Source organism: Streptomyces sp. NPDC102274, from assembly GCF_044766385.1.
Classification (GTDB): domain Bacteria; phylum Actinomycetota; class Actinomycetes; order Streptomycetales; family Streptomycetaceae; genus Streptomyces.
Genome location: NZ_JBIWLW010000007.1, coordinates 110335 through 167382, shown reverse-complemented (window position 1 = coordinate 167382; position 57048 = coordinate 110335). Strand labels below are relative to the sequence as shown.

The 57048-nt window shown below is 68.3% G+C and carries 49 protein-coding genes, 1 tRNA gene and 1 riboswitch (1 of these 51 only partly in view); of the genes, 22 read left to right on the top strand and 28 right to left on the bottom strand.

Annotated features, from left to right (window positions below; translation table 11 throughout):
* From ACIRQP_RS12505 to ACIRQP_RS12475, 7 genes are all read right to left on the bottom strand, one after another.
* A protein-coding gene (locus tag ACIRQP_RS12505; RefSeq protein ID WP_403887551.1) for a hypothetical protein crosses the window boundary here: on the bottom strand, positions 1-21 show its start. Its footprint begins 648 nt before the window's first position; only the first 21 of its 669 coding nucleotides appear in the window; its start codon is at positions 19-21; its stop codon lies off the left edge, out of view.
* Between the two features lie 93 nt (positions 22-114).
* Positions 115-894 carry an HAD-IIA family hydrolase gene (locus ACIRQP_RS12500; protein ID WP_403887548.1) on the bottom strand — a complete coding sequence of 260 codons (780 nt, stop codon included), beginning with the start codon at positions 892-894 and terminating at the stop codon, positions 115-117.
* A 212-nt stretch (positions 895-1106) separates the two neighbouring features.
* Positions 1107-1754, bottom strand: a complete 648-nt coding sequence (locus ACIRQP_RS12495) for an HAD family hydrolase (protein WP_403887913.1) — start codon at positions 1752-1754, stop codon at positions 1107-1109.
* A 149-nt stretch (positions 1755-1903) separates the two neighbouring features.
* A complete protein-coding gene (locus ACIRQP_RS12490; protein WP_403887546.1) occupies positions 1904-3025 on the bottom strand; it encodes a TIGR03364 family FAD-dependent oxidoreductase in 1122 nt (373 codons plus the stop codon).
* 192 nt (positions 3026-3217) lie between these two features.
* Positions 3218-3985 carry a GntR family transcriptional regulator gene (locus ACIRQP_RS12485; RefSeq protein ID WP_403887543.1) on the bottom strand — a complete coding sequence of 256 codons (768 nt, stop codon included), beginning with the start codon at positions 3983-3985 and terminating at the stop codon, positions 3218-3220.
* Positions 3986-4022: 37 nt separating this feature from the next.
* Positions 4023-5060 (bottom strand): hypothetical protein, encoded by a 1038-nt coding sequence (locus ACIRQP_RS12480; RefSeq protein ID WP_403887540.1) that lies wholly within the window; start codon positions 5058-5060, stop codon positions 4023-4025.
* Positions 5061-5219: 159 nt separating this feature from the next.
* The gene (locus ACIRQP_RS12475; RefSeq protein ID WP_403887537.1) at positions 5220-6575 is read right to left on the bottom strand and encodes an ROK family protein; all 1356 of its coding nucleotides are present in this window, start codon (positions 6573-6575) and stop codon (positions 5220-5222) included.
* Between the two features lie 48 nt (positions 6576-6623).
* Between ACIRQP_RS12475 and ACIRQP_RS12470 the strand changes: the two genes are divergently transcribed.
* Together ACIRQP_RS12470 and ACIRQP_RS12465 are read left to right on the top strand one after the other, a co-directional pair.
* Positions 6624-7715 carry a Gfo/Idh/MocA family oxidoreductase gene (locus ACIRQP_RS12470; RefSeq protein ID WP_403887910.1) on the top strand — a complete coding sequence of 364 codons (1092 nt, stop codon included), beginning with the start codon at positions 6624-6626 and terminating at the stop codon, positions 7713-7715.
* Positions 7712-8209, top strand: coding sequence for a heme-degrading domain-containing protein (locus ACIRQP_RS12465; protein WP_403887534.1), 498 nt, complete (start codon positions 7712-7714; stop codon positions 8207-8209). Before ACIRQP_RS12470 ends, ACIRQP_RS12465 begins: the two co-directional genes overlap by 4 nt.
* A 92-nt stretch (positions 8210-8301) precedes the next feature.
* Here ACIRQP_RS12465 and ACIRQP_RS12460 read toward each other — a convergent pair whose 3' ends face one another.
* From ACIRQP_RS12460 to ACIRQP_RS12445, 4 genes are all read right to left on the bottom strand, one after another.
* Positions 8302-9162 (bottom strand): fumarylacetoacetate hydrolase family protein, encoded by an 861-nt coding sequence (locus ACIRQP_RS12460; RefSeq protein ID WP_403887531.1) that lies wholly within the window; start codon positions 9160-9162, stop codon positions 8302-8304.
* Positions 9163-9349: 187 nt separating this feature from the next.
* Positions 9350-10105, bottom strand: a complete 756-nt coding sequence (locus ACIRQP_RS12455) for a YidC/Oxa1 family membrane protein insertase (RefSeq protein WP_403887528.1) — start codon at positions 10103-10105, stop codon at positions 9350-9352.
* A gap of 117 nt (positions 10106-10222) precedes the next feature.
* Positions 10223-10540 (bottom strand): DUF6412 domain-containing protein, encoded by a 318-nt coding sequence (locus ACIRQP_RS12450; protein ID WP_403887525.1) that lies wholly within the window; start codon positions 10538-10540, stop codon positions 10223-10225.
* 60 nt (positions 10541-10600) lie between these two features.
* Positions 10601-11257: a winged helix-turn-helix transcriptional regulator gene (locus tag ACIRQP_RS12445; RefSeq protein ID WP_403887522.1), complete on the bottom strand. Its 657-nt coding sequence runs from the start codon at positions 11255-11257 to the stop codon at positions 10601-10603.
* A gap of 133 nt (positions 11258-11390) precedes the next feature.
* On the opposite strand from ACIRQP_RS12445, the gene ACIRQP_RS12440 reads away from it, so the two are divergent.
* The 5 genes from ACIRQP_RS12440 to ACIRQP_RS12420 all read left to right on the top strand — a co-directional run bounded on the left by ACIRQP_RS12440 (position 11391) and on the right by ACIRQP_RS12420 (position 17066).
* A complete protein-coding gene (locus tag ACIRQP_RS12440) occupies positions 11391-12818 on the top strand; it encodes an MFS transporter (protein WP_403887519.1) in 1428 nt (475 codons plus the stop codon).
* Positions 12819-13145: 327 nt separating this feature from the next.
* A complete protein-coding gene (locus tag ACIRQP_RS12435) occupies positions 13146-14150 on the top strand; it encodes an SEC-C metal-binding domain-containing protein (protein WP_403887516.1) in 1005 nt (334 codons plus the stop codon).
* Between the two features lie 60 nt (positions 14151-14210).
* Positions 14211-14633 (top strand): very short patch repair endonuclease, encoded by a 423-nt coding sequence (locus tag ACIRQP_RS12430; RefSeq protein ID WP_403887513.1) that lies wholly within the window; start codon positions 14211-14213, stop codon positions 14631-14633.
* A 27-nt stretch (positions 14634-14660) separates the two neighbouring features.
* Positions 14661-15632 (top strand): DNA cytosine methyltransferase, encoded by a 972-nt coding sequence (locus tag ACIRQP_RS12425; RefSeq protein ID WP_403887510.1) that lies wholly within the window; start codon positions 14661-14663, stop codon positions 15630-15632.
* Between the two features lie 120 nt (positions 15633-15752).
* A complete protein-coding gene (locus ACIRQP_RS12420) occupies positions 15753-17066 on the top strand; it encodes a DNA cytosine methyltransferase (RefSeq protein ID WP_403887507.1) in 1314 nt (437 codons plus the stop codon).
* Here ACIRQP_RS12420 and ACIRQP_RS12415 read toward each other — a convergent pair.
* Genes ACIRQP_RS12415 through ACIRQP_RS12405 form a run of 3 tightly spaced genes read right to left on the bottom strand, consistent with a single transcriptional unit; the run spans position 17057 to position 21023 of the window.
* Complete coding sequence (locus tag ACIRQP_RS12415) at positions 17057-17944, bottom strand: DUF6339 family protein (RefSeq protein ID WP_403887504.1); 888 nt, start codon at positions 17942-17944, stop codon at positions 17057-17059. The genes ACIRQP_RS12420 and ACIRQP_RS12415 overlap by 10 nt on opposite strands.
* A complete protein-coding gene (locus ACIRQP_RS12410; RefSeq protein ID WP_403887501.1) occupies positions 17941-18858 on the bottom strand; it encodes a hypothetical protein in 918 nt (305 codons plus the stop codon). The genes ACIRQP_RS12415 and ACIRQP_RS12410 overlap by 4 nt, the downstream gene beginning before the upstream one ends.
* A gap of 53 nt (positions 18859-18911) precedes the next feature.
* Positions 18912-21023 carry a helix-turn-helix domain-containing protein gene (locus tag ACIRQP_RS12405; protein WP_403887498.1) on the bottom strand — a complete coding sequence of 704 codons (2112 nt, stop codon included), beginning with the start codon at positions 21021-21023 and terminating at the stop codon, positions 18912-18914.
* A gap of 1082 nt (positions 21024-22105) precedes the next feature.
* Here ACIRQP_RS12405 and ACIRQP_RS12400 point away from each other — a divergent pair.
* From ACIRQP_RS12400 to drmB, 4 genes are read left to right on the top strand one after another with little or no spacing between them, the layout of a single operon-like run.
* Positions 22106-26881, top strand: coding sequence for a DEAD/DEAH box helicase (locus ACIRQP_RS12400; RefSeq protein WP_403887495.1), 4776 nt, complete (start codon positions 22106-22108; stop codon positions 26879-26881).
* On the top strand, positions 26878-28803 hold the full coding sequence (locus tag ACIRQP_RS12395; RefSeq protein ID WP_403887491.1) for a UvrD-helicase domain-containing protein: 1926 nt from the start codon (positions 26878-26880) through the stop codon (positions 28801-28803). Before ACIRQP_RS12400 ends, ACIRQP_RS12395 begins: the two co-directional genes overlap by 4 nt.
* Positions 28800-32021: a helicase-related protein gene (locus ACIRQP_RS12390; RefSeq protein ID WP_403887488.1), complete on the top strand. Its 3222-nt coding sequence runs from the start codon at positions 28800-28802 to the stop codon at positions 32019-32021. The genes ACIRQP_RS12395 and ACIRQP_RS12390 overlap by 4 nt, the downstream gene beginning before the upstream one ends.
* Positions 32018-33850, top strand: a complete 1833-nt coding sequence (gene drmB / locus ACIRQP_RS12385) for a DrmB family protein (RefSeq protein WP_403887485.1) — start codon at positions 32018-32020, stop codon at positions 33848-33850. The genes ACIRQP_RS12390 and drmB overlap by 4 nt, the downstream gene beginning before the upstream one ends.
* Positions 33851-33857: 7 nt before the next feature.
* Here drmB and ACIRQP_RS12380 read toward each other — a convergent pair whose 3' ends face one another.
* The gene (locus ACIRQP_RS12380) at positions 33858-34517 is read right to left on the bottom strand and encodes an ATP-binding protein (protein WP_403887482.1); all 660 of its coding nucleotides are present in this window, start codon (positions 34515-34517) and stop codon (positions 33858-33860) included.
* A gap of 171 nt (positions 34518-34688) precedes the next feature.
* Here ACIRQP_RS12380 and ACIRQP_RS12375 point away from each other — a divergent pair, with 171 nt between their 5' ends.
* From ACIRQP_RS12375 to ACIRQP_RS12360, 4 genes are all read left to right on the top strand, one after another.
* Entirely contained in the window at positions 34689-35537 is an 849-nt protein-coding gene (locus ACIRQP_RS12375; RefSeq protein ID WP_403887479.1) for a helix-turn-helix domain-containing protein, read from the top strand.
* A complete protein-coding gene (locus tag ACIRQP_RS12370; RefSeq protein WP_403887476.1) occupies positions 35534-35752 on the top strand; it encodes a DUF397 domain-containing protein in 219 nt (72 codons plus the stop codon). Before ACIRQP_RS12375 ends, ACIRQP_RS12370 begins: the two co-directional genes overlap by 4 nt.
* Positions 35753-36041: 289 nt before the next feature.
* Positions 36042-36944 (top strand): hypothetical protein, encoded by a 903-nt coding sequence (locus ACIRQP_RS12365; RefSeq protein WP_403887473.1) that lies wholly within the window; start codon positions 36042-36044, stop codon positions 36942-36944.
* 161 nt (positions 36945-37105) lie between these two features.
* Complete coding sequence (locus tag ACIRQP_RS12360) at positions 37106-37435, top strand: hypothetical protein (RefSeq protein WP_403887471.1); 330 nt, start codon at positions 37106-37108, stop codon at positions 37433-37435.
* A 175-nt stretch (positions 37436-37610) separates the two neighbouring features.
* Here the strand turns inward: ACIRQP_RS12360 and ACIRQP_RS12355 are convergent, their stop codons facing one another.
* The gene (locus ACIRQP_RS12355; protein ID WP_403887469.1) at positions 37611-39125 is read right to left on the bottom strand and encodes a DUF445 domain-containing protein; all 1515 of its coding nucleotides are present in this window, start codon (positions 39123-39125) and stop codon (positions 37611-37613) included.
* Between the two features lie 278 nt (positions 39126-39403).
* Here ACIRQP_RS12355 and ACIRQP_RS12350 point away from each other — a divergent pair, with 278 nt between their 5' ends.
* Entirely contained in the window at positions 39404-40738 is a 1335-nt protein-coding gene (locus ACIRQP_RS12350) for an SGNH/GDSL hydrolase family protein (RefSeq protein WP_403887466.1), read from the top strand.
* A 134-nt stretch (positions 40739-40872) separates the two neighbouring features.
* Here the strand turns inward: ACIRQP_RS12350 and ACIRQP_RS12345 are convergent, their stop codons facing one another.
* The 4 genes from ACIRQP_RS12345 to ACIRQP_RS12330 all read right to left on the bottom strand — a co-directional run bounded on the left by ACIRQP_RS12345 (position 40873) and on the right by ACIRQP_RS12330 (position 44484).
* Positions 40873-41619: a DUF1707 domain-containing protein gene (locus ACIRQP_RS12345; protein ID WP_403887464.1), complete on the bottom strand. Its 747-nt coding sequence runs from the start codon at positions 41617-41619 to the stop codon at positions 40873-40875.
* 31 nt (positions 41620-41650) lie between these two features.
* Entirely contained in the window at positions 41651-42652 is a 1002-nt protein-coding gene (locus ACIRQP_RS12340) for an ATP-binding cassette domain-containing protein (RefSeq protein WP_403887461.1), read from the bottom strand.
* A 118-nt stretch (positions 42653-42770) separates the two neighbouring features.
* A complete protein-coding gene (locus tag ACIRQP_RS12335) occupies positions 42771-43691 on the bottom strand; it encodes an ABC transporter permease (RefSeq protein WP_403887458.1) in 921 nt (306 codons plus the stop codon).
* The gene (locus tag ACIRQP_RS12330) at positions 43684-44484 is read right to left on the bottom strand and encodes an ABC transporter permease (RefSeq protein ID WP_403887907.1); all 801 of its coding nucleotides are present in this window, start codon (positions 44482-44484) and stop codon (positions 43684-43686) included. The genes ACIRQP_RS12335 and ACIRQP_RS12330 overlap by 8 nt, the downstream gene beginning before the upstream one ends.
* A 272-nt stretch (positions 44485-44756) precedes the next feature.
* On the opposite strand from ACIRQP_RS12330, the gene ACIRQP_RS12325 reads away from it, so the two are divergent.
* Positions 44757-47186, top strand: a complete 2430-nt coding sequence (locus ACIRQP_RS12325) for a transglycosylase domain-containing protein (protein ID WP_403887455.1) — start codon at positions 44757-44759, stop codon at positions 47184-47186.
* 24 nt (positions 47187-47210) lie between these two features.
* Here ACIRQP_RS12325 and ACIRQP_RS12320 read toward each other — a convergent pair whose 3' ends face one another.
* From ACIRQP_RS12320 to ACIRQP_RS12310, 3 genes are all read right to left on the bottom strand, one after another.
* Entirely contained in the window at positions 47211-47531 is a 321-nt protein-coding gene (locus tag ACIRQP_RS12320; protein ID WP_403887453.1) for a DMT family transporter, read from the bottom strand.
* Between the two features lie 34 nt (positions 47532-47565).
* Positions 47566-47627: riboswitch (guanidine-III (ykkC-III) riboswitch) on the bottom strand.
* 67 nt (positions 47628-47694) lie between these two features.
* The gene (locus tag ACIRQP_RS12315; protein ID WP_051746386.1) at positions 47695-47997 is read right to left on the bottom strand and encodes a co-chaperone GroES; all 303 of its coding nucleotides are present in this window, start codon (positions 47995-47997) and stop codon (positions 47695-47697) included.
* Positions 47998-48091: 94 nt separating this feature from the next.
* A complete protein-coding gene (locus ACIRQP_RS12310; RefSeq protein WP_403887450.1) occupies positions 48092-48412 on the bottom strand; it encodes a DUF3618 domain-containing protein in 321 nt (106 codons plus the stop codon).
* Between the two features lie 137 nt (positions 48413-48549).
* Between ACIRQP_RS12310 and bcp the strand changes: the two genes are divergently transcribed.
* The 3 genes from bcp (at position 48550) to ACIRQP_RS12295 (ending at position 50791) form a co-directional block, all read left to right on the top strand.
* Positions 48550-49017: a thioredoxin-dependent thiol peroxidase gene (gene bcp, locus ACIRQP_RS12305; protein ID WP_403887447.1), complete on the top strand. Its 468-nt coding sequence runs from the start codon at positions 48550-48552 to the stop codon at positions 49015-49017.
* A gap of 123 nt (positions 49018-49140) precedes the next feature.
* Positions 49141-50637, top strand: coding sequence for a glycine betaine/L-proline transporter ProP (gene proP / locus ACIRQP_RS12300; protein WP_403887444.1), 1497 nt, complete (start codon positions 49141-49143; stop codon positions 50635-50637).
* A gap of 70 nt (positions 50638-50707) precedes the next feature.
* Positions 50708-50791: transfer RNA gene (locus ACIRQP_RS12295), tRNA-Leu, on the top strand.
* A 59-nt stretch (positions 50792-50850) separates the two neighbouring features.
* On the opposite strand, the gene rdgB is transcribed toward ACIRQP_RS12295, so the two are convergent.
* The 4 genes from rdgB to ACIRQP_RS12275 form a co-directional block, all read right to left on the bottom strand.
* A complete protein-coding gene (gene rdgB / locus ACIRQP_RS12290) occupies positions 50851-51453 on the bottom strand; it encodes an RdgB/HAM1 family non-canonical purine NTP pyrophosphatase (protein WP_403887441.1) in 603 nt (200 codons plus the stop codon).
* Positions 51454-51504: 51 nt separating this feature from the next.
* Positions 51505-51903 carry a hypothetical protein gene (locus ACIRQP_RS12285; RefSeq protein ID WP_403887438.1) on the bottom strand — a complete coding sequence of 133 codons (399 nt, stop codon included), beginning with the start codon at positions 51901-51903 and terminating at the stop codon, positions 51505-51507.
* 150 nt (positions 51904-52053) lie between these two features.
* Positions 52054-52785: a ribonuclease PH gene (rph, locus tag ACIRQP_RS12280; protein ID WP_403887434.1), complete on the bottom strand. Its 732-nt coding sequence runs from the start codon at positions 52783-52785 to the stop codon at positions 52054-52056.
* 87 nt (positions 52786-52872) lie between these two features.
* Positions 52873-53142, bottom strand: a complete 270-nt coding sequence (locus ACIRQP_RS12275) for a glucose PTS transporter subunit EIIB (protein WP_403887431.1) — start codon at positions 53140-53142, stop codon at positions 52873-52875.
* A 200-nt stretch (positions 53143-53342) separates the two neighbouring features.
* On the opposite strand from ACIRQP_RS12275, the gene ACIRQP_RS12270 reads away from it, so the two are divergent.
* Positions 53343-54626 carry a PTS transporter subunit EIIC gene (locus ACIRQP_RS12270; protein WP_403887428.1) on the top strand — a complete coding sequence of 428 codons (1284 nt, stop codon included), beginning with the start codon at positions 53343-53345 and terminating at the stop codon, positions 54624-54626.
* A 143-nt stretch (positions 54627-54769) separates the two neighbouring features.
* Positions 54770-56053 (top strand): PTS transporter subunit EIIC, encoded by a 1284-nt coding sequence (locus tag ACIRQP_RS12265; protein ID WP_403887425.1) that lies wholly within the window; start codon positions 54770-54772, stop codon positions 56051-56053.
* A gap of 80 nt (positions 56054-56133) precedes the next feature.
* Here the strand turns inward: ACIRQP_RS12265 and ACIRQP_RS12260 are convergent, their stop codons facing one another.
* Positions 56134-56886 carry an MBL fold metallo-hydrolase gene (locus tag ACIRQP_RS12260; protein WP_403887422.1) on the bottom strand — a complete coding sequence of 251 codons (753 nt, stop codon included), beginning with the start codon at positions 56884-56886 and terminating at the stop codon, positions 56134-56136.
* Positions 56887-57048 lie beyond the last annotated feature (162 nt).

The following is a 57048-nucleotide window of genomic DNA, read 5'->3' as shown; positions in this document are numbered from 1 at the left end:
AGCGAGCAACCCTGAACGCATCGTGTACCTCCTGATACACGACAGGGTCACGCGCGCCGCGGGTTTTCGCATCCGCAGCGCGCGGTCACTCGCTCATACGCCGCACGGACACACTCAGACGCGGTCGATCAGATCGGCGATCGAGGCGACGATCTTCGACGGACGGAACGGATAGCGGTCCACGTCATCGGGGGTGGTCACGCCGGTCAGCACCAGGAAGGTCTCCATCCCGGCCTCCAGTCCGGCCAGTACGTCGGTGTCCATCCGGTCACCGATCATCGCGCTGGTCTCGGAGTGCGCCCCGATGGCGTTGAGCCCGGTCCGCATCATCAGGGGGTTGGGCTTGCCCGCGAAGTACGGAGCCTTGCCGGTGGCCTTGGTGATCAGCGCGGCGACGGCGCCGGTCGCGGGCAGCGGGCCCTCGGTCGAAGGGCCGGTCTCGTCGGGGTTGGTGCAGATGAACCGCGCTCCGCCGTTGATCAGCCGGATGGCCCGGGTCAGCGCCTCGAAGCTGTAGGTACGGGTCTCACCGAGCACCACATAGTCCGGCTCGTGGTCGGTGAGGATATAGCCGATGTCATGCAGGGCCGTGGTCATCCCGGCCTCGCCGATGACATACGCCGTACCGCCGGGCCGCTGGTCCTCCAGGAACTTGGCGGTGGCGAGCGCCGAGGTCCAGATGTTGTCCACGGGCACATCGAGCCCCATCCGGGCCAGCCGGGCCTGGAGATCGCGCGGGGTGTAGATCGAGTTGTTGGTGAGGACGAGGAACGGCCTGCCCGACTCCCGCAGTCGCTTGATGAACTCGGCGGCGCCGGGGATCGGGACCCCCTCGTGGATGAGGACGCCGTCCATGTCCGTGAGCCAGGACTCGATCGGCTTGCGCTCTGCCACTGGACTGTTCTCCGCTCTGCGGTGGCCAATAATGCACGGTCCGACACGCCCAGCCTAACCAGGGCGTGCGGTGGACGGCACGGGGTCCCGTCCACCGCGCTCCGGGGGCCGGTGGAGGCGGTCGGTCAACTGCCGGTGGCCGACTTCCAGGCGTCCACGTACGCGTCGAGGTTCTTCTGGGTCGAGCAGGTCCCTGGCCACGGGGCCGGTCATCACTCCGCCTCCGCCGCGGCGAGGGCGGCCGGCAGACCGGCGACCGACGCGAGGACATGCGTCGCGCCGTTCGCCTCCAGCGCGTCCCGGTCATGAGCACCGGTGAGCACGCCCGCGACGATCCGCGCGCCGGACCGTACCCCACTGAGCATGTCGTACGACGTGTCACCGGCGACCGCGATCTCCCGGACCCCGCCGGCCGCGCCGGTGCGCAGGAAGGCGGCGAGCACCATGTCCGGGTACGGACGTCCGCGCCCGCCCGCGTCGGCCGGGCAGAGGGTGAGTTCCACCAGGTCCCGCCAGCCCAGGGCGTCGAGGATCGCGTCCTGGGTGACGCGGGCGAAGCCCGTGGTCAGCACCACCGTCCGGCCGTCGGCGCGCAGTTCCTCGATGGCGTCGCGCGCACCGGGTACAGGCGCGATGTGCCCGGCGGCGACCAGCTCCCCGTACGCCGCCTCGAAGGCGGTGTTCGCCTGCCGGGCCTTCTGCTCGTCGCCGAAGAGATGCCGGAAGACAGAGATCTTGGACTCGCCCATGGTGGCGCGCACATGACCGAGCATCGACTCCGGCTCGGCGCCCATCCGGCGCACCGCCGCCGAGAACGCGCGCTCGACGAGTCCGCCGTCGGCGACCGTGGTGCCCGCCATGTCCAGCACGACCAGCTTGATCGCGCCCTTGGTGCTGCCGGTCGGCTTCTCCGTCCCGTTCGGTTCGTTCACCTTGCTCGCCTCACGCACCTTGCTCGCCTCACGCACCTCGTTCACCTCACGCACCTCGTTCACCTCACGCACCTTGCTCACCAGTCCAGTTCGTTCGCGGTCGTCTCGGCGATGGCGGGCGAGCAGGTCATCCCGCGCCCGCCCGGCCCCGTCACCAGCCACACCCCGTCCCGCACCCGCTGCCGGTGCACGACCCGGGTGGTGTCCGTGCACTGCGCGTACACCCCGGCCCAGCGGCGCCGGATCCTCGGCAGCGGCCGGCCGAGGAAGGACTCGACGACGGTGGAGAGATGCGCGTACGGGTCGTCCAGCAGGTCGAAGGCGAAGGGGTGCGCGTACTCATGGGTGTCGCCGATGGTCAGCCCGCCGTCCCCGCGCTGCACCATCAGCAGTTGCATCCGGTGCTCGGCGGCCACCGGGGCCTGTGCCTGACCGGAGTTGAGCGCGTCCAGCGCCGCGCTCGCGTAGGCCGGGTAGTAACGGAAGCTGTCGGCGTCCGCGATGGAGGTCGTGAGGTCCTCGCCGAGAGGATCGGTCTGCATCATCTGGAGGCGCACGCGGCGCACGGGGAGATCGGGCACCAGCTCGCGGACGAGCCCGCTCAGCGCGGCGCCCGTACAGAGGATGACGGCGTCGCCGGAGTGCGTCTCGCCGTGGTCGTCACGGACGGCGTGCTCACCGACGACCTCGCGGACCTCGCGCCCGCCGAGGTAGGTGTACCGCCCGGAGGCCAGCAGCTCCCGCTTGAGGGCGAGTTGGGCCGTACGCGGCTCGACGGCCGCGTCCCGCTCGCACCACAGCGCGGCCGTGAAGTCGCCCCGGAGCGCGGGGTTGACCTCCCGCGCCTCGGCGGCGGTGAGTAGTCGGTACCCGCGGGTGGCGGCGTCGGCGCGGGAGGCCGCCGACTCGGCGACGGCGAGCTCCAGTTCGGTACGTACAGGGGTCAGCGAACCGTTGGCCCGGAAGCCCAGGTCAGGGACGCGGCGACCGATGTCCTCCCACAGCTCGCGGGCCCGCAGCGCCGTCTCCAGCTCCTCACCGCCCGCGCGGCCGCTCACCCAAATCTGCCCGAAATTACGGAGAGAGGCCCCTCGCGCCTCGGTCTCGCGCTCGATCTGTACGACCTCGTGGCCGCGGTGCACTGCGTGCCAGGCGTGCATGGTTCCCACCACGCCGGCTCCTACGACGATGACTCTCACGGCGGCAACGCTCCTCGCGGGCAGTGGCCCGGAGCCGTCCGGTCGGCGACCGGGCGGTGAACGGGCTCTCAAGTTTGGACCAGACCCGTTATCTTTCCGTGATCGAGCGAGATATTCATGACCGCCGTGGCGGCTGGGCGCCAGTCGCGAGCCTTCAGTTGCGGCCGGGAGTCCCGGCCGTCAGTCCGGCCGTCAGTCCCGGGCCGTGCCCAGGTGGGTGGTGAAGCTGAAGCGGTCCCCGCGGAAGAGGGTGCGTACGCGTTCCAGCGGGGCGCCCTCCGTATCGCGGGAGACGCGGTGTATCAGCAGCATGGGCAGGGCCGGCGGAGTGCCGATCAGCAGCGCCTCGCGCGGGGTGGCGAGGACGGTCTCGATCCGTTCGTCCGCGTCGCCGAAGGAGACGCCGAGCCCGTCGCGGAGATAGGCGTAGAAGGACGAGTCGGGGTCGAAGTCCGTGGCCAGGGAAGGCGCTCGGGCGACGGAGACATACGTGCTCTCCAGGCCGACCCGCTCGTCGTCGGCCAGCAGCACCCGCTCCATGTGCCAGACCTGCTCGCCGCGCGCCACCCCCGTCTCGGCGGCCAGCGCGGGCGGGCAGGGGAAGCGGTCGAGGGAGATGAGGCTACGGCCCGGACGGCGGCCCTGCCTCCGTACGCCCTCGGTGTAGCTGGCGAGCGAGAGCGGCTGCTCCAGCTTGGGGCCCGCGACGACCGTTCCCCGGCCCTGTCTGCGCAGCCGTCCCTCCAGCAGGAGTTCACGCAGGGCCTGGCGCACGGTCTCGCGCGAGACCTCGTACCGTACGGCGAGATCGCGTTCGGTGGGGAGCAGCCCCCCTTCGCCCAACTCCTCGACCAGGACGGCGACCCGCGCCTTGACCGCGTAGTACTTGGGGATGCGGCCGTGCTCCGGGATGCCGGAGCGCACGGGGGAGCCGGGTGGCTGGTCGTTCGGGTAGTCCACGGGGGGATATTCGCACGGGGCGGGCGAGCCCGGCCGGTCAGGGCCGTCCGGTCCGAAGCCGCCGTACGCCGACGACCAGCACGACCCCGGCGGCGAGCAGGGCCACGGCGGCGGCGATACGGCCGATGAGGTCGCCGCCGGTTCCGGTGCCGGCGAGTGCGGGCGGCTCGGGAGGTACGGACGGCTCGGAGGGTTCGGGTGGTTCGCGGAAGCCGGGGGTGGTGGTGGACGGGGGTATGAGGCCGGGCGGGCGGATCACGCCGGTGCCGTAGTCGGGGTCCGGCGCCGGGTCAGGGGCCTGGACCGAGTCCGGGTCGGGGTCCGTGCTCGCCTTCGGGTGCGCCCTCGCGCCCGTCCTCTTCTCCTTGTCGCCACGCACTCCGCCTGCGCCGACGGCGAAGTCGTACGCGTTGGACTCTCCCACCCAGTCACTGTCACCACCCCGGCGCTGCACGGTCGCGGCGCTCATCAGGACCCTGTTCGGGCGCGTGTCGGCGGCGAACGCGAGCCGCGCGCTGACGGTCACGGTCCGGCCCTCCGGAACGACGAAGCCCGGGAAGCCGTCGTTCAGGACACCGACGATCTCGTCCTCGTCGGTCTTCTCCAGCGACAGCGTGCGCCACCGTCCTCCGTCGCCGGACGTCGCCGGCCTGATCTGGAGCGTGACCTGGGAGACGGCGAGTGTCCGGTCCTGGTCGGCGAGGACGACCACGGGATGGATGTGCCGGCAGTCCGCGTCGGTGGTGTTGGTCAGATCGAGATACCAGGCCCCGGGACCGCCGCCGGGCCGGAAACCGGCGGGCCCGCCATGGATACGGACCTCGATCGGAAAGTCACGATCGGACACATCGCCGCATCTCGGCTCACGCGTCGACTCACGCGCGGCGCCTGCGGCCGCCAGGACAGCCGTCGCCCGCGCCGCCCGCGCTTCCGACGTGAGCGCGGGCAGCACGGGCAGCACAGGCACGGCGGTCGGCGCGATCGCGGTGGCCGCGGTGACGCCGAGGGTGAGGGCGCGACGGAGCCGTACGGCTCGGGCGAGGCGGTTGGATCGCGAGGAGAACGAGGGTCGCATGGGACGCACACCCTTTGCTGATCGCGTGACGGTCGGGGCAGCTGCCTGGCCGGCCGGTCGGCCGCCTTGGGGCCCGCATCCCCGACGCTGCCATGTGCCGGAGGCCCGGCCCTCGCGCTGTACCCCCAAATGGCTGACTTATCGGACAAATGAACTCGATCAGCCCAGCTCCGCGCTTCGGCGGTGCCGGAACACCGGCGCCAGAACCAGCTGCGCGGCCCCCTCGGCGACCGGGTGCGCGCCTCCTTCGGCCGCCGCTACGGAGATGCCCGCGCCCCGGGCGCGTTCGGCGACGGCGGCGGCCACTCCCCGTACGAAGCACTCCTCGTGCGCGGCGATCGTCCGGCCGCCGAGCAGTACGCGGTCGATGTCGAGGAGCCCCACCAGGTTCGCCGCCCCGGCGCCGAGCACCCGCGCGGCCTCCGCCAGATCGCCGCGGGCCACCGCCGCCAGACAGAGCGCCTCGATACAGCCGCGGTTTCCGCACTCGCACAGGGGCCCGTCGAGCTGGATGACCTGGTGGCCGAACTCGCCCGCGCCGGTGCGCGCGCCACGGTGGAGCGTGCCGCCGAGGACGAGTCCGGCCCCCAGGCCCGTACCGAGATGGAGATACGCGAACGAGTCGCCGGGCCCGCGCAGCGCGAGTCCGAGGGCGGCGGCGTTGGTGTCCTTGTCGAGGACGACGGGCAGCTGGAGGCGGGCGGCCAGGGCCTCGCGCAGCGGGAAACCGTCCCACTGCGGAAAGCCGGTGACGCGCCGGGGTACGCCGGTGGTGTGATCGAGCGGGCCGGGCATCGCGACCCCGACACCGAGCAGCTCTCCGACACCGAGCAGCTCTCCGACACCGTGCGGTCCGCCGACACCGTGCGGTCCCGCGACACCGTGCGGTCCGCCGAAGCCTGCTCCAGCGCCCGTCCGTACGGAATCCACGCGCACGCCGCCGACGGCCCCGCCCCCGACGCGCCGGGCCTCGCCCCGTACCGCCTCGTCCCGTACCGCCCCGGGCCCTACCGCCTCGCCCCGGACCGCGTCCGCCCGAACCGCGCGGACCGCGTCCGCCCGGACCGCGCGGACCGCGTCCGCCCGGACCGCGTCCACCTGTACCGCCGCCGCCTCGATCACCCGCTCCGCCCCCGTGCCGAGGTCGAGTGGGACCCTGCGTACCGCCACCGGCGTACCGGCCAGGTCGACCAGGACCGCCGTCAGTTCGTCGCGGTCCAGATGCAGCCCCACGGCGTGCGCGGCCGAGGGGACGAGCCGCAGTACGGTCCGGGGCTTGCCGCCCGTGGAGGCCCGGCGTCCGGCCTCCGCCGCCATGCCCTCGGTACGCAGCCTGGCGGTGATCTTGCTGACCGCCTGCGGGGTGAGGCCGGTGCGCTCGGCCAGTTCCAGCCGGCTGATCCCGCCCTCGCCCGCCGTACGCAGCAGGTCGAGCACCAGCGCCGCGTTGTGCCCGCGCAGCGTCGGAAGATTCGCTCCCGCGTTCCCTCTGTTCACATCCGTCACGTCTGCCATTGTCTCTCCTGCTTGCACTTTGGAAACACCGTTGCTTAAGTGGGACGCATGACTGGTACCGGCACCCCTCTGCGCGTCGGACTCGTGGGCTACGGCCTCGCGGGCTCCGTCTTCCACGCCCCGCTGATCGCCGCCACCGACGGGCTCGTACTCGACACGGTCGTCACCTCCAGCCCGGAGCGCAGGGAGCAGGCAAGCGCCGAGTTCCCCGGCGTACGGTTCGCGGCCTCGTCGGACGAACTGTGGCAGCGGGCGGACAGCCTCGACCTCATCGTCATCGCCTCTCCCAACAAGACCCACGTCCCGATCGCGACGGCCGCGCTCAAGGCCGGTCTGCCGGTCGTCGTGGACAAGCCGGTCGCGGGCAGCGCGGCCGAGGCACGCGAGCTGGCCGCGCTCGCCGAGGAGCGCGGGCTGCTGCTCTCCGTCTTCCAGAACCGCCGCTGGGACAACGACTTCCTCACGCTCGTCCGGCTCATCGCGGCCGGCGAGCTGGGCGACGTACAGCGCTTCGAGTCCCGCTTCGAGCGGTGGCGTCCACAGCTCAAGGGCGGCTGGCGCGAGTCGGGCGCGGCGGAAGAGATCGGAGGTCTGCTGTACGACCTCGGGAGTCATGTCGTCGATCAGGCGCTGGTGCTGTTCGGCCCGGCGGTACGGGTGTACGCGGAGGCGGACGTACGCCGTCCCGGCGCCGAGGCCGACGACGACACCTTCATCGCGATCACGCACGCCAACGGCGTGCGCTCGCATCTCTACGCCAGCGCCACCACCGCCCAACTGGGCCCGCGCTTCCGGGTGCTGGGCTCGGCGGCCGGCTATGTGAAACACGGACTCGACCCCCAGGAGGCGGATCTGCGCGAGGGCAGGCGGCCGGGCAGGGGTCCCGGCTGGGGCGTGGAGCCCGAGTCGCTGTGGGGCCGGATCGGGGCCGGGGAGTCGGCGCTGACCTGCGGGGGCCACCCCGTGGAGACCGAACCGGGCGACTATCCGGCGTACTACGCGGGGATCGCCACCGCGCTGCGCGAGGGCACCCCGCCGCCGGTGACGGCGTACGAGGCCGCGGCGGCGCTCGACGTACTGGAAGCGGCGCGGCGCTCGGCCCGCGAGGGCACCGTGGTCACGCTGGAGGTCCGGTCATGAGCGACACCGTTCCCACTCCCGACGTCCCCATTCCCACGACCCCCACCGTGGCCGAACTCGAAGCGCAGGAAGCCCGGCTGATCCTGCCTCACTTCACCCACGACGACGCGTGGACGCTGGGCGGTCTGCTGGTCGAGCTGGCGCGCGAGCAGAGCGCGCCGGTGGCGATCGACATCCGCCGGGGCGCGCAGCAGCTGTTCCACTACGCCCTGCCGGGCTCGACGGCGGACAACGACGCGTGGATCGACCGCAAGCGCCGGGTCGTGGAGCGGTACGGCGCCGGCTCGTTCCTCGTGGGCACGCGGTTCCGCGCCAAGGGCACCACCTTCGAGGACTCCTCCCGCCTCGACCCGGACCGGTACGCGGCGCACGGCGGCTCGTTCCCGATCGCGGTGAAGGGCGCGGGCGTCATCGGTACCGTGACGGTCTCGGGTCTGCCGCAGGCGGAGGACCACGCCATGGTGGTGCGGGCGCTGGAGCGACTGCGCGGCTGAGGAGTTGGAGCGGACAGGCGGGTACGCGGGTACGGAACGGGCGGCCGTTCCGTACCCCGACCGCCTCGTTTCCGTACTCCGGCCGCCTCGCGTCACGCGTCCCGGAACTCCTGGCGCTGCCGCCCCAGTCCCTCGATCTCCAGCTCCACCACATCACCCGCGCGCAGATACGGCTTGGGCTCCGGCTTGCCCAGCGCCACCCCGGCCGGTGTCCCGGTGTTGATGACATCGCCCGGGTAGAGCGTCATGAACTGGCTGACGTACCGCACGACTTCGCCCACCCCGAAGATCTGCTCGGCGGTCGTCCCGTCCTGCTTCAGCTCGCCGTTGACATGGAGCCTGAGCGCCAGGGCCTGCGGGTCGGGCACCTCGTCCGTGGTCACCAGCCAGGGGCCCAGCGGGTTGAACGTCTCGCAGTTCTTGCCCTTGTCCCAGGTGCCGCCGCGCTCGATCTGGAACTCGCGCTCGGAGACATCGTTCGAGACGGCGTACCCGGCGACATGCGCGAGCCCGTCCTCCACGGAGTCCAGATAGCGGGCGGTACGGCCGATGACGACCGCGAGTTCGACCTCCCAGTCGGTCTTGACGCTCCCCCGGGGCACGAGGACGGTGTCGTCGGGGCCGACCACGGTGTCCGGCGCCTTGAAGAAGATGATCGGCTCGGCCGGAATCTCCGCTCCGGTCTCCGCCGCGTGGTCGTGGTAGTTCAGCCCGATGCACACGATTTTGCCGATCCGGGCGAGCGGAGGCCCGATGCGCTGCCCGGATCCGTCGAGCACGGGCAGCTCGCCCGACGCGGCGGCCGCCCGGATCCGGTCGAGCGCGGCGTCATCGGCGAGCAGCGCGCCGTCGATGTCCGTGACCAGCGCGGACAGGTCCCTGAGGGTCGTCCCGTCCTGGTCAAGCAGCGCGGGGCGCTCGGCCCCGGCCGTACCGACACGCAGCAGCTTCATGTCTGTCTCCTCTGGTCGAACATGACCCGGCCGATGGTTGCGGCCACCGGAGGGGATTGGCCGATCCTCCAAGACATCCGATCACAGTTCAAGACCCTGTTCACAGCCTGGACCCCCCGGCCGCCCTGCCGAGGGTGCCTTGTCGCCCCGCCAAGGGGGGCCTTGTCGCCCCGCCAAGGGGGCCTTGTCAGGGGGCGGCGGCGGCCAGCGCGCCCGCCGGATACATGTCCCGGTAGAGGAAGTAGCGTTCGGCCGCCGTCCATGTCGTACTCGTCACCACGTACAGCGCGGCGGCCAGCGGCACCACGGCGACGGTGAAGAGCGTCGCGAAGGACAGCAGGGGCATCATCTTCGTCATCGCGCCCATGCCGGGCACCTGCTGCCCGTCGGGCCCCGCCGGCATCGCGGGAGCGTGCGCCATCTGGATCTTCATCCGGCGGAAGTTGAAGGTGGCGACCCCGGCGACGATCGCGAAGAGGCCCAGGTACAGCAGCCCGGCGCCGCCCAGCACCCCGCCGTGCGCGAGCGCGTCCGTCCAGCGGTCACCGAGCGGCGCGGCGAAGAGGGAGTGGCCGAGCAGTTCGTTCCGCTCGCCGCCGATCGTCCGGTTGGAGAAGAGGTGGTACATGAGGAAGAACGCGGGCATCTGGAGCAGGCTCGGCAGGCAGCCCGAGAGCGGCGACACCTTCTCCTTGGCGTGCAGTTCCATGAGCGCCTTCTGCATGCGCTCGGGGTTCTTGCCGTGCTTCTTGCGCAGTTCGGCGATCTGCGGGGCGAGTTTGGTGCGTGCCTTCTGGCCGCGGGCCGCCGCGCGGGAGAGCGGGTGGATCGCCAGCCGGACGCAGGCGGTGAAGAGGATGATCGCCGCGGCGGCGGCGCCCGCGCTGAACAGCGGCTGGAGCAGATCGGCGAGATGTCCGACCAGATTGGCGAAAACGGACATGGTGAGCCCTCCGTGGGTCTCGTCGTGCCGGATGAGAAACAGCTCGGCATGACGACCCGCGTGGGGGTGGTGTGGAGAGGGCGGCTGTCCTGCGTACCCCTGCTCCGCGTACCCCTGCTACGCGGCCGTCGGAAGAAGACGGCCGGGTGCTCGGGGCCGGGTGCGGCCCGAGGCGTCGGGGTCCCGTTGGGGCAGGAAGGCGGTACGTTGCTCGCGGTCGCGGATGGCCGTGCGTACCCGGTGTCGCGGGTGAGCGGGTACGGAGCGCGCGCTGATCAGGGCGCAGACGACGAGGGCGGAGCCCGCGGCGGCCGTGGCGGTGGCGGCGAGCGCGACGGCGGCGGAGAGGCCGCCGGCGTCGAGGAGCAGGACTTCGGCGACGAGGAAGAGCAGCAGCCCCGCGGGGCGCAGCAGCCGGAGCTCGCTGCGGACCATGGCCTGCCCCTCTCGTTCCGGGTGTCGGAAGCGTTCGTACGACAAACGCCGCTTCAGCCGTTATACACGATCGGTCTCCAGTGGCTGAAGCAGCCGACGGGGCCGGAGCAGGGCCCGGCGTACCGGATCCCGCGGGTCCGGATCGAGCCCGGCGCCCGGCAGCATCTCGACGTCCGCCGGTGGTACGGGCACGCCACAGGCCGGGCATTCGCCGTACGCGCCCAGTTCCGTACCGCAGGCGGCGTGCGTGAAGACCCGCAGCGGCTTCGCGACGTCCGTGCCGTTGGTCTCCGTGCCGTTGGTCTCCGTGCCGTTGGTCTCCGTGCCGTTGGTCTCCGTGCCGTTGGTCTCCGTGCCGTTGGTCTCCGTGCCGTTGGTCTCGTCCGTACCGTCGGCCCCGTCCGCCTGCCCGGCGCCCCAGACGCCGAGTGAGCGCAGGACCGGCCAGAGAGCGATGCCACGGTCGGTCAGTACGTACTCGTCGCGCGGCGGGGAGTGCTGGTAACGCCGCTTCTCCAGCACACCGGCCCGCTCCAGCGACTGGAGGCGGGAGGCGAGGACGGCGCGGGGCAGACCGAGGTGGACGAGGAAGTCGTTGTAGCGGCGCACTCCATAGAAGGCGTCGCGGACGACGAGAAGGGTCCAGCGTTCGCCGACGATCTCCAGCGCGCGAGCGATCGAGCACTGCTGTGTCGCGTAGTCCTTTCCCAGAGCCATGGGAATCACCTTAACAAAACTTGGGTTCAATGAATGAACCTACCCTGCTAGGGTGGTCCGCGCACGGCAGGTTCATTCACCGAATCTACCGCGTGGAACCGAGCCGTCAACGAAACGAGGGGACGACATCGCCATGGCCCAGCCACCAGCACGTACCGACGTGGGCGGCCGACGCGCGCAACGGACCGCCGAGGCGCCCGTCCCCACCCCTGCCCGGCCCCCGCGCGCTGCGGCCACCCTCGCCGTGACCAGCGCCGCCACCACCGTGGCGCTGATGAACTACACGACCCCGCTGCTCACCCTCCCGAGCATGACCGCCGACTTCGGCACCCCGCTCTCCGCGCAGGCCTGGCTGCTGAACGGCACCCCGCTCGGCCTCGCCGTCGTCCTGCTGATCGCGGGCAGCCTCGCGGACGACTACGGCCGGCGCCGGGTCTTCCTCCTGGGCACCATCGCGCTCGGTGTCACCATCGCTCTCGGCGGCCTCGCCGACACCACGCTCCTCTTCACCCTCGCGCGGGTCGCCCAGGGCGCGGCGAGCGCCGCGATCATCGCGAGCAGTCTCGGTCTGCTCGTGCACGCGTTCCCCACCGGGCTCGGCAGGATCAGGGCGACCGGCATATGGGGCGCGTTCGTCAGCGCCGGGATCGCCCTGGGGCCGCTGCTGTCCGGCGGGCTGAACAGTTTCGGCTGGCGGCTGACGTACGCCGTCCTCGCCGTGGCCGCGCTCGTCGCCGCCGGCTTCGCCGCCCGCGTACTGACCGAATCGCGCGCCCCGCGCCGGGCCGGACCCGATCTGCCGGGCGCGCTGGCCCTCGGTCTCGCGCTGACCGCGCTGCTGAGCGCGCTCACGCTGGGGCGCGACGGCTGGCTGCGTACGCCCGTCCTGCTTCTGCTGCTCGCCACGGTGGCGCTGACCTGGGGCTTCGCCGTCATCGAGCGGCGCGCCGCCGCGCCGCTGATCGATCTGGGGCTGCTGCGGAGGCCGCTGTTCCTGGCCGCGTCGACGGGCGGCCTGTTCACCGGGCTCGCGGTGATCGGCTTCATGAGCTATCTGCCCGCGCTGCTCCAGCAGACCCTGCGCATCTCGGTGATCGGCGCGGCGTGGCTGTTCCTCCTCTGGTCGGGTACGTCGTTCCTGGTCGCCCTCCAGGCCAGGCGCCTCGCGGGCCGGGTGGCCGCCCGCCACCAGCTGGCCCTGGGGTTCGCACTGCACGCCGCGGGCGCCCTGGGGATGCTCGGCGCGCTGGACGCCGGGTCCTGGGCGCGGCTGGTACCGGGCCTGTTCGTGGCGGGGGTGGGCAGCGGTCTGCTGAACGCCGCGCTGCCGCGCCTCTCGGTGGAGTCCGTCCCGACGCAACGCGCGGCGATGGGCTCGGGCGCCAACAACACGGCCCGTTACATCGGTTCGTCGGCCGGTGTCGTGCTGATCATCGCGGTGGCCACCTCCGTGGCCGACCCGGCGCACGGCGCGGACCTGGCGATCCTGGTGTCGGCGGGGCTCACGGTACTGGGCGCGGCGGCGGTGCTGGCGCTGCGGGAGCGCCGTCCGAAGCCGTAACCGCGAAGGACCGGAGACCGTCGCGAGCACCGCCGTCAGGGCGCCGAGCCAGGGCCGTCCGAAGCGCCCGAGGCCGACCGTCCCGACCATGAGGACGCCGAAGATCGTTGTGGCAGCCACGTGGTGGCAGCCACGAGACCACGGACGGCACCCCGAGGATCACGGATGCCACCCGGTTCACCCAGGGCGGCGCCACCAGGAACAGCACGAAGGGGACCCAGCGGCCAGAGCAGATGAGGACGGTGTCGGTGCACGTCAGGACCTTGGACGAGGCACGACCGGCCACCGCTCTCCGCTCCCGCCCCACACGGCAGTACGGTGTCCGTCATGCGCCCCGACATGCCTGCCGACCACACCACGGAAGCCGAGCGCCTGCTGCGCACCGCTGCCCAGTACCCCGAGGATCACGAGCCCCTGCTCCTCCGTGCAGCGGCCCATCTGGAACTGGCCGGCGACCGCGACCGCGCGACCGGCCTCTACGACACCCTCCTCGCGGCCTCCCCCGACCACCCCCATCTGGTGAAGGCGCTCCAGGCCGCCAACCTCTGGGAGTACGGCCACGAGGCGGAGGCCCGCGCGATCATCGACGGCCTGCGCACCGCGGCCCCGCTGGACCCGGGCCCCTGGGAGATCGTCGCCGAGACCCTGGAGTCCCACGACGAACTCGAAGCGGCCCACGACACCTTCACGTCGGCGCTCAACACGCTGCTCACCCCCGGCGAAGAGGTCCCCTACCCGGTCCACAACCTGCTGATCGGCCGCCACCGCGTCCGCCGCCTGCTGGCCCTGGACCACGACGACTGGGACGGCCTGGCGGACCGTGTCAACCCCGCCTCGGTCACCCTCGACGAACTCCACGACCCCAAGCGCCTCTGGTCCCTGGGCTCCGACAACCCCGCCGAACTCCAGGCCGAGATCACCCGCCTCCGCGCCGAACTCGGCTCGTACCGCACGGCCCTGTCCCGCCCGTTCCCGGTGGCGATGCTCCACTGGCCGGCCCCGGAATTGGCCGAGCTCCTCGCCGCGTACCCGACCCTGGCCACCGAGTACCCCTCGCACGAGGCCCACCTGTCCCACCTCGAAGCCTCCCTCCGCGACCTCGCCGCCACCGGCACCCCCAACCTGGGCATCGTCACGGCCACGGTCCCGTCGTACGAGGCGTTCGCGGCCTCGGAACAGTCGTCCCCGTCCAACACGGACCTGCTCCCCCAATACGCCACCATCCTCGCAACCCGAGGCCGAGCCACCCCCTGGCCCCCCGCCCGCAACGCCCCCTGCTGGTGCGGCTCGACAAAGGCGTACAGGGACTGCCACGGCGCCGCGTCCTCTTGACCTGTCCGACGCAAAGCGCTCGCCGACCATTTCCCGCCCCGTCCCAGGCCTGCTGGAGCCATGAACACAGCGAAACCCTCGTCCGCCAGCGTCTCCAGCCGCATGAGTCGTCAGGCACGCCGGGACACCGCGCCTGAAGTAGCGGTCCGGAAAATGCTCTATGCGTCCGGCTACCGCTACCGCCTCAACGTTCGGGTGCCGGACATACCTCGACGGACGATCGACATCGTCTTCCCCAAGGCGAAGATCGCGGTCTTCATGGACGGCTGTTTCTGGCACGGCTGCCCGAAACACGCCACCCGCCCCAAGGCGAACGCGGCGTGGTGGCGCGAGAAGCTCGATCGGAACATGGCTCGGGACAGAGAGACGACGGAGCACCTGACCGAGCTCGGCTGGGTAGTCCTACGGTTCTGGGAACACGAGGCACCCGGGGTGGTCGCCGATCAGGTCGCGGCGGCCGTGATCCGGGGCCGGGCCCGATGACGATCACCGACCTGAAAGGGGCATGCCGTGAAGAGACTGAGATCCGTGGATGTGTGCGCGGGGGCCGGCGGATTGGCACTGGGGCTGGAACAGGCGGGATTCGATCCTGTGCTGGTATTGGACAACAAGCCTGTCGCGTGCGAGACGCTGCGAAAGAACAGAAGCTCGTGGAACGTCCTGGAGATGGACCTCCTCGATTTCGACCCCGTTGAGCACCAGGAGAGCTACGACGTCGATCTGCTGTCCGCCGGGCTGCCCAGGGTGAAATCCGTGGCGACCCGTGGCCGGACGGAGTTAGGGGTCGAGCTCCGCCTGCTGAGAGCCACCGTTCTCCTCGTACACGCCGTGCAGCCACGGGCTCTCCTCATCGAGAACGTTCCGGGCCTGGTGGACGCGCCCGAGTTCGCCGACGTCAGGGACTTCATACAGAAGGAACTCGTCCACCTGGGGTACGAGTTCAGCTGGTTCGTCGTCAACGCGGCCGACTTCGGGGTCCCGCAGGACCGTAAGCAGGGCGTACTGGTGGCGCTGAAGGACAACGGGACGACGAGTTACCGCCCCCCGGTGCCCTGTGTCGCACGTCATGTCACCGCTGGTGAGGCTCTGCACGCCTCGATGTCGGCACGCGGCTGGACCGAGGCCGACACATGGGCGTCCAGGGCCGACAGCGTCGCTCCGACACTGGTCGGAGGATCCGAGAATCGTGGGGGCGCCGATCTCGGACTGAGTGGCAGCAAGAAGGCGTGGGCCAGGATGGGGATCAACGGGAACGCCCTGAGTGACGAGGTACCCGGCCCGGACGGCGTCCAAGAGTCCGACACCTCCGGGTCCCCGCTGAAGAAGATCACCGTGGCACAGACGGCGATCCTCCAGGCGTTCCCCTCCGACTGGCAGTTCGCCGGATTGAAGACGGCCCGCGCCCGACAGATCGGCCACGCGTCTCCACCTCCGGTCGGGCGAGCTCTGGGAAAATCCATCGCAGAGGCTCTGGATGTCTGACCTCGTGAAGCTACCCGCTTCGAGGCAGAACTCCAGGTCACAGCAGTGGTCTTCCCGTTCGAGCACGCTGCCCGCCTCCTTGGGTCCACTCAGTCACCACGCCGGCTACACTGCGATCCCATGAGCACCCCCTCTTCACGAAAATCACCATCTGCACCAATTAAGGTAATTGATCTCTTTGCCGGTTGCGGGGGGTTCTCTGCCGGATTTCGCTCATACGAACCGAATGGTCCCGGTAGTTCACCTTTCGTCTCTGTTGCTGCTGTCGAGTTCGACAAGGCCGCAGCATCGACCTATGCCGCAAATTTCGGCTCATCACATGTCCATGCCGACGACATCGCGATCTTCGACCCCACCCCCTTCGAGCGCGGCGCGGACATCATCATGGGAGGGCCGCCCTGCCAGGGTTTCTCCGGGCTGGGCAAGGAAGATCCGACCGACCCCCGTAACGAACTGTGGCGCGAGTACATCCGAGTCGTCACGACTGTGCAACCCAAGATCTTTGTGATCGAGAACGTCGACCGCTTCTTGAAATCGAGCCAATTCGCTGAACTCGAAGCCGACATCAAAAAGCCCGATGGAAAACTGCGCAACTATTGGATGCAGGTCGAAGTCCTCAACGCAGCCGATTACGGGGTCCCCCAGGCGCGGCGCCGCGTCATTGTAATCTGCACCCGGAAGGATCTCGGCGTTGCATTGAAGCACCCGAGAGCGACCCACAGCAAGAAGGGTGTTGTCCCGGACGTGGACCAGGGCGCCTTCTTCGCCGCCGACGCCCTGCCCCCGGAAAGTCGCCCCCCGCTTCGCTGGGAATCGGTCGCCTCACTGGTGTTCGAACGTACCGAAAGCGTTCCACTCCTCGGGCCGGGTCTCCCGGAACCGAGCGGCATTCCGTCACCGTTCGACCCGAATATCCCGGGCCATTACGTGACGACCGATCTCCATATTCGCCGGACAGCCACAGAGCTCTCCCAGGCTCGATACCGCGCAATCCCTCCCCGCGGAAATCGCATGGACCTACGTGGAAGGTTCTATCGTGTCGACAGGAAGGGAAGAATTCGCCTGTCCAGGACAGCCGGCTACAACAGGCTCAAATCTCCGCAGCACTATCTTTCGACCGCAAGCTGGGACCGCCACGACAAGGGCTCCGGTGACGTCATGGGTCGACTCCGCGCGGATGAGCCCTCGGTGACCATTCGCACCGAGTTCTTCAAGCCCGAGAAAGGAAGGTATCTGCACCCCACTGCCAATCGGCCGATCACGCATCTCGAAGCAGCTCTGATCCAGGGCTTTCCGGAAGAGTTCAAGTGGTACGGAACGAAGACCGAGATCGCACGCCAGATCGGTAACGCCGTACCGGTGGGCCTGGGGAGAGCTCTCGCCGCGGCCATCCATCGGCACCTGCAGAGATACGCCGACACTGATCACTCTTGAAGAGTGTCCCGCCCACGAACAAGGGCGTCGCGGAACAGCTCGTGGAAGCGTTCCACCAGAACATCCACCGCTTTCTCCGGCACCGGCCCGTCCGCGGGCCCCTCCGGCAGGAATCGTCGCGACACCGGGGGAGCCGTCTCCGCACCGGCGAGCCATTCGTCCAGCGCATCGCCATATCCGTCGTCGTCCTCCGCCAGTAGGTCGTAAAACAGCGTGCTGGCAGCCGCGTTCACCACGACCGCCAATCCGTTGACCTCACGTCCCGTACTCGCCAACCCCTGCTCCACCAGCCTCATCAGTGCCTGAGCCGTGGGCCGATGGTCTATGACGTCGAGCCGCAGCACCGTGTTGAGAACATCCTGATTCCCGCATGCCACCACGGCCGGCCGGTAGTCGGACCCGTTTCTGAACAGCTCCGCCGCCCACCAGAGTCGCGAGAACGCCTGGGTGTAGTGGGCACCGCGGAATCTGTTCGTCGAGACCATCGGCGGGAGGCCGTCCTTCCCCTGGGCCGGCAGATGACGCCACAAGACGTAGTCGGGGGCGAGCGCCAGGGCGAGGTGGTTCCACAACCCCTCGTCGGCGGCCTCCCGGCGGGTCAGCCTCAGCGTGGCGTGCAGGCGGGGGGCAAGCCACGCGTCCGCCTTGGTGGGCTTGTCGTCCCGGAAGAGATGCATGACATCTTCGATCAGATCCCGGACCGGTTCGCCGCGCAGCCGCCGCCCGTCGCCGGGCAGCGGCGCGACGCTCCGCGCCAGCTCGATGTACGGAGGGCTCTCACGCCCGGACCGCACACCCGTGGTGATGTACTTGACCGCGTTGAGGTCGGAGAGCAGCGCCAACCGGTCCGGGAGGGGCTCGGGCTTCTCAGTCGTCATGCCTTGCTCGCCTTCTGGGACGTGTCGATCACGCGAATGGCGGTGCCGAGGTTCCTGGCGACCCGAGCCCTCCGGGTGGCTGCGTAGTTGATACGCGGCTGAAGTTCGTTCCAACCGGACGCCTCCCGGCGACGAGCATGGATCTCGCTCAAGGCGTCCGCACCCGACAGTCCTGGCAGCACGTCGGAAAGCATCCCCCGCAGTACCGCGTCCCGCCATCCACCAGGCCATTGTGGATTGCCTTCGGCGTCCAGTTCCAAATCGCTGACGGCGGAATGGAAAACCGCTGTCCACACGTCGGTAGCGATCTGGGCGGCCACCATGTCCCTGACTGCCCGCTCCAGCGGCGTTCCGCCGGAATTGAGCAGCTCAGAGATGCCCTCGAATCCTGTATTGATGTGCACCGTCGGCAGCTCACCCGAGGTCTCCACCAGCCATGGCGCGTCCCGAAAGGATCTGAGCCATTCGTGCGGTCCATCGCCGAAGTCCACTTCGTCGACGTGAAGTTCACGCCGACGTACCGGCGCTCGGGCCGTGAGGTCGATCAACCAATTCGCCTCGGACTCCCCGATGACGCGGCCCGGCACATCGTCTACCGTCGCGACGACACTCACGGAAAGTTCCGCCTGGCTACGGTGGGCATTCCTCCAGAGCCTGATGCGCCCCGTCCACCGTGCGCCGCCGCTCACCTCCCGCTGCAGCAGAGCGGTCGAGCGCACGTTGGTCGCCTTCTCCGTCAATACGGCCACCACCGCTACGTCCTGCCAGGGTCCCTCGAGTTCGTTGACGGGCAAGGTGGCGGCGACGTCGACCCTGGAACACGTCCAGTCGTCCCGTTCCACCTGGTGCAGAGCGACAACGCGCTCGTCGCTGGAGAACACAGAGGTATCGAGTCTCTTCTGATCCTGCTTCACCGCCGTCACCTGAAGAGCGACCTCACCCGCCAGAGTCCGGTACGGAAAGACCCTCATTCGGAAGCCCCCTTCGACTTCTGTAGATCGACGACCAAGCCCGCCAAGGCCGAGCGGACGGGATGCGTCGACACATCCGTGGTCGCGCTGAAGGAAGCCGTACGCGCTCCGGGCCTGAAGTGGAGCGCACCATCGACGAACCGACAGTTCTCCCCGGCCACAATCCTCGACCAGGCGACCGAAGGCCGGCCTCCCGAGCGGACGTCGAACCGGGCTACCGGGCTCATCACCCAAGGGTCCTGCCGAACGGGGAGCTTGACCTCGGCCTCCACCTGCCACGCCCCCGCGGCGTCGATGAACGCGTCGACATCGATGATCGTCGGGAAACCACCGCTCTTCACGCCGCCTGCGGGTCCACCGTCCAGCCGCAGCAGGTCCCGGAGCACCTTGGGGCCGTCCTGGTTCCGTTCCCTGCGCTGTGCCACGAGCTCCCGTACTGCGTTGTTCGCCACCCTGGTGAATTCGGAGATACGACGATGGGCTGTAGGCGAGTAGGTGGCGCGCAGCTCCTCTGTCTGCCCCCACTTGTCGTGCTCGGGCGGCTCGGATGCCCGCAGGAACGCCTCGGCGCGGTCGGCTTCGACAGCATCGCGGCCTGCCGCGTGCCCGGCCAGGAGCACCGCTTGGAACGAGCTGGTGCCGAGCGGAAGCTCGGGTACCCGTATGGACTTCACTCGCATCCTGTTGCCGCGCATGCTGACGATGTGGTTGGGCTTGCCGTCTGCGTCCTCGGCAGCGGTCACCAGCAACACGGCCTCGTGCTCGGCCGCCTTTCCACGCCCCCGCACGGTAGGCACCTTCAGCGGGACCTTGACCATGGCCACCTGACCGACCTCGGTGAGTCGGTCCACCGTGTCGCCGTCGAAATAAGCCCTGAGAGCCCTGGTACGCGAGGGCTGAGCGACGCGGGGATCGACGCGCTGTTCCTTGACGACGACACCGTTGCGAAGAGTTCGAACCGAGGCTTCGAGCAGCGGGGCCGTTGTGGCTCCGGACGTCATGGCGGCCCAGAAGTTGTCTGCGAGCGCATGCACCAACTTCTTGTGCATCCCTTGCACGGACTCGTCGTCGTCGCTGTCTTCGTCGGTGGCGTCGTTCGGTCGACTGGCCACATCGTGGGCACCGACGATGAGGAAGGACGTTCCGGGCTCGTTGCTCTCCCGCGTGAGATGGAGACGCTCGACCGTCTCCTCATCCGCCCACCAGGAACGCGCCACGTCCTCACTGCCTGGCGCCGTGTCCGGCTCGCCGAACCAGGCCGGCCCCGCCCACGGTTCACCGTTGACCACGCGCCACGGCAGGTCGAGTCGCCCGATGAGACGCCGCTCCGTCCGTCCCTCGTGCGGTACGGACAAGGTCGAGTTGATCAGAACGAGCCCGAGCCTGCTGGTGGCCCACAGGGTGGCCTTGCCCAGACCGTAGGAGCCACCGGCGCCGTCATCGGATTTATGGCTGTCCAGTTGGCGACGGACGACGGCGGCGAACCGTCCGTCCTCGTAGTCATCCCCTGTCAGTCCCGATGCGTTGTAGTCGTCGACCTTCAGGAGCACGAGTCGGTCACGCTCGTTCATGTCACGCAGACCGTCGGCGATGACCCTGCCGACCTTCTGTTCCTGGGCAGCGGCCGCATCATAGTGGGGGCGCAGGGCATCCCAACCGAGCGCTTCCTTGAACCGTGCCAACAGCTCACCGGTCAACTCGTGGAGGGTGTAACGAACTCGAACAGGTCGAGCGCGATCCAGGCGTTCGTCCAGACTGTTCTGCGTGGCTTCGCGGGCGAGGATCTCGATGTCCGCCTCAAAGGCGAAGGCTGCGGCGTTACCGAATTCCCGCCCACCGTCCGCGTAGGCAGGACGGTGGTACCAAGAAGTGGGCCGGGCGGTGACGGCATCCGTGGTACGCGTGTGGACAGTGCCCGGATCGGTACCGATTGCCTCCGCGATGAGGCGCATCGTGTCTTCTCTCGGCACCGCCCGACCGGTGATCCATGCCGAGACCGCTGCACGGGTCAGACCCACGCGCTCGGCCAACTCCGCCTGACTGATGCCCAGTCGACGCAGCTGCCGCGCGAGCCAGGGGCCGAAATCCTCACCAACATCCACCGTCATAACTCCTCAGCCCACGCCTGCGCCGCCCGGCAGGAGGCACTACAGTAACACTGTATTTGACGAGTGCGACCCCCGACAATTTCGTTTGACGGAGCACACGGGACCGCTCGGGCAGTTCATCGACGCAGTCAAAAAAACAGCAAACACACCTTCCACCCCGACTCATAATTAATTCACCCAATTTGCAACTTATGCCCGTTTCGATCGCGTCCACCATCGCCCATGCGGGCCGAAACGGCGGACGCCATTCCGTTTCCACGAAGCGAACACACTTGCGTCAACCGGAACATCAGGTCTAATGTCTTGGGACGGAGAATTCAGGGCGCCGCGCTCAAGTAAAGATGAGCGAATGCCCTGATTTGCTATGCCCTCCCCATGAATAGTCGCGGATTACCCCACTCCGGTACACGCCTCACGTCCCGAGTGGATGGTACGAAAATCCTCTGGCAAACATCTTGCCAAGAGGGGTCGGGGCAGGTTTGATTTAAACCTGACGCCCCATCAGTCGACGACCAGGCCACAAGAATTCACTTACCCATGATTCGGCCGCTTTGCACGTGCGCCACTTCTTCACCATGCCCAAATACCACAACCAGCACGCAAGCGGAGGACATTGATGTCCGGAGAATTTGATATTGTCGCACAGTACGACGCGCACGAGGACCCTTACCTCAAGTCCGAGTTCCTCGACGCGATGGGCATGACGCGCGCCGATATCAACAACGCTCGCCGTCTGCGCGACGCTGCCGAAAAGGCAGCCCGGAAGGCAGCAGCCGAGCCGCGGAACGTGTCCCCGGCTCCGCCCGACACCGGTCGTCCCTCCCGGCGCAGCCCTCGTACCCCTCGTCGCTCTCGGGTAGCCATGACCCGGCCGCGCAACAGGAACGTCCTGCGCCCGCGCCGTAGGGTCCGGCGTTCCCCCCTTCCGCTAGTGGTGGTCCTCATCCTCAAGCGGCCCTGACTCTGACACCACGTAAAAAATGCTGTCATATTGTTCACTTGTGAGCTGGCCGTGTACCCCCCGCTGCGGCCGGCGCCCGGCTCTCCTCGTTGCAAAGCCTCGGCCATGAAATGGATTCCCAGTGAACCACCAAGCCGCTACGGACAGTTCGAACACTTCGCCCGTCATCCGGAAGATCCTCGAACAGTCCGATCGAGTGCTGGAGACATACCGCGTCGACCCGGGCCTGATTCTGGAGCACGCCAACGGTGAGCGCCGTATCACTCAAGGCGGTTACGGGGACCGCCAGTTGTTCGAGCTGGTGCAGAACGCCGCCGACGAGATCGCCGACGCCCCCGGCGGAAAAGTGCATGTGGTTCTCACGGCATCCCACCTGTACTGCGCGAACGAGGGCACAGAGGTCACGCCCGAGGGCGCGGAGACCATTCTCCGCATGAGCGTGTCAAAGAAGCGCGGTGGCCAGATCGGTCGATTCGGCGTGGGCGTGAAGTCGGTCCTCGCCGTCACCGACACACCGCAGTTCTTCAGCACTTCGGGATCCTTCGGATTCGACCGATCCTGGTCGTACGAGAGGATCAGAGAAGCGCGAGGAGCCACGTCCGACGAAGAGTTCGAGGCACCCGTCCTACGGATGGCCCGTCCTCTCGACGCCGCCAAGGAACGAATGGCGGATCCCGTGCTCGACAAGCTCCTCGGTTGGGCGACCACCGTGGTACGACTGCCGCTCGTCGAGGGCGCCGCCGAGCTACTCGGTCGCGATATGCACAGTGCGGAGAAGGACAAGGATCTCGAACGCAGGGAGTTCCCGGCCCGGTTCCAGCTCTTCTCGCACCACGTCGGGACGGTGGTGCTCGAGGACCACCGAACCATGCCTCCAATCCGTCGTGAGATCACTGTCGAGCATGACGGATTCCGGCACACCATCAACGAGCAGCGGACCCAAAATCCTGCGCAGACAACCGCATGGAAGGTGTTCACACACGCTCACCGGCCTACCGAGCACGCCCGCAGCGGCGCCGGCGAGATGCATGACCGCGGGACCATCGACATCGCCTGGGCCGTTCCGGAATACACCGGTGACACCGTACGGGTGGCGCCCAGGGGACGTGGTGAATTCTGGTCCTTCTTCCCGACCAAGTACCCCATGACTCTGAGCGGTGCCCTCAACGGAGCGTGGAAGACCAACGAGGACCGCCAGAACCTCCTGGACGCCAGCCCCTTCAACCAGGAGATCATCCAGGTTGCCGCCCGTCTTGTCGTCGACTCCCTGCCGCATCTGGTCCCGGCCGAGGACCCCGGGGCCTACCTCCCGCTGCTCCCGGGGCGCCCCAGGGAATCGGAAACGCTCAACTGGGCGGACAGATATCTGACCGAACGGATCTGGAAGTTGACGGCACAGCGTCCCTCGCTGCCGGATCAGGACGGTGTCCTTCGGATTCCTCGGGACCTACGGCTGCACCCGACCATGGGCAACCGCGGAAGCCTGAAGCTGGAGTGGCTCAAGATGTGGAACGCCTGTCCGGGGCGCCCCTCGAACTGGATCCACCCGTCGGTGGAGGCCGCCGAGATCCGCGCGGGCAAGGTCGAGCACGTACTCCACGAGACCAAGCAACAGCGTGCGACAGTTCGCGAGTGGTTAGAAGCCCTGGTCACCGACGGCAGTGCCGATGCATCGGCTGTCGCGATCCGTATTCTCTCCGAAATGATCAGCGCCTCCTCGCCCTTTGCCGTAGAGGCTCGCAAGGCAAAGATCGTCCTCACCGAAGAGGACGGCATGGTTGCCCCGGTACCGGGCAAGGTCTTCCGCCGACCGGTTCAGGACGGTCTCAAGGATGATCTGGTGTATGTCGATCCCCGGATTTCGGAGGATCCCTCCCTGACTGCGGTGCTGAACGAAATCGGAATCCGGGAAGCGGACGCCCGTGGCCGTTTCGTGGGAGTCCTGGATCAGGGCTTCGACAGTTACGCCCCCCAGGACTGGAACCGCTTCTGGGAGCTGTTCCACAGCGCCGGTGGCAGTCACGTCAGTATGGAGGTGCGCACCCAGGTCCCCTCACCCCTGTCGACACTCTTCGTCCGCACCGTGGACGGTCGCTTCCACCGCATGAGGGACTGTCTGCTTCCCGGCCCGGTGGTACCGGCCGACAAGTCCCGGGACGCGTCAATCGCGGTGGACCCGGTCTTCCACTCCGACGACCTGGCGGTGTTCAGGGAGTTCGGCCTGCGTGACCGGCCGACCAGGGGGCAACAACCGGCCGAGGACGACGCCTGGTTCGTGGAGTACCGGTCGGCCATATACAAGAGCTACTGCAAGACCTTGGGAAGTCAGGACAGTCGGCCCACGCTCCAACGTCTCAAGGTGGAGGGGGCAGCCACCGGCGGGCCGCTGCATCTCCTGCCTCACCTCTCCGACGAAGGGAAAGCTGCCTTCGTCAGGGCTTTGCCGGACGACAGCGTCATCCACTCCTGGACGATGCAGATCGGGGTACAGGCCGCGACCCGTAAGGCGATCATTTCCCCTCTTCGGTGGATGCTCCTCCACCACGGTATGGTCCCCACCTCTCAGGGCGTCGTCCCGCTCGGCGATGCTGTGGGACCGCAACTGCACGCATACGAAGACGTCCTGCCGGTGGCCGACATCAGCGCGGAGAAAGCACGCAAGCTTGAGCTCCCGGTCGTTGTGGACAAGGTCCCGTCGAGGCAGTGGGACAAACTGCTGGAAGAACTCGGTCGCAGCGAGAACGACGCCTTTGTCGGACGTACCTACGTGATGCTGACGCGCCTCGGCGTCGATTTCCCTGCGGACAGCCTCACGCGCTGCCGGATCGGCGCAGAGTGGGACACCCGCGAGGACGCGGAAATCGCGGTGGCGGCCACTCCCGAGGAGTACAAGGCGCTGCGTGCGGAACAACTCCCCGCCCTGTTCGCAGGCAGTCCTGCCGACGCCGACCTGTTGATCAGTTCCTGGGGGATGCTGCGGTACACCGACGTCATCAGCAAGGAAACCCGCCATGTCAGCGAGGGCGAGCCCATCCTTCTGCGGGACGAGTTCCCGACCCTGCGCCAACGTCTCGGCAACAGCATCAACAATTACAGCCTTCTACACTGCTCCGAGTTGGAGGAAGTGACCCGCACGCCCCAGGGCGCACGGCCGACCTCTCTGGCCAGTGCTCTCCAAGGCACCACCGTGCTCGTCCTCGCCCCGAAGTCACGACTCGACTCGCTCCTGGCTGCCGATCGTGAACTCCGCTGGGGACTGAACGAGGAAGGGTGCCGAGCGGTGCTCGAAGCCCAGAAGCGACAGGAGGCTGATCGACAACTCCAGGATTCCCTTCGTAAGGTACGTGAGGCGGAGACCGTCGAGGAGAAGCTGGAGCTGCTCATCGGCCCGACCGCACTGCGTGCCGGGCTGCCGCCAGGCCTACTGGAGAGCGAGAGCGTGGACCTGGGCGGCGACGATCCGTCCCCCCGACGGATCGCGCGCATGGCGTACAACGCACACGGAGACGGTGTGCTCCAGATGCACACGAGGGATCTCGTCGCGGCCTATCCCAGCCATGCGCCTTCGTCCTTCACCGGCTCCTCCCCCGCGGTGAAGTTCGTGGCCGAATTCGGCTTCCCCGCTTCCTTCGCCGGTGCCAAGACTCCTTCGTTGCAACCGAGGATCAACGTTTCCGGGCCCACCGAGTTTCCCCGACTGCACGACTACCAGGACCGGCTCGCGGCCAACGTATTCGCGATGCTGGACCGGGTCAGCCCGCAGCGCGGGATGCTGTCCCTACCGACCGGTGCGGGCAAGACTCGGGTCGCCGCGGAGGCGGTCATCCGTTGGATCAAGCAGATGGGGCAGCTGGACGGCCCCGTCCTCTGGATCGCGCAGACCGAGGAACTCTGCGAACAGGCCGTCCAGAGCTGGAGCTTCGTCTGGTCGAAAGTAGGTGCGGAGAGTCCCCTGGCGATCAGTCGACTCTGGTCGTCCAACGAGGCGGGCCCAGTGAACGACCGTCCGCACCTCGTCGTGGCAACGGATGCCAAGCTCAGCATCTGTCTGGGTACGAACAGCTACGCGTGGCTGCGTTCCGCCTCCCTCGTCATTGTCGACGAGGCCCATGGAGCCATCGCGAAGCAATACACGGAGATCCTCACGCATCTGGGGCTGACCTCTCGGGAGACAACACGCCATCTGCTCGGGCTGACCGCCACCCCCTTCCGTAACACCAACGACGAGGAGACACGTCGGCTGATCCAGCGCTTCGGTTCCCGGCGCCTCGACGAGGGCATCTTCCCCTCGGGTAAGGCGTACGAGGAACTCCAGAGTTTGGGCATGCTGGCGCAGGTCACACATCGGGAGCTCACCGGCGGCACGATCGAACTCACCAGTGACGAGAAGGAACGGGCCGATCAACTGAGCCTTCTGTCGAAGGCGGCCGAACAACGGCTCGCCGACGACCACGACCGCAACCACCGCATTGTGGAAGAGATCCGGAACATGCCCGCGGACTGGCCGGTGCTGGTCTTCGCCACGTCCGTGGGGCACGCCAAGTACCTGGCCGCGCGCCTCAACGACCTGGACATCAACGCGGCCGCCGTGGACTCTGCGACATCCACGGCGAATCGCAAGAATCGCATCGACGCGTTCCGCAGCGGCGGTATTCGCGTCCTCACCAACTACGGTGTCCTGACCCAAGGATTCGACGCTCCCGCCACCCGTGCCGTCGTGGTCGCCCGCCCCACGTACAGCCCGAACGTCTACCAGCAGATGATCGGTCGCGGTCTGCGCGGACCGCGCAACGGCGGTAAGGAGACCTGCCTGATCCTCAACGTCAGGGACAACATCACCAATTACGGCAAGGCCTTGGCCTTCACGCAGTTCGAGCACCTCTGGACGGCGAAGTGAGTGACGCGTATCTCGACAGTCCGCCGCTGACGAAGGAGCAGCAGGCCGTCGTCGACCAACCGTGGGACACACGGCTCCTGGTCGCCGCGGGCGCCGGCGCGGGCAAGACCCACACCCTCGTTCGCAGGCTTGACGCGCTCATGAACGCCGAGGAGAACGGGGCGGAAGCTCTCGAAGCAGGGGAGATCCTGGTTCTCAGCTTCTCCCGGGCTGCGGTGCGGGAATTGCGGGAGCGCATCGCCTTGCACGCGCGAGAGGCCCGCCGTGTCAGGGTCCAGACCTTCGATTCCTGGGCGTACGCCCTGCTGAGAAGCGCTCACCCGGATCACGACTGGGGCGCTCTCCGTTTCGACGAGCGAATTCGGGAGGCCACGGATGCCATCCTGCGCGGAGCGGTCGAGTCCGGAGAGCTGGGGGCGCCGGCGCATGTCGTGATCGACGAGGTTCAGGACTTGGTGGGTGACCGCCGGGACATGGTGGAAACGCTCCTCGATCATTTCCAGGACAACTGCGGCTTCACCGTCGTGGGCGACGGAGCCCAGGCGATCTTCGGTTTCCAGGTGTCGGACGAGGATGCGCGAGCGGCGGAGACCAACTACTTCTTCGACTGGTTGCGGGCGTCGTACGCGGACGATCTCGTCGAGCTGCACCTGTCCGGCAATTTCCGCGCCCGTACCGATGAAGCCCGTACGGCGCTGTCCCTCGGTCCCGCGCTCCAGCGTCTTCCCTTCGAAGTCGAAGCGTCCGACGCCGCAGGCGAGGACCTTCATCGCAAGCTGCACGAACTACTTCGCTCATGCCCGGATTTCGGAGCCATCGACGATTCCTTCACCCTCAGCTCGCTCCGGGATTTCCCCGGTACCTGCGCGATTCTGTGTCGGGACAACCGGCAGGCCCTCGTGCTCTCGGACACGCTGTTCGCCTTGGAGGTGCCGCACCGAATGCAACGGCCCCTGCAGGACCGCCCTGTGGCGCCCTGGGTCGCATCCGTGCTCCGCGCCACCGGATCCACCACCCTCACCGAGGAGCGATTCCGAGAACTCCTCGCCGACGGTCCACTGCCACCCATCGGCGATCACGGCAGGCTCTGGCGCTCGATGCGCGGCGCCGCACGGGCACCACGAGGTCTTCTGGATGTCGCCGCGGTGCGGAGACTGATCGCCGAAGGGCGTTCCCCCGACGACCTCGCCGCCGCAGAGCCGGCCGATCTGGTGGTGTCGACGGTCCACCGTGCCAAGGGTCTCGAATTCGACCGGGTGATCGTGGTGGAACCCACGACAATGACGGAACTCCGTAAGCAGCACACCCATGTCGACCCGGCGGCGGAAGCTCGCGCTCTGTACGTCGCGATGACCCGCCCCAGGGACGACCTTTTTCGCCTCGCCGCGCCCGATACGGCACGTATCCGCAAGGACAGGGCCACCGACCGCTGGTACATCGGAGGATGGAAGGCATACATCCGTGACGGGATCGCGGCCTCTGGTCGGGACATCTCGCGCGAGCATCCCCCCGGTACGGAGGGTTTCGAGGACGCCCCACAGGCTGTGCAGGAGTATCTGGCCGCCGCGGTGTGCCCCGGTGACGAACTGGTGCTCCGTCTCCAGCACGAGATACCGATGGCCGCGGATCAGAGCCCCCCGTATTCGGTCTTCCACGGGGACAGGCCGATCGGAGTGGTGTCGGAGCAATTCCGCCATGACCTCCACTCCTCCTTGAAGATCAACAAGAGCTGGACCATCACATGGCCGACGGAGATCGTCGGCTTCCGTGTGGACTGTCTGGAAAGCGTCGCCGGCAGCGCCGCATCCGGTGCACGCGCCGGACTGGGCGACCACGGAGTCTGGCTCCTGCCCCGTATGTCAGGGCTCGGTAGATACAACAGGCGAGGCACGTTCCACCCCGAGGAGGAGCACAGCAGATGACCGCGAGCCGACATACCGCGCACTACACGATGCGTGAGGAGTTGGTCGAACAGCTCCGCAATGATCTTCTCGGTCCGAGGTCCGACGACGAGGTCCTGACGCAGGATCCGCCGATCACGACGTATCCGATCGGTGTGCTGTTCCCCCGTCCGGCGAATGAAGCGGCAGAGGAGGAACTGGCCACCGGGGCTGCCGAGAACGACGGGCTCGACGACGTCCCGGTCCTCCGTGGCAGGAAGGACATCGAGGACGCCGCCCCCGATCTGGGTGTCTCGTCGGCCAACGATCGTCGACCGTCCTCCATGGGGCTCACCTTCGCCGTCGACCCCGCCGTCTCGTCAACGATCGTCGTCACGACCGGAGCTGCCGTCTACGACCCGATCGATCCGCACGGCAGGCCAATCACAGCGAAACACGCGGAGGCCCGCAGCACCTCGGAGCAGTCCGAGCATTGGCGCCGTCGCGCGTTGACGCTCCGCTCCGTCACGATCGACGTGACGAAACCGGGCATGCAGCGGCCCGACCCCATCGACGTGGACATCAAGATCCGGGCTCTCGTCCGCCGCCCGTCGGAACCGAGTGGCACCGTCACCGTGACCGTCACCCTGATCAATGACAAACGGGTCGGTGAACGAGCTCTGCACGATGCTTTCTGCCTCTACCAGCCTCGCCTCACTGTGACCGCCCCCTCAGGCGTGCGGGCTTTCGTGGAACGCCCCGCCACTCAGGGTGCGACCGACCTGGAACAGGACGTGAGCAGGCTGCTCCACCGACACGCCCCGACCTTCGCCATGGGCCACGGCTGCGCCGCCGACTGGGACTGGGAGCCGCCCCCCGTCGGTGCGCCGCCCGCGGAGCGGGCGGCCGTCGCAGAGGTGCGGACCGAGTTCGTACCGAGCCATGAGGTGCTTCTGACGGACTCCAACCCGGAGATCGACGACTCCGCCCTCACCATGCACGGCCTGGCCACCCGGCGCGAGAGCGAGGTACTCGCAGCACTCAAAGATCTGGCGGCGGGATACGAAACCTGGATCGACCGCAAGGAGGCCGAGGCAGAAGCACTCGCTGGAACGGTGCATGAGGCCCCGGCCCGTGAGCAGACCGAACAGTGCCGCATCGCTCTCGGTCGTATGCGCCACGGGATCCACGTACTAGGCACGGAACCGGATGCCATGATGGCGTTTCGTCTTGCCAATCTGGCAATGGCCCGGCAGCGGGCCCGCAGCGTATGGGCGAAGAGCGGACGTGTCGGGGAACCGGACGAGTCGGCCGGCCGATGGCGCCCTTTCCAGGTGTCCTTCATCCTCCTGTGCCTCGCAGGCATCGTGGATCCCAATCACGAGGACCGCGGTACCGCAGACCTGCTCTGGTTCCCGACCGGTGGTGGCAAGACGGAGGCTTACCTGGGCCTGATCGCCTTCACCACGTTCCTACGGCGTATACGGCTGAGGGAACAGGGGGCGGGTGTCACCGTGCTGATGCGCTACACGCTTCGGCTTCTCACCCTTCAGCAGTTCGAGCGTGCCGCCACCCTGATCTGCGCCATGGAACGCCTCCGTCTCGACGACGAGAAGTCCCTGGGCAGCGAGCCCATCTCCATCGGTATGTGGGTAGGCCAGTCAGCGACGCCGAACACACTGTCGGTGGCGGAGGACAGCCTTGCCGAGCTGCGCAAGGGCAAGACGCTCCAGGAGAAGAACCCCGTACAGCTCCATGCCTGCCCTTGGTGCGGTACACGGCTCGACGCGTTCCAGTACGAGGTCGACGACAGTGCGCAGCGGATGCATGTCCGATGCCCTGACCTGGACTGTGACTTTCGGGGCGGACTTCCCGTTCATTTGATCGACGAGGCGGTGTACGACGCCCGTCCGACGCTGGTGATCGCAACGGTGGACAAGTTCGCCGCGATGCCGTGGCGGGAGCGTACGGCGGCGCTCTTCAACCGGGACCGCTCGGACGGCACTCCGCCTCCCGAGCTGATCGTCCAGGACGAGCTGCATCTCATCTCGGGTCCGCTCGGTACCCTCACCGGTCTGTACGAGACGGCCGTGGATCTGCTGGCCGATCGCCCCAAGGTGATCGCCTCGACAGCCACCATCCGTAGAGCGGCGGACCAGGGAAAAGCGCTGTTCGATCGTAAGGTCTCCCAGTTCCCGCCGGCCGGGCTCGACGCCCGGGACTCCTGGTTCGCGGTGGAGACCCCTCGGGAGGTGAAGGCCAGCCGCATGTACATCGGGTTGCTCACCCCGAGCACAAGCCAGTCCACGCTGCTCATCCGCACATACGCGACACTGCTCCACCAAGCGATGCGGGCCGACACCGGCCAGGAGGTACGTGACGCCTACTGGACGCTCGTCGGCTACTTCAACAGCCTCCGACTGCTGGCTGCTGCTGAGCTCCAGGTCCATGACGACGTCGAGGCGTACCTGGAGTATCTCGCCGAACGGGACAACTGCGAGAAGCGAGGTGTCCAGGAACAGACCGAGTTGACCAGCCGGGCCAACTCCAGCGAGGTTCCGGCTCGTCTCAAGCAGATCGAGCGGCGGCTCCCTCACCCCGAGACTGTGGATGTCCTGCTCGCCACCAACATGATCTCCGTCGGCGTGGACATCGACCGGTTGGGCCTGATGGCGGTCATGGGGCAACCGCAGACCACCGCGGAGTACATCCAGGCGACCAGTCGTGTCGGCCGAAGTCACCCAGGTCTGGTGGCCGTCATGCTCAATTCGTCCCGTTCCCGCGACCGTTCCCACTACGAGAACTTCCTCCATTTCCACTCGGCCCTGTATCGGGAGGTCGAGTCGACCAGCGTGACGCCCTTCTCCTCCCGCGCAAGGGAGCGTGGGTTGCACGCGGTCATCGTCGCCTTGGCCCGCATTCTGATCCCTGCGGCCCGTCCCAATGAGGGCGCGGGGAGTATCGAAGAGTTCCGGGAGGAGCTCGACGAGGTGGTCAGGACCGCACTCCTGGCCCGGGTCGCCGCTGTTGACGAACACGAGTGCAGAGGGACGGCAGAGGCGTTCGACGAGTTCGTCAATTGGTGGGCGGACGAAGCAGAGATTCACGGCGGTCTCACGTACGAACCGAAGAGAGGGAAGAAAACCCCCTCGCTGCTGTGTGCCTTCGACGACGAGAAGAACGACGAAGCTTGGCCCACTCTGTGGAGTCTGCGTGATGTGGATGCGGAGTCCGCCCTTTTCATGGAGGCATCCCGATGACCCCTCCCCCCGGCCGACGCCGCCGCGGCGGTGTACCCGAGCGCAGCCTTCCTCGACGGGGTTCGGTGCGTCGCTCCCAGATGATCACCACGTACGGTGTCGGGTCCTTGATCGCCGTCGACAACGAGTCGTTCATCGTCTCCGGCACCGACTCCTGGAACATGACCGAAGCACCGACCATCGACGAGCACCGGCTGGCACGGATCCTCGACGTGAAATCCTTCCGCCTTCCTCCCGCGTCGGACGACACCAGCAAGGACGGCGTACGCGTCCGACGCTTCCCGCTCTGGCATTCGTGCCCTACGTGCAACGCGCTTCAACACGTGCGCGGCTTCAACTCCCCGCCGGGAAAGAACGAGTGCGGGGACTGTGGAGAAGAATTGGTCCCCTCCCGCTTCGTAATGGCCTGCGCGCACGGGCACATCGATGACTTCCCGTACTGGAAATGGGCACACCGTAACAACCGCAAGGAGGGGGAGACCGGTTTTTGCGGTGGTGAGATGGGTCTTCGCTCCAGCGGAAAGACCGCGTCGCTGCGCTCGATCCTGATCTCGTGCACCTGTGGCATCCCCGAAGTTTCCATGGAGGGCGCATTCCGCACAAGCGCGCTCTCGGAAATCAAGGTCCGCTGTGCCGGCAAGCGTCCGTGGCTCAAGGACGCCCCTGACGAATCGTGCTCCGAGGCACCGCGAACTCTCCAGCGAGGTTCGTCGGTTGTGTGGCAGGCGATCGTGAAGTCCTCATTGTCGATTCCACCGTGGAGCGGTGGTCTCGCGGCTCGTCTGACGGACCACTGGGACAATCTGCGCGATCGAAGTCGTTCCGAGGTCGAGCTGTATCTCAAGGGCGCAACGGCCAATCAGAGTTATGAATTCCCTCTGGACCAGGTCATGGAGCTCCTGGAGGCAGAGAAGCAGGAAGACACAGACTCTGAGGAGGAGCAGAACAAGGGCAGTGCCTATGTCGCCCTGCGTAAGCAGGAGTATCGACGGCTGAGCGAGGGAAACCCGGAGACCTCGGCGGACCGTGACGAGCAGTTCATCTGTGAGCCACCGAGAACCTCCGCCTCGTCGCTGCATTCGTACGGCGTGACAAACCCCATGCTGGTCAAGCGACTTCGCGAGGTCCGCGCACTCAAGGCATTCTCTCGCGTCGACACCCCGGACACTCATGCCGACGTACACGAAGCAGATTTGTCCCTGCCGAAGATGGACTGGTTGCCCGCCATGGAGGTCCAGGGTGAAGGGGTCTTCCTTCGGCTGAACGAGCAGCGGCTCGACGAGTGGGCACGGAACGATGCTGTCGCCGCTCGCGCGGAACGGATCAGACACAACCACCTCCGACAGCTACGGGAGCGTGCCAAAGATCCGAAATCGGTCCCCGCCTCACCCGCTACCCCGCGCATGGTGCTGCTGCACACTCTGGCGCACCTACTCATCAACGAGTGGAGCTTGGACGGCGGCTACCCGGCCGCTTCCCTCCGGGAACGGCTGTACGCCGACGACGACATGGCCGGCCTCCTTGTCTACACAGCAACCAGTGACTCAGCGGGGAGCCTCGGCGGATTGGTCGCCCAGGGCGAACCGGACCGTCTGGCTCCTGCTCTCGGCTCCGCTCTCCAACGCGCCCAGTGGTGCTCCTCGGACCCGCTCTGCATCGAGTCCGAGGCGAGCGGTGCGGGCAGCGTCAACCTCGCCGCCTGCCATGCCTGTGTCCTGCTGCCGGAGACCAGTTGCGAACAGAACAACGGCCTGCTCGACCGAGCGCTGCTGGTGGGGACACCGGAGGATCCGTCAATAGGGTTCTTCCACAACGTGCTGGAACTCTGAATTCGACTCAGCTCGCCGCGTCCAACTCCGCCTCGAAGTGCGTCTGGGCGCGGTCCAGCGCCTCGTCCGGGTCGCAGCCGTGGGCGCGGAGCCAATGGAGGAGGTCGGTGATCACGTCGATCGTCACCTCCTCCGCCACCGCTACCGAGAGCGGGCTGTTCGCCTCGGCGTCCAAGGGGCGTCTTGCGACGTAGGACGCCAGCAGCGCTTCGCTTCTATCCACGCGTGGGCCTCCCGCATGGCCAAACGGGGAGGTCAGGGTCGTGGCGAGTTCGCACCATACGACCTTCACGTCCGGGAGGAGCGCAACTCCCCATCGGTCCGCCAGTTCGTCCACCAGCAGCATGCCGCGTCCCGATTCCGCGTCGTCAGGAGGAGCGAGCACGGTGGGGAGGGCACGGGTGTCCGGGTCGCGGATTTCAATGCGGACGTGGGTGCCTTGTATCGAGACCGCCAGCGTTGTCGGCGTCCCCTCGCCCACGTGCCGAATGACGTTGGTGACCATCTCACTGACGCAGACCTGAGCCGGGACGATGACTTCCGGCAACCCCCAGAACCCCATGTACATGTGGAGCACCCGACGCAGGCCAGCAACCTCTCTCGGTTCTGCCAGGAAGGGAACCTCCCAAGGCTTTCTCTGCATGCAGCCGTGATGGTCAGTGGACATGAGCCTCACCCTCCGCCGCTCTGTATACGCACAGTTATGTATTACGCGGAAATGGTGACATCTACACGTCCCGCCATGCAATGTGCATAGGAGGATTCCCTCCAACGAGTGATTGGCGCATCACTCCCTTTCGGATGGGATGGAACCTCCCCCGTCTCATGAGGAGTTGAAATGGCCGGATCACCTACTGCACGACGTCGTCGGCTGGCGATCGAGCTGAAGAAGTTGCGTGACGAGAACGCGCTGACCTGCAATCAAGTCGGCAAGGCGCTCGACTGGAGCGGCTCCAAAGTCAACCGACTCGAGACGGGGCAGGGGCGGGTGCAGCCATCGGATGTCGATGCCTTGTGCCGGTTCTACGGCACGTCGGACGAGCTGCGTGAGCTGCTGAAGTCTCTCGCCAAGCAGTCGAAGATCAAGGGTTGGTGGCATGCACACGGCGACGCCGTTCCCGCCTGGTTCTCTGTATACGTAGGGCTCGAACAGGCTGCCGCCAATCTGCGCACGTTCCAGACAGAGATCATTCCTGGGCTCCTACAGACGGCCGAGTACGCGACCGAGTTGACCCGTGTCGCTCCCGATCAGGCCCCTGGCGACATCCAGCGTCTCGTGGACGTGCGCATGCGACGCCAGGAACTTCTCTCCTCGGTGAGTCCGCCCGAGTTTTGGGCCGTGGTGCACCAGAGCGCCCTCATGCACGTGGTCGGCAACCGGAAGGTGATGGTTGGGCAGCTCAAGCATGTGCTGGACATGGCGAAGTTGCGGAATGTGACGGTACAAGTCCTGCCGCACGACGCCGGCGCATACCCGATCACCGGCGCCTTCACCATGCTGAGTTTTCCGGAGCAGGAGGATCCTGACATGGTGTACCGGGAAGGCCTGACGGACTCGGTCTATCTCGAACTCCCAACGGAAGTAAGCCTTTACACCAAAGCCTTTGATCACCTCAGAGCGCTCGCCTTGAGCCCCCAGAGATCAGCGACGCTGATCCATTCAGTCATGGAGGACCACTCCCGATGACCCTGCATCGCTCCGCCTCCCTGTGGCGCAAGAGCAGCTACAGCAACAGCACTGGTGGTGAGTGCATAGAGGTGGCCTGTCTCGGCGTGGCCACTGTCGGTGTCCGCGACTCGAAGATGCCTCAGGGCCCTCACGTAGTCGTGCAGCTCGGTGCGTGGGATCTGTTCGTCAGCGCCCTGCGTGCACCCAGTACGCGCCGGCGGCTCGGGGCGTGAGCTTCGAGTCTCGGAGGGTGTTCCTGTGACTCACCGAGCCGGGGGCTTGGGGGTGGAGTGTGGGCCCGGGGCTCAAGTCTCGCGCTTCGAGCCTTGTTTGTAAGGATCGGTTGGTTCTTCTTTCCCACCCACCCTCCCTACCCCGGAGGTTGACCTCCCGCGATCGGCTTGCCACTCAGGGTCACCACGGTTTAGCGTGCCAACAGACGCAGTAGACAAAACAGCCTCCGCCTGGTGTTCGCAGCACCGGACGGAGGCCTGACCAACAAGATCGAAACGAGCGATCCCCATGGCTGACAGGCAGTTTAGTGATGCGCCGCGCCGCGCGCACACCGCTCCCCATCCGATGGCCAATCCCGGTTACGGCAAGCGTTCGGCAGTCGGTCAACCGGCCCCTACCGCAGACGACTTCGTGCTCCTTCCGGACCGCGAGGCGGCCGTTGCCTCGTTCATCGACCGGTTGCCGGACGGCGCGGACGTTTCCGTGAAGGCCCTGGCCAAGGTGATGGAGTACGGCCAGTGCGCCTTGCGTACCGCCCTGAATTTCCTTCAGCGGGCCGGGTATCTCTTCCGGAAGCGTGAGTTCCTCGTGGGGCCGGCCGGTGCCCGATGGGTCACTCGTACGTGGTTCTCCCGGGCGGCCCGGGACGACGCCTCGTGGGCTGCGTACGCCTCCGGTGGCGAGGTGCCGGGCCATGTGTCGCAAGCCGATACAGCCCCAGCCCCGGCTCCCCCGGCCGCGAGCCGTCCGGCGAGGCTGCCGGATCGCTCGCGGGCCTATGCCGTGCTCGCCTCCGTCGGCCGCAGGAACCCCGCCGTGTCGCTGTCCGCCGCCGACTGCGCGGCCCTGGAGTCCCTGGCCGCCGAGTGGTTCGTACGGGGAGCTACCGAGGAGGACGTCTTACGCGCCCTCACCGACGGGCTTCCCTTGCCGGTTCATCATCCGGCCGGACTCGTCCGCGCGCGGCTCGCGGCCAAGCTGCCGCCCGTGCCCCTGTCTTCGGCACGGCCGTCGGGGCCGGTCGTTGAGTGCGCGACGTGCCGTGCGCCCGGTCGTCCCGAAGCCCTTCGTGACGGGGAGTGCGGCTCCTGCCGGGGTGAGCCCGCGCCCGTACGCCATCCCGCCGCGCTGCCACCAGACCGGGTGCGGGCACTCGCCGCCGAAGCCCGCAGCGCCGCCTCCACCTTGTAGGCGTGGATGCCGCGTCAACGCGAGGCCGGAGCGGTCAGCCGGCACGCCGTGGGACTCCCCGTACACGCCGCCCGGTACACACCCCTGGTGTTGTCCTACGTCTCGGTACGCTCAACAGCGTCCGGACGACACGACGGACATGACGGCGAAAGGTGGCAGCCATGGCGACAGCGGCAGCGAGTGCGACAGCGAGGATTCCGGCGGCGGCCGTGGCGGCGGGTGGGCTCGTCGGCGGTTACGGGGTCGCCCGGTTGACGAAGAAGCGGCCGCTCGGCGGGGTCGCCCTCGCCGCCGCCGGCACCGTGGCGGCGCGGCAGTGGCATCGGACCGGCGGGACCAAGGCGGCGATCGGGCTGAGCGCCGCGTATGTCGCCGCCTTCGCCGGGTCGCATCCCCTCGCCAAGAAGATCGGCGCCTGGCCCGCCGTCTTCACCGTCGCGGGTGGCGTCGCCGTCGCGTCCTGGGCCGTCACCCGCCGCGCGGGTGGGTGAGCGAGCTGCTGCGCGGGTGGGTGGCCGGCTGACTGACTGACTGGGTAGGTGAGGAAGGCACTTCCCGGTTCCGTTGAACGGTCCCGTCCCACCCTCCGTACTCAAGAACAACTCCCCCATGGTGGCTGGGCGCGTGAACGGACGACAGGGTCCCGGTCACGCGCCCAGCGCTTCGTCACGCGCCCAGCAAGTGGGACACCGTATAGATGAGCAGGCCCGCCAGCGCACCCACCACCGTGCCGTTGATCCGGATGAACTGGAGGTCGCGGCCGATATGCGCCTCGATCTTCTTGGAGGTGTCGGCGGCGTCCCAGCTCGCGACCGTGTCCGAGATCAGGGAGGTGATCTCACCGCGGTACGTGGTGACGACATACGCCGCCGCGTCCTCGATCCACCCGTCCAGCTTCCCCTGGAGCCGGGCGTCCGTCGCCAGCCGCGAGCCCAGGGAGAGCAGCGAGGCGCGCGCCCGCAGGCGCAGTTCGCTCCGGTCGTCCTCCGCGGCCGACATGATCATGGCCCGTACGGAGGCCCAGGCCGAGGCGATGATGTCCTGCACCTCGGGGCGCGCCAGCAGCTCCGACTTCAGCCGCTCGACCCGGGCCCGGGTGTCCGTGTCCGACTGGAGGTCCGCTGCGAAGTCCCGCAGGAAGCGGTCGATGGCGCCGCGCGCCGGGTGGGCCGGCATGTCGCGCATCTCGGTGATGAAGCGCAGCAGTTCCTTGTAGACGCGGTCGCCGATCCTGCGGTCCACGAAGCGCGGCGTCCAGCCCGGCGCCCCGCCCTGGACCGCGTCCATGACCGAGTCCCCGTGCTCCACCAGCCAGTCGTGCGCGCGGGCGCAGATCAGATCGACCGCGCGGTGGTGGGCGCCGTCGGCGACGACCGTGTCCAGGGTCTTGCCGAGCCCCGGCGCGATCTCGACCGCGTCCGCGCGCCGGGTGATCGCCTCGCCGACGACCGCTTGTACGTCCGAGTCCCGTAGGACGGTCAGCGCGCCGCGCAGCGCCGTGGACAGCTCGGCGGTGACCCGGTCGGCGTGGTCCGGTTCCGCGAGCCAGGCACCGAGCCTGCGGCCGATGCCGAGAGCGCTCAGCCGGTTCCGTACGACCTCGGCCGAGAGGAAGTTCTCCCCGACGAACGCGCCGAGCGAGGCGCCCAGCTGGTCCTTCTTGTTCGGGATGATCGCGGTGTGCCGGATGGGCAGACCGAGCGGATGCCGGAACAGCGCCGTCACCGCGAACCAGTCGGCCAGCGCGCCCACCATGCCCGCCTCGGCCGCCGCGGCGACGAAGCCGGCCCAGCCGCCCAGGCCGGAGTTCTTCGCCCACGTGGCCAGCACATAGACGAGGGCCACCAGCAGCAGCAGACCGGTGGCGGTGGTCTTCATCCGGCGGACGCCGCGCAGCTTCTCCTCGTCGGCGGCCGTGTACGTGAAGGCGGGGAGCGCCGAACGCTTTCCGGTCCCGGACGGCCGAGGCGCGCCGGGCACACCGGACCGGCCGGGCGCACCGGGCACACCGGACCGGCCGGGCGCACCGGGCGCACCGGGCGCACCGGAACCGCCCGACGCCCCTGATCCCCCCGGTGCGCCGGACCCGACGGGAAGGCCCGCGTTACCGCCGATGCCCCCGCCGCTGCTCCCGCTGCCCTCGCCGCCCTCCACCGCTCTCTCCGGATCTGTACGTTCCATCCGCTCCACCCGATCCACCCGTCCGCGTAAGCGCCATGCTCATCGCACTCTGCTCAACGCTCCATGCTCCCGTTCTCGTGCCCGGCACACCGCCGCACCGCCGCACCGCCGCATTGCCGCACCACCGGGCTGCCGCATCACCGCACCGCCCCTACCGCATTGTCCCTGCCCGAGGTACTCCCAGGGCGCACGCCGAGTTCCCGCGCGATGTCGGATGATGTGTTCCGTACGTAGTTCTGTACGGGGTGATGAGGGAGACACGGGGGGACTCGGGGGCTATGACCAGACATCGCGGATTTGCCCTGCTCGGGGCGCTGGTCGCGGTGGTGGCGCTGGTGTGTGGCGTCATCATCACCGGGTACGGGCTGCTGGACAGCGGCGGCTCGCGCGCGGACGCGGGCGGCTCCGGGGGCCCCTCCGAGGACTCCGGTACCCGCGGCCGCACCCCTGTGGGTACGGCCGCGCCCGCCTCCGCCGACAACTGGACCGGTACCTGGGCCGCCGCTCCGTCGGGCGCCGAGCCGGGGTCACCGGTCGGCCATCCCGGGCGTTCCATCCGTAACGTCGTGCACACCAGCATCGGCGGCACCAGCGTCCGGATCACCCTCTCCAACCTCTACAGCCCCACCCCGCTGCTGATAGGCGGTGCCTCGGTCGCGGTCGGCCAGGGCGGGGGCGGTCCCGAGGCGGTCGCCGGGACCATGCGGCAGCTGACCTTCGGCCGCCGGCCGGCCGTGACCGTTCCGCCCCACGGGCAGCTCGTCAGCGATCCCGTGGCGCTGCGGGTCCCGTACGCCGGCGATCTGCTGGTCACGCTCCACACCCCGCGCGCCGGCGGGCCCGTCACGTACCACCGGCACGCGCTCCAGACCTCGTATCTCGCCGACGGCGACCGTACGCGGGACCTCGGCGCGGGGGCGTACACCCCCTCGCGCAGGGTCTGGCGCTATCTCACCGCCGTCGATGTCCTCAACCGCGAGGCGCCGGGCGCGGTCGTCGCCTTCGGTGACTCGATCACCGACGGGGTCGGCTCCGGCTACGACGCGAACCGCCGCTGGCCCGATGCGCTCGCCGCGCGCCTGCGCGACCGGCACATCGGCGTACTCAATGAGGGCATCGGCGGAAACCGGGTCCTGAGTGACGCGTCGGCACTGCGTAACGGCGCGAGCGGGCTCGACCGCTTCCAGCGTGACGTTCTCGACCGGGCGGGTGCCAAGGTCGTCGTCATCGACCTCGGCATCAACGACATCCTGCGGGGCCGCGAGACCGACCCGGCCAGGATCACCGCCGGGCTGCGCGAACTCGCCCAGCGGGCGAGGGCACGCGGGCTGCGCGTGATCGGGTCGACGCTGACGCCGTTCGGCGCGCACCGCTGGCACAACGCCACCACCGAGTCCGTACGCGACCGGGTCAACGAGGAGATCCGCGCGGGCCGGGTCTTCGACGAGGTCGTGGACTTCGACAAGGCGGTACGCGATCCGTACGCGCCCGACCGGATCAGGCCGGTGTACGACTCGGGCGACGGGCTGCACCCGAGCGAGGCCGGATACCGGGTGATGGCCCGTTACCTGAGCCCCCGGCTACTGGCAGAGCGGGCCCCGGCCCTGCTGTGAGCGTGAGGCCGTGGCGGCGGTGACGGCCGCCGCGGTCAGTCCAGGACCGTCAGTCCAGAACGGTCCGGAGCCGTCAGTCCAGAACGGTCCGGGGCGTCCCGGAACGTCGGTCCAAGGCCGTCGGTCCAGGGCCGTCAGTCCAGTTCCTTGCGGTCCGCCTTCTTCTCCAGTTTCTGACGCCTGCGCTCCTCCTTGAGCCGGCGCTTCTCCGACTCCCGCACCTTGCGCTCCACCCCGACCCCGCCCATCAGCGCGAAGCCCGTGACGATCACCCGAGGCGACCCCGGGCTCGCCTCGCCCTCGCCCGTCTCGCCGAAGCCGCCCATCAGCCCGAAGCCTCTGACCTCGACGTCCAGGTCCGGCGGTACGGTGACATGCACCCCGCCCATGATCGTGACGCAGCGGATCACCACATCGCGGTCCTCGAACCGCGCCTCGCGCAGATCGATCTCACCGCCCGCCATCAAGACGACGGCCGTGAACTTGCGGCCCACCGTCCACGTCCCCTTACGGCCGAAGCCGCCCCAGAACGCGAAGGCACCCTTCGAGGTGGCCGGCTCCCGGCCGATCCGGCTCCGCCACTTGCTCACATCTCCCGTGCCACCCGGGCCGCTCGCACCGCGCGCGGCGACGGACGTATCGGATGCGAGCGCCACGTCCGTCGTCGTCCCCGGCGCGGGGAGGTCCCGTACCAGCGGGGCCAACTCGCCATGGGTGCGGGCCTTGAAGGCCGCCTCCAGGCGCTCGTCGAACTCCTCCATATCGAGCCGGCCCTCGGTCATGGCCTCGCGCAGCCGCTCCGCGACCCGCTCCCGTTCGGCGTCGGAGGCGCGCGTATCGGGGCCTGGGTAGGGCGGCGGGTCAGGCCGGTCACTCGTCATGCGAGCAGACTAGTCAACGGTGCGGCTCACGTCACACAGCTGATCGATCGGCATACATCTTGGCGATGACCGCCTCGATGTCCGGCTCCCGCACCGACAGATCCACCAGCGGATACTCCGCGGCGATCCGCGCGACGAGCGGCGCCGCGGACTCGGCGGCGGGGAAGGCCAGCCACTGCCGCGGCCCGTCCACCCGCACCACCCGCGCCCCGGGCACCTCGATCGGCGGAAGCTCACGCTCCAGGTCGACGACGAGCGTCCGCTCGCTCTCCCCCGCCTCGTGCAGTCCGGCCAGCCCGCCGTCGTAGAGCAGCCGGCCGTGGTCGATGACCATCACCCGCTTGCAGAGCTGCTCGATATCGGTCAGATCGTGGGTGGTCAGCAGCACGGTGGTACCGCGTTCCGCGTTCAGATCCCGCAGGAACTCCCTGACCTTGGCCTTGGAGATCACATCGAGACCGATCGTCGGCTCGTCCAGATACAGGACCTCCGGGTCGTGCAGCAGCGCCGCCGCGACATCGCCGCGCATCCGCTGGCCGAGCGAGAGCTGCCGTACGGGTACGTCCAGCAGCTCGGCCAGATCGAGGAGTTCGACGCAGCGCTCCAGATTGACCCGGAACCGCGCGTCCGGCACCCGGTACATCCGGTGCATCAGCCGGTACGAGTCGATCAGCGGCAGATCCCACCACAGCGTGGTCCGCTGCCCGAAGACCACGCCGATGCGCTGCGCCAGCCTCGTACGCTCCCGCGACGGATCGATGCCCGCGACCCGCAGCCGGCCGCCGCTCGGCGTCAGAATGCCCGTCAGCATCTTGATGGTGGTGGACTTGCCCGCGCCGTTCGGGCCGATGTAGCCGACCATCTCGCCGCGCGGCACGCGGAAGCTGATGCCGTCGACCGCCCGCACCTGATGCTTCTCGCGGCGCAGCAGACCGGCCTTGCGGCGTACGTCGAAGACCTTCTCGACGCCGTCCAGTTCGATGAAGCCCGTGCCGTCGGTACCACCAGTACCACCGGTGCCATCCGTACTCATGAACGCTCCGCCCCGACTCTCTCTGTACGACCTGTACGCCCCATACGACCTGCACGACTCGCACAACCTGCACGACTCGTACGATCCGCACGATCTGCAGGCCTGCTGCCCACTCCGACTAGCTCCCCGTACTCCGGTACGCCCGCAGCCCCGCCCGCCACGCCACCCCCGCCAGCGCACAGCACACCACCGCCACCAGCGGCGGCAGGAACGCGGCCAGATCCGGCAGCCCCAACGGGTCCTCCCTGCCCAGGACATACAGCGCCGGGATCCAGTTGACGAAGGCCAGCGGCACCACGAACGTCACCCCGCGCACCAGATCCTTCGCGAAGACCGTCGGCGGGTACTGCAACAGCGTCGTCCCGCCGTAGGTGAACGAGTTCTGCACCTCGGAGGCGTCCTGCGCCCAGAACTGGAAGGCTGCGCCCGCCACGAACACCGCCGCGAAGATCGCCGCCCCGCTCAGCACCATCAGCGGAAGCATCAGCGCCCGCGTCACCGTCCAGTCGATGTCGAGCGTCAGCAGCGCATAGCCCAGCACCAGCAGCCCCTGGGCGACCCGGCCGAGGCGGCGCAGCGCGAACCGGTCGGCCGCCACCTGCGCCAGTACGGGCACGGGCCGCAGCAGCAGCGTGTCGAGCGTGCCGTCCCGCACCCTGCGCCCCAGCCGGTCCATGGAGCCGAGTGCCAGATCGGAGAGGCCGAAGGCCGTGGCGGACGTCCCGTACAGGAAGGCCACCTCGGGCAGCGAGTAGCCGCCCAGCGCGTCCACATGGGCGAACATCAGCAGGATCGCGACGAAGTCGAAGGCGGTGGCCGCGAAGTTCCCGAACGCCGTCATCACGAAGGACGCGCGGTACGCCATCGTGGACCGCATCCACATCGCCACGATCAGTCCGTACGCCCGCAGCCCGTCGCGCAGGGCGGCCCGCCGCGACAGCCGCGGAATCCACGCCTCCACGGGCGCGTCCGCAGACACTCCCGCGGACGCGCCCGCGCCCGCCACCACCGTCCCGCTCGCGGCGATCTCGTCAGCCACCCTGGACCACCACCCTCCGTGTCGCGACGGTCTGGAGCAGCCGCCCCGTCGCCAGCAGGGCCAGCGCCCAGCCGGCCTGGAACGCGTACGCCCCGGCCAGGTCCCACCCGGTGTGCTTGCCGAGGAGGACATCCGCCGGGACCTGGAGCAGCGACGACCAGGGCAGCGCCCGCGCCACCTCCCCCAGCACCCCCGGGAAGAGATTCAGCGGCAGCAGCAGCCCGGAGAAGAACATCCCCGCCAGCATCGCCATCTGCGCCGCGCCCGCACCGTCCATCAGCCAGAACGCGGAGAGCGCGACCAGGAAGCGGATCGCGAAACTGACGACCACCCCGAGCACCACGGCGAACAGGAACGCCAGCCAGGTCAGCGGATCCACCGGCAGCGCCAGTTCGAAGGCGAACCCGCCGAGCACCATCGGTACGATCCCGCGCCCCAGCAGATGGAACGCCGCCCGGCCCAGATCCCCGGCCATCCACCACAGCTGGAGATCGGCCGGCCGGTAGAGGTCGACGGCGATGTCCCCCGTGCGGATTCGCTCGATCAGTTCGTCTTCGAAACCGCCGCCCATCATGGCGCAGGTCATCAACAGCGCCTGGCCGAGCCACACATACGTGACGGCCTGGGAGAGGTCGTAGCCACCGAGGTGAGGCCGCTCGTCCCAGAGGGCTGTATAGGTGTACGCCATGATGAAGCCGAAGACGGTGTTGGTGAACACACCCGCGAAGGTGGCCACCCGGTACGTCGCATAGCGGCGGAACCCACCTGCGGCCACTACTGCGTACAGCCGCACTACAGCCCCCTCCCCCATGCCATTTCCCTCACCCCATCAGCGCGTCGTCGGCCTCCTGGCACCAAAGCGAACGACCCTAGCCCACGGGACCGGCCCACCGCGACCGGTTATCCGGCTGTCGTTACTCCCTCGTTCTGTCCGCGTTTCATAGGAGTAGGCAGCGTTTCCCGGAAATGCGCATCGTTTCCTGGGATTGCACCGCGAATCGCCTGATACGACACCTTTACGCCGGTAAGTGAACCGCCGGCCACGGCCGAGGAGTCACCACTGATATGAGCGACGAGCCACAGAAGTACGGTTGGGCCCCCCGGGACCCCTCGGCCCCCCGCACCGCCCCGGGCAGGCCACCTGGCCAGGCCGGGCGTCCCTCGCCCCCACGCACCGGTCGGCGCAGAGCCCTCCCGACCTGGCGCACACTGTTCGGCGGGCTCCTGATCTTCGCGCTCGTCGTCATGGGCGGCTTCGTAGTGGGCTACAAGCTGGTCACCATCCCGCCCGCCAACGCCGCCGCCACCGCCCAGTCCAATGTGTACCTGTACGCGGACGGCACCCACCTCGCCCGCGACGGCGAGGTCAACCGCGAGAACGTCAGGCTCACGCAGGTGCCCAAACACCTGCGGCTGGCCGTACTGGCAGCCGAGGACCGCGGCTTCTACAACGAGCCCGCCGTCGACCCGCAGGGCATGGTCCGCGCCGCCTGGAACACCCTCAGCGGCAAGGGCACCCAGGGCGGCTCCACCATCACCCAGCAGTACGTCAAGAACTACTACCTCGGCCAGGAACAGACGATCATCCGCAAGGCCAAGGAATTCTTCATCGCGATCAAGCTCAACCGCGAGGCGACCAAGGCGCAGATCCTCCGGGGCTATCTCAACACCAGCTACTTCGGCCGCAACGCGTACGGCGTCCAGGCAGCCGCGCAGGCGTACTACGGCAAGGACGTGGAGGACATCAACACGGCGGAGAGCGCCTATCTGGCCTCCCTGCTCAACGCCCCCAGCGAGTTCGACATCGTCGTCCACCCCGAGAACAAGCCGGCCGCCCTCGCCCGCTGGAACTACGTCCTCGACGGCATGGTCAAGGAGGACTGGCTCAGCCCCAAAAAACGCCACGCGATGAAGTTCCCGATGCCCGGCCAGATCAGACACTCCAGCAGCGGGCTCGTCGGGCAGCGCGGCTATATCGTCCAGGCCGTCGAGGACCATCTCACCACCAACAACATCATCGACGAGAAGACCCTGGCCGCCGGCGGCTACCGGATCACCACCACGCTCGACCGCAAGAAGCAGGACGCCTTCACCGACACCGTCAACAAGCAGGTCACCTCGCAGCTCAAAGCCGACCGCAAGCCCGACCGCAACGTCCGTGTCGGCGGTGCCTCCATCGACCCGCGGACCGGCAAGGTCGTCGCCATGTACGGCGGTGTCGACTACACCAAGCAGTACGTCAACAACGCGACCCGCCGTGACTACCAGGTCGGCTCGACCTTCAAGCCGTTCGTCTTCGCCGCCGCCGTCGAGAACGGCTCCGAGACCCAGTACGGCGAACCGATCACCCCGTACACCGTCTACGACGGCGACAACGAGCACATGGTCGAGGGCCCCGACGGCCCCACCGGCTACGACCCGGCGAATGAGGACGACATCGACTACGGGCCCATCTCCGTGCGGAAGGCCACCGGCTACTCCGTCAACGCCGTCTACGCGCAGATGGCCCAGGACGTCGGTCCCGCCATGGTCAGGAAGACCGCCGTCGCCCTCGGTCTCCCCGGGAACACCCCCGACCTGACCGCGACGCCCTCCATCGCACTCGGCCCGGCCACCGCCTCCGTACTGGACATGGCGAAGGCGTACGCGACCCTCGCGAACCACGGCAAACGCAGCATGTACACGCTGGTCGACAAGATCACCAAGAACGGTGCGGACGTCACCCTGCCCAAGCGCGACTTCCGGCAGGTCATCAGCCGCCACGCCGCCGACACCACCACCTCCATGCTGCGGGGCGTCGTCGACGAGGGCACCGGCACCGCCGCCCAGTCCGCGGACCGCCCCGCCGCGGGCAAGACCGGCACGGCGGAGGAGGACAAGGCCGCCTGGTTCGCCGGCTTCACGCCGGAGCTGGCGACGGTCGTCGCGGTCATGGGCGCCGACCCGGTGACCGCCGCGCAGCGGCCGCTGTACGGAGCCCTCGGCCAGAAGCGCGTCAACGGCGGCGGCGTACCGACCGAGATCTGGGGCGGGTACACGGCCGCCGCTCTCCGCAACAGCGAACCCCGGGGCTTCGATCTGCGGCTGGGGGACAGCTCCGATGAGGAGTCGTCCACCGACGAGGAGCAGGCGGGCCCGCCCGGCACGCCGAACGGGCCACACCGGCCCGGCGCCAAGGACGCGGCACAGGAGCAGGACGAGGGCGGGACGCACGGTCAGCCCGAGGACCGACCGGGTGCGGGCGACGCGAAAGGCGGCCCGGCCCATGACCGGACGCAAGGGTCCGGTCACGGCGGGAGCCAGAGACAGTCGGCGGGACAGACGGCCGGCCGGCCGCCGGGACAGTCCGACGACGGCGCGGCCGAAGGTGCCGGCGCCGGTGGAAGGACGGCCACCGGCGGTGCGGGCGGCGGGGGCGGCGGAACGGGAGACGCGGACGGCGATCCGGGCGCCCGCACCTCCCTGTTCGACAGCTTCACCAAGCCCGGCCCCTGACAACGGGCTGCCCGGCAGCCGGTTTCAGTGGCCCGACGTCGCCTTCAGCCCCACCACGGCGACCAGCAGCAGACAGACGAAGAAGATCCGGGCGGCGGTCGCCGGCTCCCCGAGCACCACCATGCCGAGCACCGCCGCACCGGCCGCGCCGATACCGACCCACACGCCGTACGCCGTACCGATCGGCAGCGTCTTCGCCGCCCGCGACAGCAACAGCATGCTCGCGACGATCCCGGCGCCCGTGAACACGCTCGGCCACAGCCGGGTGAACCCCTCGGTGTACTTCATCCCGATCGACCAGCCGACCTCGAGCAGACCGGCGACGATCAACAGAACCCAGGCCATGACGGCACCTCCGGCACGAAAGACACGGACAACAGGTGCGTCGTCTTTCGTTTGGCCCGGTACGGCGCGTCTCGTCGGGGTCCCTCCAAGGTAGCAAAGCGGTGGAGACCCCTGCCGCGGACGACTGCTGTGGACGACTGCAGTGGACGGCTGGCGCGGAGGGCTACAGATAGAGCCCGGTGGAGTCCTCGGAGCCCTCGAACCGGTCCGCCGCGACGGCGTGCAGATCACGCTCGCGCATCAGTACGTACGCCACCCCGCGCACCTCGACCTCGGCGCGGTCCTCGGGGTCGTACAGCACCCGGTCCCCCGGCGTCACCGTCCGTACGTTCTGCCCCACGGCCACCACCTCGGCCCAGGCCAGCCGCCGGCCGACCTCCGCCGTCGCGGGGATGAGGATGCCGCCGGACGAACGCCGCTCGCCCTCCGGGATGTCCGTCCTGACCAGCACGCGGTCATGGAGCATCCGGATGGGCAGTTTGTCGTGTTGGTCGTGGGTGTTCTCGCTCACGACCCCGAACCTACCTGCCCGCGCCGCCGGCGCACGCCACAGGGGCGGATCAAAGCCTGCGGCGCCTCGTCGACACCACCAGCAGCCCCACGATCCCGACCGCCACCAGCGCCACCGGCACCAGCCGCTCCAGCCTCGGCGCGCCGTCGTCCTTGACGAATGGCGCCCGTACCCCCGCCAGCGTCCTGTTCACGGCCACGAACGCGCGCCCGGCCGTCTGGTCCACCGTGGAGACCACCCTGGCCTTGGCGTCGCCGACGATCGTCTTCGGGTGCACCCGCACCCCGATCTCGTCGAGCGTCTCGGCGAGCTGCCCGCGCCTGCGGACGATGTCCGCCTCGATCTGCGCCGGGGTCCTGGAATCCGACACCGCGCTGCCTCCGTCGTCGTGTCCGGTAGTCCTTCGCGGACAGTCTGTCAGCTTCGCCGTCACCGCACCCGGCGGCACCCCCGATTACGCTCGGCGGCGTACAGCACGACGTCCACCCCGCTCCACCGAGGAGAACCATGAGCGAGCGCCTCCAGCCCGGCGACACCGCCCCCGCCTTCACCCTGACCGACGCCGACGGCAACGACGTATCGCTCGCCGACCACAAGGGGCGCAAGGTCATCGTCTACTTCTACCCGGCGGCGCTCACCCCCGGCTGCACCAAGCAGGCGTGCGACTTCACGGACAACCTCGACCTGCTGGCCGGCGCGGGCTACGACGTCATCGGCGTGTCCCCCGACAAGCCGGAGAAGCTCGCGAAGTTCCGCGACAAGGAGAACCTCGAGGTCACTCTGGTCGGCGACCCCTCCAAGGCCGTCCTGGAGACGTACGGGGCCTTCGGCGAGAAGAAGATGTACGGCAAGACCGTGACCGGCGTGATCCGCTCGACGATCATCGTGGACGAGGACGGCAAGGTCGAGCAGGCCCTCTACAACGTGCGGGCCACCGGCCATGTGGCGAAGATCATCAAGGATCTCGGCATCTGAGGATCCCGGCATCCGACAGTTCGCCGTGACCGAGGTCCCGCTTCGGTGGGACCTCGGTTCGCGATCGCCACGACCGCGCAGAAGGTTCCCTTGGACTGACTCACCCGAGGAAAGGACCACGCCATGGCCGGCCAGGAGCACGATCGGACGGCCGACCCCGCCGCGGTCAAGCGCCACCCGGCCCTCTTCCGCACCATCAGGCAGCGCAAGAATCCCAAGCTGCGGCGGTCCGACATCACCATCACCGACGAGGCGGCGGTCAAGCGCGCGGTGAAGGCGGCCTCTCTGGGCAACGCCATGGAGTGGTTCGACTTCGGCATCTACAGCTATCTCGCCGTCACCCTCGGGCATGTCTTCTTCCCGTCGGGGAACTCCACGGTCGAGCTGCTGTCCTCCTTCGCGACCTTCGCCGTGGCCTTTCTCGTACGGCCACTCGGCGGCCTGTTCTTCGGCCCGATGGGTGACAGGATCGGCCGGAAAAAGGTGCTCGCGCTGACCATGATCATGATGGCGATCGGCACCTTCGCCATCGGGCTGATCCCGTCGTACGACTCGATCGGGTTCTGGGCCCCGGTCCTGCTGATCTTCTTCCGGCTGGTCCAGGGCTTCTCCACCGGCGGCGAGTACGGCGGCGCGTCCACGTTCATCGCGGAGTACGCCCCCGACAAGCGCCGGGGATTCTTCGGCAGCTTCCTGGAGTTCGGCACCCTCGCCGGATACATCGGCGCCGCGGGTCTGGTCACCGCGCTGACCGCGGCGCTCGGCCCCGACAGTATGGAGGCCTGGGGCTGGCGCGTCCCGTTCCTGGTGGCGGGGCCGCTGGGGCTGGTCGGCCTGTATCTGCGGCTGCGGCTCGACGAGACGCCCGCGTTCCGGAAACTGGAGTCGGACACCGCGCGCGCCTCCGAGGCGGCGGACTCGGTGGAGATCACCACGAAGGAGGACCTGACCAAGATCTTCCGGCAGTACTGGCCCTCACTGATCCTGTGCGTCGCGCTGGTCGGCGCGTACAACGTCACGGACTACATGCTGCTGTCGTACATGCCGACGTATCTCTCCGACGAGCTGGGCTACAGCGAGACACACGGACTGCTCATCCTGCTGGCCGTGATGGCCTTCCTGCTGCTGATCATCAATCAGGTCGGCAGGCTCAACGACCGCTTCGGCCGCAAGCCGCTGCTGATGGCGGGCATGCTCGGCTTCTTCTTCCTCTCGCTGCCCGCGTTCCTCCTGATCGGGCAGGGCGGCATCCCGGCGATCACGGCGGGCGTCCTGATGCTGGGGCTGTCCCTGGTCTGCCTTCTGGGCACCATGTCGGCCGCGCTCCCCGCGCTGTTCCCGACGGAGGTCAGGTACGGCTCGCTCTCGGTGGGCTACAACCTCTCCGCGTCCCTCTTCGGCGGCACGACCCCTCTGGTGATCACCGGCCTGATCGGTCTGACCGGCAACACCCTGATGCCCGCGTACTACTCGATGGCGGCGGCGCTGGTGGGCGTGATCGCGGTGGCCCGCATGAAGGAAACCGCCCAGCGCCCGCTGGACGGCTCGCCGCCGTCGGTCGCGACCAAGGCGGAAGCGGTGGCACTGGTGGAGTCGCAGTCCCCGGAGCCCAGGTTCTGACGCCCTGCCATCGACATGACTTTCTGACGCGGGGTTCGTTAGTCTGCCCGGTACGATGGCACGCGGCCCGGCGGCGGTGGCGCAGTGGCGACGCAGCAGACTTAGGATCTGTGGCCCCTGATAGGGCTTGAGGGTTCGAATCCCTTCCGCCGCACACTAACGGCCTGCGAATCGAAAGATTGATGCGCAGGCCGTTTTTCGTGCTCCAGTGCGTCAGCCCAGGAGCTCCCGTACGACGGGGACCAGCGCGCGGAACGCCTTGCCCCGGTGGCTGATCGCGTTCTTCTCCGCCGGGGACAGCTCCGCGCAGGTGCGGGTTTCGCCGGACGGCTGGAGGATCGGGTCGTAGCCGAAGCCGCCCGTGCCGGACGGGGACTCTCGGAGGGTGCCCAGGAGGCGGCCTTCGACCACGCGTTCCGTACCGTCCGGGAGGGCCAGGGCCGCGGCGCAGGCGAAGTGGGCGGCGCGGTGGCGTGGGGCGATGTCGGAGAGCTGCGCCAGGAGCAGGTTCAGGTTGGCGGTGTCGTCGCCGTGGGTGCCGGCCCAGCGGGCGGAGAAGATGCCGGGGGCGCCGCCGAGGACGTCGACGCACAGGCCGGAGTCGTCGGCCACGGCGGGGAGGCCGGTGGCGTCGGCGAGGGCGTGGGCCTTGAGGAGCGCGTTCTCGGCGAAGGTGACGCCGGTCTCCTTGACGTCGGGGATGTCGGGGTAGGCGTCCGCGCCGACGAGGTCGTGAGGCAGACCTGCGTCGGCGAGGATGGCCTGGAGTTCGGTGAGCTTCCCGGCGTTACGGGTGGCGAGGATCAGGCGGGTCATGCCCCCCAGTATCGGACCGGGGCGTCTGACCGGGCCCGTAGGGGCCCCCGGTCAGGGGGTGCAGATCTTGCCGATTTCGGACGCGGCGTCGGTGAGGGGCGTGAGGTCGGGGGCGTTGTCGCCGTTCTTGACGGACGTACGGACGTTGTCGACGCCCTTGCCCAGGTTGTCGACCGCCTTGCCGAGGTCCGCGTTGTCGGTCTGGTCGGCGAGGCTGTCGAGCTTGTTGTCGATCTCGTTGAGCGTCTCGTCGATCTGGAGCGGGTTGTCCCCGGCGTTGGAGACGGCCTGCTGGAGGTCGTTGACGCTGCCCGCGATGGCGTCGGCGGTCTTGACGCAGTCCAGCGCCTTGTCGAGGGCGCCGCAGCCTGCGGTCAGGGGCAGGGCGAGTATGGCGGTGGCGGCGAGTGCCAGGGTGATGCGGCGTCGGCGTTTCGGCGCGGCGGACATGGCGCGGTTCCTCCCCGAGATGTGGACGGGCGCACGGTTCGGTCCGTGCGCCCGTGCGGGTGGAGACGCTCCGGGGGTCTTCTTGGTTGCTTCTTTACCCAGGGGGCCCGGCCTGAGGTCCTGACCATGGGGCCCGATGAGAGGTCCGGCTCAGAGGGTCTGGTCGAGCGCCGTGTGCTGGAGCGCGGCGAGGTCGGCGCAGCCGCCGGTGGCGAGGTCGAGGAGCGCGTTCAGTTCCTTGCGGTCGAAGGGCTCGGCCTCGGCGGTGCCCTGGACCTCGACGAAGCGGCCGTCGCCGGTGCAGACGACGTTCATGTCGGTCTCGGCACGGACGTCTTCCTCGTAGCAGAGGTCGAGGAGGGGGGTGCCGTCGACGATGCCGACGCTGACGGCGGCGACGGTGCCGGTCAGCGGCCGACGGCCGGCCTTGACGATCTTCTTGCCCTGCGCCCAGGCGACGGCGTCGGCGAGGGCGACATAGGCGCCGGTGATGGCGGCGGTGCGGGTGCCGCCGTCCGCCTGGAGGACATCGCAGTCGAGGACGATGGTGTTCTCGCCGAGCGCCTTGTAGTCGATGACGGCGCGCAGGGACCGGCCGATGAGGCGGCTGATCTCGTGGGTACGGCCGCCGATCTTGCCGCGTACGGATTCACGGTCGCCGCGGGTGTTGGTCGAACGCGGCAGCATCGAGTATTCGGCGGTGACCCAGCCTTCGCCGCTGCCCTTGCGCCAGCGGGGGACGCCTTCGGTGACGGAGGCGGTGCAGAAGACCTTGGTGTCACCGAAGGAGATGAGGACGGAGCCCTCGGCGTGCTTGCTCCATCCGCGTTCGATGGTGACGGGACGGAGCTGTTCGGGGGTTCGGCCGTCGATACGAGACATGGGCTTGAGCCTATAGGGACCTGCGCGAAGGGCCTGTTCCGGTGGTCCGGATCAGGCCCTCGGGTGGTTCTCGTGGCTGTCAGCGCTTCACATCATGTCTTCGATCTCACTGGCGATGGGGTCGGCGTCGGTGCCGATGACGACCTGGATCGCGGTGCCGATCTTCACGACACCGTGGGCACCCGCGGCCTTCAGGGCGGTCTCGTCGACGAGGTCCGGGTCGACGACCTCGGTGCGCAGGCGGGTGATGCAGCCCTCGACCTCTTCGATGTTGTCGAGTCCGCCGAGCCCGGCGACGATCTTCTCAGCCTTGGTGGCCATGTCTTTCTCCCTGACTGTCGAACTGACTGTCGACAAGCGCTGTACCGGCCCGGTCTGGGCCTGTTCCGCCTGTTCCTTCTGGACCGTTCGCCAAGGTAACGCACGGTTGGACCATCTTCACGGGCGCGCGTTCACCACGTACCCAATGATGACGATCAACGGCGCCCCGCCCGCGACCGGCCCCCGGGAGCCTATCGCAACTGGTCTACACCAGTCGGGAACGACGGGAGAGCGCGATGAGCTCCGACAGCGCGGCAGCGCCGCGGCGGAGGCCGGCGAGGCCGGTGAAGAGCTGGTGGAACGGACTGTTCCGGGGGCTTCAGAAAATCGGCCGCAGCCTCCAGCTCCCGGTGGCCGTACTGCCCGCGGCGGGACTGCTGGTCAGCCTCGGGAACCTTTTCGCCGCTTACCTGCACGGTCCGTTCTGGGACAAGACGGCGAAGGTGCTCAGCCTCGGCGGCGGCGCCATTCTGGACGGCGCGTTCGGGCTGCCGCTGCTCTTCTGCATCGGGGTCGCGATCGGCTTCGCCAAGAAGGCGGACGGCTCCACCGCGCTCGCGGCGGTCGCCGGCTTCCTCGTCTACCACGGCGTACTGGCCGCCTTTCCGGTCGCCGGTTCGGTGACGAAGGCGACGCCCGACGGCACCCCGCAGAACCCCGGTGTGCTCGGCGGCATTCTGATCGGGCTGCTCACGGCGGTCGTCTGGCAGCGGTTCCACCGTACGAAACTGGTCGACTGGCTCGGCTTCTTCAACGGCCGCCGCCTGGTCCCGATCCTGATGGCCTTCATCTGCGCCCTCCTCGGCGTGGCCTTCGGGCTGCTGTGGCAGCCGGTCGGGGACGCGCTGACCGCGTTCGCCAAACAGCTGATCGATCTGGGCGCGTGGGGTGCGGGCATCTTCGGGGTCGCCAACCGGCTGCTCATCCCCATCGGCCTGCATCAGTTCCTGAACACCTTCTTCTGGTTCCAGGCCGGTGAGTACACCAAGCCGGACGGCACCGTCGTGACGGGCGACCTGACCCGGTTCTTCGCCGGGGACCCCTCGGCGGGCCAGTTCATGTCCGGGTTCTTCCCGATCATGATGTTCGGCCTGCCGGCCGCCGCCCTCGCCATCGCGCACAGCGCGCGCCCCGAGCACCGCAAGAGGGTGACGGGCCTGATGGCCTCCGTCGCGCTGACCTCGTTCGTCACGGGCGTGACCGAGCCGCTGGAGTTCTCCTTCATGTTCGCGGCGCCCCTGCTGTACGGCGCTCACGCGCTGCTGACCGGGGCCTCGATGGCGATCACCTGGGCGCTGGGCGTGCACGCGGGCTTCAGCTTCTCGGCCGGTTTGATCGACTACGTGGTCAACTGGCACCTCGACACCAAGCCCTGGCTGATCATTCCGATCGGACTCTGCTTCGCGGTCGTGTACTACGTGGTGTTCCGTGTCGCGATCAGGGCGTTCGACTTCCCGACCCCGGGGCGTGAACCCGAGGAGCTGGAAGAGGCCGTCGAAAAGCAGAACACCCAGCCGTAGACAAGTCCGACGGCGGCGTGACTATGGCCCAGGCCACAGATTTCGCAGGTTCCTTATATGAATCACACCGTGCTACAACTGGTCTACACCACTGATGGTGTAGACCACGCGGTCGCGTGCCGCGTTCCCCCTGGAGGAAGTTGATGTCCACGGCCAGCGCCACCGCTTCGGCGGACAAGAAGCCATCGGCGGGCAAGAGCAAGGGCAGCGGCGCGATGGCCGTGATGCAACGCATCGGCCGAAGCCTGATGCTCCCTGTCGCCGTCCTGCCCGCCGGCGCCCTGCTGGTGCGCCTCGGCAATACCGACATGCTCGGCCGTGACTCGTTCCCGGCGTTCATCACCAAGATCGCCTCGTTCATGGCCGCGGGCGGCAACGCCATCCTGGACAACATGCCGCTGCTGTTCGCCGTCGGCATCGCGATCGGCTTCGCCAAGAAGGCGGACGGCTCCACCGCGCTCGCCGCCGTCACCGGCTACCTGGTCTTCAAGAACGTGCTGGCCACCTTCACCGACTCGAATCTGCCCAAGGTCGCGTCGGTGGTCGACGGCAAAATAGTCATGAACAGCGCCCCTGTTGACGCGAAAGTCCTCGGCGGTGTCGTCATGGGCGTCGTGGTCGCGCTGCTCTACCAGAAGTTCTACCGGACGAAGCTGCCGGACTGGGCGGGCTTCTTCGGCGGCCGACGCCTCGTACCGATCCTCTCCGCCTTCGCGGGCCTGGTCATCGGCATCGTCTTCGGCTACGTCTGGCCGGTCCTGGGCGCGGGTCTGCACAACTTCGGTGAGTGGCTGGTCGGTTCCGGCGCCGTGGGCGCGGGCATCTTCGGTGTCGCCAACCGCGCGCTGATTCCCGTGGGCATGCACCACCTGCTGAACTCGTTCCCGTGGTTCCAGGCCGGCACGTTCGAGGGCAAGAGCGGCGACATCAACCGCTTCCTGGCGGGCGACCCGACGGCCGGACAGTTCATGACCGGCTTCTTCCCGATCATGATGTTCGCCCTCCCTGCCGCCTGTCTGGCGATCGTCCACTGCGCCCGTCCCGAGCGCCGCAAGGTCGTCGGCGGCATGATGCTGTCGCTCGCGCTCACCGCGTTCGTCACGGGCGTGACGGAGCCGATCGAGTTCACCTTCATGTTCATCGCCCCGGCGCTGTACGCGGTGCACGCCGTGCTGACCGGTGTCTCCATGGCGCTGACCTGGGCCCTCGGCATGAAGGACGGCTTCGGCTTCTCGGCCGGCGCGGTGGACTTCACCCTCAACCTGGGCATCGCGACCAACCCATGGGGGCTGGCGCTGGTCGGCCTCTGCTTCGCGGCGCTCTACTACGTGATCTTCCGTTTCGCGATCACCAAGTTCAATATCCCGACACCTGGCCGCGAGAGCGACGAGGAACTCGCCGAGTTGCAGAAGGCGGAGGCGAAGTAGCCTCTCCGCACGCTCCGTGGGCCCGGCCGTTGTCAGGAACGGCCGGGCCCACGGCTGTGCGCGGTCCGGCTGCCGACCGGTCAGATCTCGTACACCGTGCCGGGAACGGCCAGCTCCGCCGGGCCCGCGTACACATCACGCGCGTCGGCCAGGTTCCGCTCGGCGTCCGTCCAGGGCGGGATATGCGTGAGCACCAGCCTGCGCGCCCGCGCCCGCGCGGCATGGGCGCCGGCCTCACGGCCATTCAGATGGAGCCCGACGACATCCTCCTTGCCGTGCGTGAAGGCCGCCTCGCAGAGGAACAGATCCGTGTCCTCGGCCAGTTCCACCAGCGGCTCGCAGATACCGGTGTCCCCTGAGTACGTGAGCGACCGGCCGCCGTGCTCGACCCGGATACCGAAGGTGTCGACGGGGTGCGCGACCTTCTCCGTCCGTACCGAGAAGGGGCCGATGTCGAAGGAGCCCGGCTTGAGCGTGTGGAAGTCGAAGACCTCGCTCATGGACTTGTCCGAGGGGGTGTCGGCGTACGCCGTGGTAAGACGCTGCTCGGTGCCCTCGGGGCCGTAGACGGGGATGGCGTCGCAGCGGCCACCGTCGAACCGGTAGTAACGGGCCACGAAGTAGCCGCACATGTCGATGCAGTGGTCGGCGTGGAGATGGCTGAGAAAAATGGCGTCGAGGTCATAGAGACCAACATGGCGCTGCAGCTCGCCAAGGGCGCCGTTACCCATGTCGAGGAGCAGCCGGAAGCCGTCGGCCTCTACGAGGTAGCTGGAGCAGGCCGATCCCGCGGAGGGGAACGAACCCGAACAGCCGACGACGGTGAGCTTCATGGAGCGGGAACCTCCGTGGCATGGAAGGGGGGCGACGGGGGTCGTGCGGTTCGTCGAGCGTAAGGCGCGAAAGGGTGGGTCGCTCCTCCACAGTGGGCCGTTGTGGGGGAACTCACCTGGCCTGTCACCGGTTCGGATGGGGTTCGCCGTCCGGCGGGGGTG

Excerpts from the sequence above, each read along its gene's own strand:
- ACIRQP_RS12450 (WP_403887525.1), bottom strand. The coding sequence starts at position 10,540 with ATGGTCCGCAGCGAGCTCCGGCTGCTGCGCCCCGCGGGGCTGCTGCTC.
- ACIRQP_RS12260 (WP_403887422.1), bottom strand. The coding sequence starts at position 56,886 with ATGAAGCTCACCGTCGTCGGCTGTTCGGGTTCGTTCCCCTCCGCGGGA.
- ACIRQP_RS12495 (WP_403887913.1), bottom strand. The coding sequence starts at position 1,754 with ATGGCGGGCACCACGGTCGCCGACGGCGGACTCGTCGAGCGCGCGTTC.
- drmB (WP_403887485.1), top strand. The coding sequence starts at position 32,018 with ATGACCCCTCCCCCCGGCCGACGCCGCCGCGGCGGTGTACCCGAGCGC.
- ACIRQP_RS12315 (WP_051746386.1), bottom strand. The coding sequence starts at position 47,997 with ATGCTCCATGACCGCGTGCTGGTCAGGACGGACATCCCGGAGGGCGAG.
- ACIRQP_RS12270 (WP_403887428.1), top strand. The coding sequence starts at position 53,343 with ATGAGCTCCGACAGCGCGGCAGCGCCGCGGCGGAGGCCGGCGAGGCCG.
- ACIRQP_RS12405 (WP_403887498.1), bottom strand. The coding sequence starts at position 21,023 with ATGACGGTGGATGTTGGTGAGGATTTCGGCCCCTGGCTCGCGCGGCAG.
- ACIRQP_RS12465 (WP_403887534.1), top strand. The coding sequence starts at position 7,712 with ATGAGCGACACCGTTCCCACTCCCGACGTCCCCATTCCCACGACCCCC.
- ACIRQP_RS12460 (WP_403887531.1), bottom strand. The coding sequence starts at position 9,162 with ATGAAGCTGCTGCGTGTCGGTACGGCCGGGGCCGAGCGCCCCGCGCTG.
- ACIRQP_RS12320 (WP_403887453.1), bottom strand. The coding sequence starts at position 47,531 with ATGGCCTGGGTTCTGTTGATCGTCGCCGGTCTGCTCGAGGTCGGCTGG.
- ACIRQP_RS12475 (WP_403887537.1), bottom strand. The coding sequence starts at position 6,575 with ATGGCAGACGTGACGGATGTGAACAGAGGGAACGCGGGAGCGAATCTT.
- bcp (WP_403887447.1), top strand. The coding sequence starts at position 48,550 with ATGAGCGAGCGCCTCCAGCCCGGCGACACCGCCCCCGCCTTCACCCTG.
- ACIRQP_RS12390 (WP_403887488.1), top strand. The coding sequence starts at position 28,800 with ATGACCGCGAGCCGACATACCGCGCACTACACGATGCGTGAGGAGTTG.
- ACIRQP_RS12265 (WP_403887425.1), top strand. The coding sequence starts at position 54,770 with ATGTCCACGGCCAGCGCCACCGCTTCGGCGGACAAGAAGCCATCGGCG.
- ACIRQP_RS12430 (WP_403887513.1), top strand. The coding sequence starts at position 14,211 with ATGAACACAGCGAAACCCTCGTCCGCCAGCGTCTCCAGCCGCATGAGT.
- ACIRQP_RS12365 (WP_403887473.1), top strand. The coding sequence starts at position 36,042 with ATGGCTGACAGGCAGTTTAGTGATGCGCCGCGCCGCGCGCACACCGCT.
- ACIRQP_RS12370 (WP_403887476.1), top strand. The coding sequence starts at position 35,534 with ATGACCCTGCATCGCTCCGCCTCCCTGTGGCGCAAGAGCAGCTACAGC.
- ACIRQP_RS12380 (WP_403887482.1), bottom strand. The coding sequence starts at position 34,517 with ATGTCCACTGACCATCACGGCTGCATGCAGAGAAAGCCTTGGGAGGTT.
- ACIRQP_RS12480 (WP_403887540.1), bottom strand. The coding sequence starts at position 5,060 with ATGCGACCCTCGTTCTCCTCGCGATCCAACCGCCTCGCCCGAGCCGTA.
- ACIRQP_RS12470 (WP_403887910.1), top strand. The coding sequence starts at position 6,624 with ATGACTGGTACCGGCACCCCTCTGCGCGTCGGACTCGTGGGCTACGGC.
- rdgB (WP_403887441.1), bottom strand. The coding sequence starts at position 51,453 with ATGACCCGCCTGATCCTCGCCACCCGTAACGCCGGGAAGCTCACCGAA.
- ACIRQP_RS12445 (WP_403887522.1), bottom strand. The coding sequence starts at position 11,257 with ATGGCTCTGGGAAAGGACTACGCGACACAGCAGTGCTCGATCGCTCGC.
- ACIRQP_RS12455 (WP_403887528.1), bottom strand. The coding sequence starts at position 10,105 with ATGTCCGTTTTCGCCAATCTGGTCGGACATCTCGCCGATCTGCTCCAG.
- ACIRQP_RS12325 (WP_403887455.1), top strand. The coding sequence starts at position 44,757 with ATGAGCGACGAGCCACAGAAGTACGGTTGGGCCCCCCGGGACCCCTCG.
- proP (WP_403887444.1), top strand. The coding sequence starts at position 49,141 with ATGGCCGGCCAGGAGCACGATCGGACGGCCGACCCCGCCGCGGTCAAG.
- ACIRQP_RS12435 (WP_403887516.1), top strand. The coding sequence starts at position 13,146 with ATGCGCCCCGACATGCCTGCCGACCACACCACGGAAGCCGAGCGCCTG.
- ACIRQP_RS12285 (WP_403887438.1), bottom strand. The coding sequence starts at position 51,903 with ATGTCCGCCGCGCCGAAACGCCGACGCCGCATCACCCTGGCACTCGCC.
- ACIRQP_RS12340 (WP_403887461.1), bottom strand. The coding sequence starts at position 42,652 with ATGAGTACGGATGGCACCGGTGGTACTGGTGGTACCGACGGCACGGGC.
- ACIRQP_RS12345 (WP_403887464.1), bottom strand. The coding sequence starts at position 41,619 with ATGACGAGTGACCGGCCTGACCCGCCGCCCTACCCAGGCCCCGATACG.
- ACIRQP_RS12350 (WP_403887466.1), top strand. The coding sequence starts at position 39,404 with ATGACCAGACATCGCGGATTTGCCCTGCTCGGGGCGCTGGTCGCGGTG.
- ACIRQP_RS12375 (WP_403887479.1), top strand. The coding sequence starts at position 34,689 with ATGGCCGGATCACCTACTGCACGACGTCGTCGGCTGGCGATCGAGCTG.
- rph (WP_403887434.1), bottom strand. The coding sequence starts at position 52,785 with ATGTCTCGTATCGACGGCCGAACCCCCGAACAGCTCCGTCCCGTCACC.
- ACIRQP_RS12355 (WP_403887469.1), bottom strand. The coding sequence starts at position 39,125 with ATGGAACGTACAGATCCGGAGAGAGCGGTGGAGGGCGGCGAGGGCAGC.
- ACIRQP_RS12415 (WP_403887504.1), bottom strand. The coding sequence starts at position 17,944 with ATGACGACTGAGAAGCCCGAGCCCCTCCCGGACCGGTTGGCGCTGCTC.
- ACIRQP_RS12420 (WP_403887507.1), top strand. The coding sequence starts at position 15,753 with ATGAGCACCCCCTCTTCACGAAAATCACCATCTGCACCAATTAAGGTA.
- ACIRQP_RS12440 (WP_403887519.1), top strand. The coding sequence starts at position 11,391 with ATGGCCCAGCCACCAGCACGTACCGACGTGGGCGGCCGACGCGCGCAA.
- ACIRQP_RS12360 (WP_403887471.1), top strand. The coding sequence starts at position 37,106 with ATGGCGACAGCGGCAGCGAGTGCGACAGCGAGGATTCCGGCGGCGGCC.